This is a genomic window from Janthinobacterium sp. 13, assembly GCF_002749695.1.
Lineage (GTDB): Bacteria > Pseudomonadota > Gammaproteobacteria > Burkholderiales > Burkholderiaceae_D > Janthinobacterium > Janthinobacterium kumbetense.
Window position 1 is genome coordinate 5,609,323 of the sequence record NZ_PEEQ01000001.1, and the last position, 56,312, is coordinate 5,665,634.

General features: G+C 64.9%; 53 protein-coding genes, 1 pseudogene and 1 riboswitch (2 of these 55 only partly in view). Of the genes and pseudogenes, 34 read left to right on the forward strand and 20 right to left on the reverse strand.

Annotation, left to right across the window (positions count from 1 at the left end):
- The 3 genes from CLU94_RS24720 to CLU94_RS24730 form a co-directional block, all read left to right on the forward strand.
- Window positions 1-1,490, forward strand: the 3' portion of a protein-coding gene (locus CLU94_RS24720; RefSeq protein ID WP_099667580.1) for a branched-chain amino acid ABC transporter ATP-binding protein/permease. Its footprint begins 454 nt before the window's first position; only the last 1,490 of its 1,944 coding nucleotides appear in the window; its start codon lies beyond the left edge, outside the window; its stop codon occupies window positions 1,488-1,490.
- 10 nt (window positions 1,491-1,500) lie between these two features.
- Window positions 1,501-2,223: an ABC transporter ATP-binding protein gene (locus CLU94_RS24725; protein WP_099667581.1), complete on the forward strand. Its 723-nt coding sequence runs from the start codon at window positions 1,501-1,503 to the stop codon at window positions 2,221-2,223.
- Between the two features lie 82 nt (window positions 2,224-2,305).
- Window positions 2,306-4,459 carry a TonB-dependent receptor plug domain-containing protein gene (locus CLU94_RS24730; RefSeq protein ID WP_180278763.1) on the forward strand — a complete coding sequence of 718 codons (2,154 nt, stop codon included), beginning with the start codon at window positions 2,306-2,308 and terminating at the stop codon, window positions 4,457-4,459.
- 3 nt (window positions 4,460-4,462) lie between these two features.
- Here the strand turns inward: CLU94_RS24730 and CLU94_RS24735 are convergent, their stop codons facing one another.
- The 8 genes and pseudogenes from CLU94_RS24735 to CLU94_RS24770 form a co-directional block, all read right to left on the reverse strand.
- On the reverse strand, window positions 4,463-4,783 hold the full coding sequence (locus CLU94_RS24735; protein WP_099667583.1) for a DUF2288 domain-containing protein: 321 nt from the start codon (window positions 4,781-4,783) through the stop codon (window positions 4,463-4,465).
- 44 nt (window positions 4,784-4,827) lie between these two features.
- A complete protein-coding gene (locus CLU94_RS24740) occupies window positions 4,828-5,535 on the reverse strand; it encodes an RES family NAD+ phosphorylase (protein WP_099668481.1) in 708 nt (235 codons plus the stop codon).
- A gap of 2 nt (window positions 5,536-5,537) precedes the next feature.
- Window positions 5,538-5,975 carry an MbcA/ParS/Xre antitoxin family protein gene (locus tag CLU94_RS24745; protein ID WP_071076812.1) on the reverse strand — a complete coding sequence of 146 codons (438 nt, stop codon included), beginning with the start codon at window positions 5,973-5,975 and terminating at the stop codon, window positions 5,538-5,540.
- 137 nt (window positions 5,976-6,112) lie between these two features.
- The gene (locus tag CLU94_RS24750) at window positions 6,113-8,731 is read right to left on the reverse strand and encodes a S53 family peptidase (RefSeq protein WP_099668482.1); all 2,619 of its coding nucleotides are present in this window, start codon (window positions 8,729-8,731) and stop codon (window positions 6,113-6,115) included.
- Between the two features lie 83 nt (window positions 8,732-8,814).
- Window positions 8,815-8,901, reverse strand: a riboswitch (cyclic di-GMP riboswitch).
- A gap of 275 nt (window positions 8,902-9,176) precedes the next feature.
- A pseudogene (gene fos / locus CLU94_RS24755) lies at window positions 9,177-9,585 on the reverse strand (fosfomycin resistance glutathione transferase).
- A 17-nt stretch (window positions 9,586-9,602) separates the two neighbouring features.
- Complete coding sequence (locus CLU94_RS24760) at window positions 9,603-10,190, reverse strand: RDD family protein (RefSeq protein ID WP_099667584.1); 588 nt, start codon at window positions 10,188-10,190, stop codon at window positions 9,603-9,605.
- A gap of 103 nt (window positions 10,191-10,293) precedes the next feature.
- A complete protein-coding gene (gene recJ / locus CLU94_RS24765) occupies window positions 10,294-11,994 on the reverse strand; it encodes a single-stranded-DNA-specific exonuclease RecJ (protein WP_099667585.1) in 1,701 nt (566 codons plus the stop codon).
- Window positions 11,991-13,037 carry a hypothetical protein gene (locus tag CLU94_RS24770; protein ID WP_099667586.1) on the reverse strand — a complete coding sequence of 349 codons (1,047 nt, stop codon included), beginning with the start codon at window positions 13,035-13,037 and terminating at the stop codon, window positions 11,991-11,993. Before CLU94_RS24770 ends, recJ begins: the two co-directional genes overlap by 4 nt.
- A 160-nt stretch (window positions 13,038-13,197) precedes the next feature.
- Here CLU94_RS24770 and CLU94_RS24775 point away from each other — a divergent pair, with 160 nt between their 5' ends.
- From CLU94_RS24775 to CLU94_RS24800, 6 genes are all read left to right on the forward strand, one after another.
- Window positions 13,198-14,475, forward strand: a complete 1,278-nt coding sequence (locus CLU94_RS24775) for a lipoprotein-releasing ABC transporter permease subunit (RefSeq protein ID WP_099667587.1) — start codon at window positions 13,198-13,200, stop codon at window positions 14,473-14,475.
- A gap of 32 nt (window positions 14,476-14,507) precedes the next feature.
- Window positions 14,508-15,773 (forward strand): lipoprotein-releasing ABC transporter permease subunit, encoded by a 1,266-nt coding sequence (locus CLU94_RS24780; protein ID WP_034788539.1) that lies wholly within the window; start codon window positions 14,508-14,510, stop codon window positions 15,771-15,773.
- Window positions 15,774-15,789: 16 nt separating this feature from the next.
- Window positions 15,790-16,515: a lipoprotein-releasing ABC transporter ATP-binding protein LolD gene (gene lolD, locus CLU94_RS24785; protein ID WP_035819561.1), complete on the forward strand. Its 726-nt coding sequence runs from the start codon at window positions 15,790-15,792 to the stop codon at window positions 16,513-16,515.
- 9 nt (window positions 16,516-16,524) lie between these two features.
- A complete protein-coding gene (locus CLU94_RS24790) occupies window positions 16,525-17,322 on the forward strand; it encodes a TatD family hydrolase (protein ID WP_099667588.1) in 798 nt (265 codons plus the stop codon).
- 4 nt (window positions 17,323-17,326) lie between these two features.
- Window positions 17,327-18,565 carry a PQQ-dependent sugar dehydrogenase gene (locus tag CLU94_RS24795; RefSeq protein WP_257218986.1) on the forward strand — a complete coding sequence of 413 codons (1,239 nt, stop codon included), beginning with the start codon at window positions 17,327-17,329 and terminating at the stop codon, window positions 18,563-18,565.
- A 95-nt stretch (window positions 18,566-18,660) separates the two neighbouring features.
- Complete coding sequence (locus CLU94_RS24800) at window positions 18,661-19,134, forward strand: T6SS effector amidase Tae4 family protein (protein ID WP_180278765.1); 474 nt, start codon at window positions 18,661-18,663, stop codon at window positions 19,132-19,134.
- 10 nt (window positions 19,135-19,144) lie between these two features.
- Here the strand turns inward: CLU94_RS24800 and CLU94_RS24805 are convergent, their stop codons facing one another.
- The gene (locus CLU94_RS24805) at window positions 19,145-21,136 is read right to left on the reverse strand and encodes a helicase-related protein (protein ID WP_099667590.1); all 1,992 of its coding nucleotides are present in this window, start codon (window positions 21,134-21,136) and stop codon (window positions 19,145-19,147) included.
- Between the two features lie 320 nt (window positions 21,137-21,456).
- A complete protein-coding gene (locus CLU94_RS28170) occupies window positions 21,457-21,822 on the reverse strand; it encodes a hypothetical protein (RefSeq protein ID WP_143451530.1) in 366 nt (121 codons plus the stop codon).
- Between CLU94_RS28170 and CLU94_RS24810 the strand changes: the two genes are divergently transcribed.
- Together CLU94_RS24810 and CLU94_RS28175 are read left to right on the forward strand one after the other, a co-directional pair.
- Entirely contained in the window at window positions 21,802-22,152 is a 351-nt protein-coding gene (locus CLU94_RS24810) for a glutaredoxin family protein (RefSeq protein WP_099667591.1), read from the forward strand. The genes CLU94_RS28170 and CLU94_RS24810 overlap by 21 nt on opposite strands.
- Complete coding sequence (locus tag CLU94_RS28175; protein ID WP_143451532.1) at window positions 22,149-22,331, forward strand: hypothetical protein; 183 nt, start codon at window positions 22,149-22,151, stop codon at window positions 22,329-22,331. Before CLU94_RS24810 ends, CLU94_RS28175 begins: the two co-directional genes overlap by 4 nt.
- Before the next feature lie 69 nt (window positions 22,332-22,400).
- Here the strand turns inward: CLU94_RS28175 and CLU94_RS24815 are convergent, their stop codons facing one another.
- Window positions 22,401-23,234 (reverse strand): class I SAM-dependent methyltransferase, encoded by an 834-nt coding sequence (locus tag CLU94_RS24815; RefSeq protein WP_099667592.1) that lies wholly within the window; start codon window positions 23,232-23,234, stop codon window positions 22,401-22,403.
- A 183-nt stretch (window positions 23,235-23,417) separates the two neighbouring features.
- On the opposite strand from CLU94_RS24815, the gene CLU94_RS24820 reads away from it, so the two are divergent.
- From CLU94_RS24820 to CLU94_RS28490, 3 genes are read left to right on the forward strand one after another with little or no spacing between them, the layout of a single operon-like run.
- Complete coding sequence (locus tag CLU94_RS24820) at window positions 23,418-25,841, forward strand: DNA internalization-related competence protein ComEC/Rec2 (protein ID WP_099667593.1); 2,424 nt, start codon at window positions 23,418-23,420, stop codon at window positions 25,839-25,841.
- Between the two features lie 39 nt (window positions 25,842-25,880).
- Window positions 25,881-26,645, forward strand: coding sequence for a hypothetical protein (locus tag CLU94_RS24825; RefSeq protein ID WP_143451533.1), 765 nt, complete (start codon window positions 25,881-25,883; stop codon window positions 26,643-26,645).
- The gene (locus CLU94_RS28490) at window positions 26,642-26,785 is read left to right on the forward strand and encodes a hypothetical protein (protein WP_180278766.1); all 144 of its coding nucleotides are present in this window, start codon (window positions 26,642-26,644) and stop codon (window positions 26,783-26,785) included. The genes CLU94_RS24825 and CLU94_RS28490 overlap by 4 nt, the downstream gene beginning before the upstream one ends.
- A 3-nt stretch (window positions 26,786-26,788) precedes the next feature.
- Here CLU94_RS28490 and CLU94_RS24830 read toward each other — a convergent pair whose 3' ends face one another.
- A complete protein-coding gene (locus CLU94_RS24830; protein ID WP_099667595.1) occupies window positions 26,789-27,712 on the reverse strand; it encodes a LysR family transcriptional regulator in 924 nt (307 codons plus the stop codon).
- A gap of 151 nt (window positions 27,713-27,863) precedes the next feature.
- Between CLU94_RS24830 and CLU94_RS24835 the strand changes: the two genes are divergently transcribed.
- From CLU94_RS24835 to CLU94_RS24855, 5 genes are all read left to right on the forward strand, one after another.
- Window positions 27,864-28,625: a sulfite exporter TauE/SafE family protein gene (locus CLU94_RS24835; RefSeq protein ID WP_099667596.1), complete on the forward strand. Its 762-nt coding sequence runs from the start codon at window positions 27,864-27,866 to the stop codon at window positions 28,623-28,625.
- 21 nt (window positions 28,626-28,646) lie between these two features.
- Window positions 28,647-29,342 carry an HAD family hydrolase gene (locus CLU94_RS24840; RefSeq protein WP_099667597.1) on the forward strand — a complete coding sequence of 232 codons (696 nt, stop codon included), beginning with the start codon at window positions 28,647-28,649 and terminating at the stop codon, window positions 29,340-29,342.
- A gap of 58 nt (window positions 29,343-29,400) precedes the next feature.
- Entirely contained in the window at window positions 29,401-30,201 is an 801-nt protein-coding gene (locus CLU94_RS24845; RefSeq protein ID WP_099667598.1) for an alpha/beta fold hydrolase, read from the forward strand.
- Between the two features lie 133 nt (window positions 30,202-30,334).
- Complete coding sequence (dcd, locus tag CLU94_RS24850) at window positions 30,335-30,904, forward strand: dCTP deaminase (RefSeq protein WP_034755486.1); 570 nt, start codon at window positions 30,335-30,337, stop codon at window positions 30,902-30,904.
- 121 nt (window positions 30,905-31,025) lie between these two features.
- A complete protein-coding gene (locus tag CLU94_RS24855; RefSeq protein ID WP_099667599.1) occupies window positions 31,026-31,367 on the forward strand; it encodes a FlxA-like family protein in 342 nt (113 codons plus the stop codon).
- A 41-nt stretch (window positions 31,368-31,408) separates the two neighbouring features.
- Here the strand turns inward: CLU94_RS24855 and CLU94_RS24860 are convergent, their stop codons facing one another.
- Window positions 31,409-32,902 (reverse strand): sensor histidine kinase, encoded by a 1,494-nt coding sequence (locus tag CLU94_RS24860; RefSeq protein WP_099667600.1) that lies wholly within the window; start codon window positions 32,900-32,902, stop codon window positions 31,409-31,411.
- A gap of 2 nt (window positions 32,903-32,904) precedes the next feature.
- A complete protein-coding gene (locus tag CLU94_RS24865) occupies window positions 32,905-33,594 on the reverse strand; it encodes a response regulator transcription factor (RefSeq protein WP_099667601.1) in 690 nt (229 codons plus the stop codon).
- Window positions 33,595-33,787: 193 nt separating this feature from the next.
- Here CLU94_RS24865 and CLU94_RS24870 point away from each other — a divergent pair, with 193 nt between their 5' ends.
- From CLU94_RS24870 to CLU94_RS24880, 4 genes are read left to right on the forward strand one after another with little or no spacing between them, the layout of a single operon-like run.
- The gene (locus tag CLU94_RS24870) at window positions 33,788-34,261 is read left to right on the forward strand and encodes a Spy/CpxP family protein refolding chaperone (RefSeq protein WP_099667602.1); all 474 of its coding nucleotides are present in this window, start codon (window positions 33,788-33,790) and stop codon (window positions 34,259-34,261) included.
- Between the two features lie 15 nt (window positions 34,262-34,276).
- Entirely contained in the window at window positions 34,277-34,927 is a 651-nt protein-coding gene (locus CLU94_RS24875; protein WP_099667603.1) for a hypothetical protein, read from the forward strand.
- A gap of 3 nt (window positions 34,928-34,930) precedes the next feature.
- A complete protein-coding gene (locus CLU94_RS28495) occupies window positions 34,931-35,095 on the forward strand; it encodes a hypothetical protein (protein ID WP_171985041.1) in 165 nt (54 codons plus the stop codon).
- Complete coding sequence (locus CLU94_RS24880) at window positions 35,053-35,916, forward strand: dioxygenase family protein (RefSeq protein WP_099667604.1); 864 nt, start codon at window positions 35,053-35,055, stop codon at window positions 35,914-35,916. The genes CLU94_RS28495 and CLU94_RS24880 overlap by 43 nt, the downstream gene beginning before the upstream one ends.
- Here the strand turns inward: CLU94_RS24880 and CLU94_RS24885 are convergent.
- Together CLU94_RS24885 and CLU94_RS24890 are read right to left on the reverse strand one after the other, a co-directional pair.
- Window positions 35,913-37,358, reverse strand: coding sequence for a DUF1501 domain-containing protein (locus tag CLU94_RS24885; RefSeq protein ID WP_099667605.1), 1,446 nt, complete (start codon window positions 37,356-37,358; stop codon window positions 35,913-35,915). The genes CLU94_RS24880 and CLU94_RS24885 overlap by 4 nt on opposite strands.
- Before the next feature lie 9 nt (window positions 37,359-37,367).
- Window positions 37,368-39,170, reverse strand: coding sequence for a DUF1800 domain-containing protein (locus CLU94_RS24890; RefSeq protein ID WP_099667606.1), 1,803 nt, complete (start codon window positions 39,168-39,170; stop codon window positions 37,368-37,370).
- A gap of 412 nt (window positions 39,171-39,582) precedes the next feature.
- Here CLU94_RS24890 and CLU94_RS24895 point away from each other — a divergent pair, with 412 nt between their 5' ends.
- From CLU94_RS24895 to CLU94_RS24930, 8 genes are all read left to right on the forward strand, one after another.
- Entirely contained in the window at window positions 39,583-40,149 is a 567-nt protein-coding gene (locus CLU94_RS24895) for a hypothetical protein (protein ID WP_099667607.1), read from the forward strand.
- 63 nt (window positions 40,150-40,212) lie between these two features.
- A complete protein-coding gene (locus CLU94_RS24900; RefSeq protein WP_099667608.1) occupies window positions 40,213-40,938 on the forward strand; it encodes a hypothetical protein in 726 nt (241 codons plus the stop codon).
- Window positions 40,939-40,942: 4 nt separating this feature from the next.
- A complete protein-coding gene (locus CLU94_RS24905; protein ID WP_099667609.1) occupies window positions 40,943-42,292 on the forward strand; it encodes a hypothetical protein in 1,350 nt (449 codons plus the stop codon).
- The gene (locus tag CLU94_RS24910; RefSeq protein WP_099667610.1) at window positions 42,289-44,475 is read left to right on the forward strand and encodes a hypothetical protein; all 2,187 of its coding nucleotides are present in this window, start codon (window positions 42,289-42,291) and stop codon (window positions 44,473-44,475) included. Before CLU94_RS24905 ends, CLU94_RS24910 begins: the two co-directional genes overlap by 4 nt.
- Before the next feature lie 20 nt (window positions 44,476-44,495).
- Window positions 44,496-45,542: an aminotransferase class I/II-fold pyridoxal phosphate-dependent enzyme gene (locus CLU94_RS24915; protein ID WP_099667611.1), complete on the forward strand. Its 1,047-nt coding sequence runs from the start codon at window positions 44,496-44,498 to the stop codon at window positions 45,540-45,542.
- Entirely contained in the window at window positions 45,526-46,383 is an 858-nt protein-coding gene (locus tag CLU94_RS24920) for a hypothetical protein (protein ID WP_099667612.1), read from the forward strand. The genes CLU94_RS24915 and CLU94_RS24920 overlap by 17 nt, the downstream gene beginning before the upstream one ends.
- Before the next feature lie 34 nt (window positions 46,384-46,417).
- Entirely contained in the window at window positions 46,418-47,068 is a 651-nt protein-coding gene (locus CLU94_RS24925; protein ID WP_099667613.1) for a hypothetical protein, read from the forward strand.
- Between the two features lie 9 nt (window positions 47,069-47,077).
- Window positions 47,078-47,806, forward strand: coding sequence for an amidohydrolase family protein (locus CLU94_RS24930; protein ID WP_099667614.1), 729 nt, complete (start codon window positions 47,078-47,080; stop codon window positions 47,804-47,806).
- 6 nt (window positions 47,807-47,812) lie between these two features.
- Here the strand turns inward: CLU94_RS24930 and CLU94_RS24935 are convergent, their stop codons facing one another.
- The 4 genes from CLU94_RS24935 to CLU94_RS24950 all read right to left on the reverse strand — a co-directional run bounded on the left by CLU94_RS24935 (window position 47,813) and on the right by CLU94_RS24950 (window position 53,209).
- The gene (locus tag CLU94_RS24935; RefSeq protein WP_257218987.1) at window positions 47,813-49,201 is read right to left on the reverse strand and encodes a sigma-54-dependent transcriptional regulator; all 1,389 of its coding nucleotides are present in this window, start codon (window positions 49,199-49,201) and stop codon (window positions 47,813-47,815) included.
- A 257-nt stretch (window positions 49,202-49,458) separates the two neighbouring features.
- A complete protein-coding gene (locus tag CLU94_RS24940) occupies window positions 49,459-51,723 on the reverse strand; it encodes an arginine/lysine/ornithine decarboxylase (RefSeq protein WP_099667615.1) in 2,265 nt (754 codons plus the stop codon).
- A 239-nt stretch (window positions 51,724-51,962) separates the two neighbouring features.
- Complete coding sequence (locus CLU94_RS24945) at window positions 51,963-52,448, reverse strand: dihydrofolate reductase (protein WP_099667616.1); 486 nt, start codon at window positions 52,446-52,448, stop codon at window positions 51,963-51,965.
- The gene (locus CLU94_RS24950) at window positions 52,445-53,209 is read right to left on the reverse strand and encodes an alpha/beta fold hydrolase (RefSeq protein ID WP_257218988.1); all 765 of its coding nucleotides are present in this window, start codon (window positions 53,207-53,209) and stop codon (window positions 52,445-52,447) included. The genes CLU94_RS24945 and CLU94_RS24950 overlap by 4 nt, the downstream gene beginning before the upstream one ends.
- Before the next feature lie 213 nt (window positions 53,210-53,422).
- On the opposite strand from CLU94_RS24950, the gene CLU94_RS24955 reads away from it, so the two are divergent.
- The 3 genes from CLU94_RS24955 to CLU94_RS24965 all read left to right on the forward strand — a co-directional run.
- On the forward strand, window positions 53,423-53,998 hold the full coding sequence (locus CLU94_RS24955; RefSeq protein WP_099667617.1) for a TerD family protein: 576 nt from the start codon (window positions 53,423-53,425) through the stop codon (window positions 53,996-53,998).
- Window positions 53,999-54,074: 76 nt separating this feature from the next.
- Window positions 54,075-55,328: a TerD family protein gene (locus CLU94_RS24960; RefSeq protein WP_099667618.1), complete on the forward strand. Its 1,254-nt coding sequence runs from the start codon at window positions 54,075-54,077 to the stop codon at window positions 55,326-55,328.
- A 9-nt stretch (window positions 55,329-55,337) separates the two neighbouring features.
- Window positions 55,338-56,312, forward strand: the 5' portion of a protein-coding gene (locus tag CLU94_RS24965; RefSeq protein ID WP_099667619.1) for a VWA domain-containing protein. 360 nt of this gene lie beyond the right edge of the window; 975 of the gene's 1,335 nt are visible here — the first part of the coding sequence; its start codon is at window positions 55,338-55,340; its stop codon lies off the right edge, out of view.

A 56,312-nucleotide genomic window follows, 5' to 3' on the forward strand; every position in this document is an offset into this window, starting at 1 on the left:
AGCTTTCCGAGGTCGAGTACTACTACATGGTCGCCGCGCTGCTGGTGATCTCGCTGGTGGTGGTGCACCGCATTTTGAAGTCGAACCTGGGCCGGGCGTTCGAAGCCTTGCGCGACAGCCCCATCGCCTCGGACTGCATGGGCGTGTCCGTGTACCGCTACAAGGTGTATGCCTTCGTCATCAGCGCCGGTTTCGCGGGACTGGCCGGCAGCCTGTATGCGTATTCGGAAGAATACATCTCGCCCAATACCTACAACTTCGAGCTGACGATATTGTTCCTGCTGGCCGTCATCATGGGCGGACGCAAGACGCGTTCCGGCGCCCTGATCGGCGCCCTGATCGTCGTCATGCTGCCCAGCCTGCTGTCGGATATCGAATTGTTCCGCAAGATCGCCGTCGGCGCCGCCGTGCTGGGCGTGATCGGTTCCATCATCATGCTGGCGAAGAAGCGCTCCACCGTGCGCGGCGTGCTCGTGCCCCTGGTGGCGACCATCGGCCTGGCCGCGTATTCGTACAAGCTGGAAAACATGGTCGACTGGCGCCTGACCATCTTCGGCCTGATGACCTTATTTGTCGTGTACTACCTGCAGGACGGCATCGTCGGCTTCCTGATGAGCTTTATCGGCAAGGGCCGGCGCCATGTGGAAGCCGTCGCCTCGCACGGCGTGGCGCCGTTTGACCACGCCCAGGGCGGGCAGCAGGGCGCGACCCTGCTGCGCGTGGAGCAGGCCCTGATGCAGTTCGGCGGCCTGAAAGCGCTGAACCAGGTGGACTTGAACGTCACGCAAGGCTCCGTGCACGGCTTGATCGGGCCGAACGGCTCGGGCAAGAGCACGATGATGAACGTGCTGACTGGGATCTACAAGCCGACGGCGGGCAAGGTGGAATTTGCCGGCGTGGTGATTTCCGGCCGCACGCCGTCCGAAATCGCCCTGGGCGGCGTGGCGCGCACCTTCCAGAACGTGCAGCTGTTCGGCGAGATGACGGCGACGGAAAACGTGCTGGTGGGCTTGCACAACACGTTCAAGTCGAACGTGCTGGACGTGATGCTGCATACGCCCCGCTACAAGCGCGAAGAGAAGGCGGCGCGCGAGCGGGCCGCCAGCATCCTGGAATTCGTCGGCCTGGCCGACCTGGCCAACGAAGAGGCGCGCAATCTGCCGTATGGCAAGCAGCGGCTGCTGGAAATCGGCCGCGCGCTGGGCCTGAACCCGCGCCTGCTGCTGCTCGACGAGCCGGCGGCGGGCCTGACGGCGCCCGACATCAAGGAACTGATGGCCATCATCCGCAAGATCCGCGAGCACGGCATCACCATCATCCTGATCGAGCATCACATGGACGTGGTGATGGCCCTGTCGGACGTGGTGACGGTGCTGGACTTCGGCCAGAAGATCGCCGAAGGCGCACCCGCGCTTGTCCAGGGCGACCCGAAAGTGATCGAAGCCTACCTGGGCGGCAGCGCCGAAACCCTGGCGCCAGCGGCGCACTGAGAGGAAGACCATGCTGACCATTAACAATCTGCACGCCGCCTACGGCAAAGTCGAAGTCTTGCACGGCATTTCGCTCGACGTCCCGAAAGGCAAGCTGGTGACCCTGATCGGCTCGAACGGGGCCGGCAAGACCACCACCATGCGCGCCATTTCCGGCATGCTGAAACCCAAATCCGGCACTGTCACCCTGGGCGGCAAGGATGTCACGGGGCTCGATTCGCACCGCATCGCGCGCGCGGGACTGGCCCATTCGCCGGAAGGCAGGAGGGTGTTCGCCTCGATGTCGGTGACGGACAACCTGCTGCTGGGCGCCTTCCCCCGTTTTACGCGGGCGCGCCCGAAAGGCGACATCAAGGGCGACCTGGACAAGGCGTTGGAACTGTTCCCCCGCCTGAAGGAGCGGCGCGACCAGCTGGCCGGCACGCTATCCGGCGGCGAGCAGCAAATGCTGGCCATGGCCCGCGCCGTGATGCTGAACCCGGAAGTGATCCTGCTGGACGAGCCGTCGATGGGCCTGGCGCCGATTCTGGTGGAAGAAGTCTTCCGCATCATCACGCGCTTGAAGGCGGAAGGCGTGACCATGCTGCTGGTCGAGCAATTCGCCGCCGCCGCCCTGAACGTGGCCGATTACGGCTACGTGCTGGAAAACGGCAGCATTTCCGTGCACGGGCCGGCGGAAAGCCTGAAGAACGATCCGAAGGTGATCGCGGCTTACCTGGGTGGCGGGCATTGAACATGGCTGGACAATGCGCTTGCTGCGCATTGTCAAATCCTCTACACTGCGCTTCCCAATCCGCAGTGTAGAAAAAGGCATCATGCGCAGCGCCAGCCCGTTTCCCCCGCTTTTCCCTCCGCTTTTATCCCCGCTTTTTTTCCTGCTCTTGCCCGCCGCGGCCTGCGCCGACGATGCGCCGCTGCAAAAGGTTGAAATTACCGCCGCCAGCGGCGTGCAGCAGCGGCGCGACGACACGGCTGCGAAGATCATCGTCAGCCGCGACGACCTGGCCCAATATGGCGACAGCAGCCTGGCCGCGACGTTGAAACGCCAGCCCGGCGTCTCCATCGTCGGCGGCGAGGTGCGCATGCGGGGCCTGGGGGCCGGCTACACGCAGATGCTGATCAACGGCGACCCCGCGCCAGCGGGTTTTTCCATCGAATCGATCGCACCCGAGATGATCGAGCGCATCGAGATTTTGCGCAGCGCGACGGCCGAATACAGCATGCAGGCCGTCGCCGGCAGCATCAACGTGGTCTTGCGCAAGGGCGCCAGCGGCGCCGAGCGCGAAGGGAAGCTGGGCGCGGGCCGGCAGGATGGCCGCTGGCAGCCTGCCGCGTCGCTGCGCGTGGCGGACAAGCTGCCCGGTTTCGCCTATGCGCTGACGGGCGCGCTCGAGCGCACTGCCGACGACGTGGCGGGAAGGATGACTGAAACAAGCGCCGATGCCACCGGCACGCTGCTGGCGCAGCGTACAACGCGCACGCGCAACGCTTCGTCCGTCAACAAGGCCAGCCTGACGCCGCGCCTGCACTGGACCCTGGACAAGGGCGACACCATCACCTGGCAAAGCCTGCTGGACTGGTACCGCACGGGGTTTGACGGCGTGGCGCGCGAAACGACCTTGCTGGGGGCGGCCTCCAGCTATCCGCGCAATGGCGCCACCTCGCAAGCCAGCGTGTTTTCAGCGCGCAGCGATGTGAGCTGGGCGCATGGACTGGGGGCGGCGGGCAAGCTGACGGCCAGGCTGGGCGTCAACCACAACCGGCGCGACACGGATTACCTTTTCCATGGCGAGGCGGCCGCCGGCGCACCCCTGCTGCTGCGCGGCGTGGTTTCCGACGCCATCGACGACAGCGTCAACAGCAGCGGCAAATACCTGGGCCGGCTCGGTGGCGGCCACGCCCTGAGCCTGGGCTGGGATGGCAGCCTGATACGCCGCAGCGAGTCGCGCCGCCAGCGCGACACGTATCTTGCCGGCGGCGCGCCGTATGCGCTCGATGAAGACTATACGGCCGACGTGCGGCGCCTGGCCCTGTATGCGCAGGATGAATGGGAGGTGACGCCGCGCCTGCAAATGTATGCGGGCGTGCGCTGGGAAGGCTTGCAGACGGCGACCGAGGGCCGTACCTTGCGCGAAGTGCGCACGCGGGCCAGCGTCTGGAGCCCCGTGGCGCAGCTGCTGTGGAAGTTGCCGCAGCAGGAGCGCGACCAGCTGCGGCTGGCGCTGGCGCGCACCTACAAGGCGCCCACCACGCGCAACCTGGTGCCGCGCCGCTATACCGTCAACAATGGCAACAGCGCCAACAATCCCGATTTCCAGGGCAATCCCGAGCTGCGCCCGGAACTGGCGTGGGGGCTGGACGCGGCGTATGAAAGCTATTTTGGCAAGAGCGGCGTGGCCAGCCTGTCGGCATTCACGCGGCGCATCAGCGACGTCACCGTGCAGCGCCTGGTCCTGCACGATGGCGTCTGGACGGCCAGCCCGTTCAACAATGGCGTGGCCACGGTGCGTGGCATCGAGCTGGATGTGAAATTTCCCGTGCGGACCTGGTGGGCGCAGGCGCCCGACGTCGACGTGCGCGCCAATGCGGGGCGCAACTGGTCCAAGGTCGCCGCCGTGCCGGGTCCCGGCAACCGCCTGGCCAGCCAGGTGCCGGCCACGCTCAACCTGGGACTCGATTACCGGCGCTCGCCGGGGATGAGCATGGGCGGCAATCTGAACGTGCAGACGGGCGGCCTGGCGCGGCTCGATGCGCACGCCGGCAGCCATGCGGGCGTGCGGCGCACCCTCGACGCGTATGCGCTGTGGCAGCCGGACGCGAAAACGCGCGTGCGCCTGTCGGCGGCCAACCTGCTGCACCAGCAGCAGGTGCAGGGGCAATCCTGGGGGGATGACGCAGGCCGCAGCGACAGCGTGACGACCCTCGATGGCAGCGTTGCGCTGCGCCTGATGCTCGAGCGCAGCCTGTAGGCATCAGTGTTTGGTGGGCTTTTCCTGCTGCACCAGGATGAACGGGCTGACGACGACGGCCCACAGCGCGGCATCGGCTGCCTGCCAGTCCAGCGCCTGCCGGTCCGACACCTTGGCGACCTTGCCATCGACCATCCATTGCGTGATGGTGGCCTTGTCATCGTGCGAGATGCGCACGGCCACTTCGACCAGGTCCAGTTCATTGGCGACCCAGACGACGTTGCCTTGGGCGAAATGCTTTTCCAGCTCGCTCCAGGCCAGGCGGGCCGTTTCGCTGTTCACTTTGAGGCGCAGTTCGGTGTCTTTTTCAGGATTGGTTTGCATGCGAAATATCAGGTTGCGGTGAGTCGGGTGCCGGTGCGCGCGGTTTATTTGCCTGGCAAGGCTTCCACCTGCGGCGTCGGCGTACCCCGCCATGTTAACCGATAGGCGGCGCCTTTGCGAACATTGCCGACCAGGGCAGGGCGGAAGCAGGCCAGGTTAGTGCCGCTGGCGTGACGCACGCTGGGGAAGATCACGCCCATGGAGCCCGCTTCGAGCAGGATGGCGGCCAGGTCTTGCGAGGCGATGTAGCTGGCCGGGTCCAGGCAAGCCTGGTAGCGCTGCTGGCCGCGCAAGTCGTGGAAACTGGCGGAAAAATCGGCCAGCAGCGACTGGTAGTTGACGCTGTCGTCGAAATAGTCGATTTCCTGGTATTCCACGGTTTTATGGAAAATGATCTCGGCCAGCGCCGTTGGCATGTCGAAGGCGCAATACCAGGCGCCCCGTTCGCCATCGTTGAAACGCGCCCCTTCCGGGCGGGCATACGTGTAGGCGGCGTTGATGATGCGGAAGTGCGGCACGCCAAAAACCAGCTCGTCCACGCCAATTCCTGGCGCGCCGCCGTACTCGGCCACCAGGCGCGCGTTGGTCGCGTTATCGAGCTCGAACAGCTCGCGCAGGTGATCGTCGTTCTCGGCCAGGGGCGCCAGCACGGAGTCTTCCATGTCGGCGAAGCGCGAGGGAATCAGGCGGCAAGTGTCGATCTGGCGCAAGGCGGCCAGCGGCGGCAGGTGCTCATTCTGGGCGGCAGGCACGATCACAGCCCTCCGCGGCGCGCGTCGAGCAGCTTGCGCACCGTCTGCATGGCCAGCAAGCCGCCGGCCAGCATCTGCGACAGGGGCGTGCGGCCGCCGAAGATGGGATTCTTGTTGGGCAAACTCACCCATTCGTCGGCCAGCTTGTCGCCGTACAGGATGTGCAAGGCCTTGTAGATGCCCAGCAAATAGGAAATGCGCGTGATGCGGTCCACTTCCAGCACGCGGTCCGGGTGCTTCTTCCACTCGTACCAGGCGCTGCTGGACAGGCCGCCCAGCAATTCGCGCGCATCGTCGTCGCGCAGCTTCCAGGCGGCGGCCAGCTTGAAAAATCCTTTCAAGGCCGCCTGCGACAATCGCTCGCGCTCGGCTTTGGCATTCAGGTCGACGAGCACGGCCGGCTCGAAGCGGCTCTTGGGGTAGGCGTAGGCGAGATTCATGGCATATCCTTCATTAAAACTCTGTATATGGACTATTTATACTCCTTTTCTGGATTCGTTGCAACGGCCGCGCGCATGCAAAACGGGGCGCGCCAGGACGGGAGTCCCGGTGCGCCCCGTTGGCGGGCCCCGTTCGCTTATCTGGCCGTGACGGTGACGGGCACGTTGAGCTGCGCCGTCAAGCCGTTACTGTCCAGCGCCACGACCTTCAGCGCATAGCTGCCGGCCACCGGTTGCGGCCAGGTGGCCGTGATGGTCATGCCGCTCATGGAAAACTGCATGCCCAGCGGCGCGCCGAGGATGGAGATCCACAGGGCGTTCGCGCCCGGCGCCGTCAGCACGATGCTGCCGCTCATGGCCTTGCCGGCCACGCCCGTCATGGCGGCGGCGCTGATCGTGGGGCCGGCGGCGGAGATTTTCACCGTGGCCACGGCCTGGCCAGTCAAGCCCGTCTTGGTATCTTTGGCGATGACGGTCACGCTGTAGCTGCCCAGCACGGGGCTGGCCCAGCTGACGACGCCGGCGGCGCTGACGGTCATGCCGGACGGCGCGCCCGACAGGCTGTACGTGACGGGGTTGGGCGCCACCGTCGTGGCGGTGAACGACAGGGCCACGCCCGGCTTGCCGCTCACGCTGGCCACCGTGACGACGGGGGGCAGCGGGGCGGCGATGGCCACCGTATAGATGCCTTTGCCGCTCAGGCCAGTCTTGCTGTCCGTGGCCGTCACGGTGACGGCATAGGTGCCGGCCACGGGCGCGGCCCAGCTCACCAGTCCGGCGCTGCTGATGGTCATGCCGGCCGGTGCGCCGGCGAGCGTGTAGCTGACGGGATTGGGGGCGGAGACGCTGACATTGAACGCCAGGGCCGTGCCAACCTTGCCCGTGATGGCGCCGGCGCCGACGACGGGCGGCGCGACGGGGGTAATGACGATGGCGTACACGCCCTGGCCACTGAGGCCGCTGACGGTATCCTTGGCCACCATGGTCACGGCATACGTGCCCGCGACGGGGGCGGCCCAGCTGACCACGCCCGTGGTGGCGATGCTCATGCCGGCCGGCGCGCCCAGCATGCTGTAGCTGAGGGGATTGGCAGCGGTGGCCGAGACGGTGAACGACAGCGGCTTGCCGGCCGCGCCGCTGATGCTGGCCGGCGCCACCACGGGCGCGGCGGGGGCGGTCTGCGTGCCCGACAGGCCGGCCAGCAGGCTTTTCACGTTCGGCGTGCCCAGGCCGCCCAGCGGGTCATAGCCGACCCTGGCCGTGCACACGCTGCAGGTGCCGTTGCTGCCGCGCGTGATGTCGGCAAAGCTGCTGGCGAAGGTGCCGGGCACGCTGGCGATCTGGCCGTACAAGATGTTGTGCGGCAAGCCGAGCGCCGCCTTCGCTTGCAGCGCGCGGCTGGCGTTGGCGATGGCGACCAGGCCGGCCCATTGCGGCGTGGACAGGCTGGTGCCGCCGATGCTGAGCCAGCTGGCGGTGCTGCTGCCGGGTGTCATCACGGCCGTGTACTGGCCCGTGGCGGGGTCGGCATTGAAGGCCACGTCGGCCACGTTGCGGCGCAGCAAGTTGGTCAGGCCGGGCACGCTGGCCGTCTGGTAGGCGGGCAGTGCCGTATAGGCGCTGATGCCGCCGCCCGTGCCGGACCAGGCCGTTTCGCTGCGCACGCCGCTGCCGCTGTAGCTGAGCGTGGTGCCGCCCACGGCCAGCACGTTGGACGACACGGACGGCCAGGACACGCCGCTGCCCGAATCGCCCGTGGCGGCCAGGTAGCTCATGTTCTTGCCCGTGAAGGCGCTGTCGACGGATGCTGTCCAGTTGCCTTCGGCGGCGCCAAAGCTCATCGACACGACGCCGGGCCCCATCTGGTTGGCCAGGCGTACGGCGCCCAGCAGGCTGTTGATGGAAGCGTCGGGCGCCTCGATCAGCACGATGCGCGCCAGCGGCGCCGTGGCATGCGCCCACTGCACGTCGAGCGCGATTTCCATGGCCCAGCCGGAGTTATACGCGGGCGCCGTGGCCGTCATGGTGCTCGATGGCGTGTTGTAGACAACAGAAAATTCACAGCCGCTGGCCGGGGCGGGCGGCAGGGGCAGGGTGGCATTCGTGGCGATGGCCTTGGTGGTGCAGCCGGGCAAGCCGAATTTCTGGTTGAAGATGGCCAGTTCGGCCGCCGCGTTCGGGTTGTGCATGGCGTCGACGATGTAGATCGTCTGTCCCGCGCCCAGCTGGGCCGCCTGGGCTGGCGTCAGCGCCGTGCCGGCCGCCGGCAGGGCGGGCAAGTCGTAGGCGGCGCGGATTTGCGCGGGAGAATAGGTCGCCACCACGCTGCTGCCGGCCATGGGCGCGGCGATGTCGCCCGCGCCGCCGTCCAGCAAGGGGGCGATATCCTGTGCCGCCTGTTCCGAGGCGGCGATTTTTTGCGCCGTCAGGCGGCGCGTGGTCATTTCCCGCATGGCGCCGGGCACGTTTTGCAAGTGCGGCCGCCAGTGGGCCGAGCCGCTGCTGTTGGCGCTGTCGCGCCCGTCGGGCGCATCGAGCAGGGCCGGGGCCGCATGGAACATCGGTTGCACCACCAGCGCGCCGACGGCGGCGGGGACGACGGGCACCTCGACGGCGAACTGTGTCGCGGCCGTGGCGATGGCGGCGGGCGGCGTGGAAGTCTCCTGGCCGGGGCCGCAAGCGGCCAGCAGGAGGGCGGCTGTGGCGCCCAGCAGCAGGCGCCCGTGACGGTGATGCGGGGGGATGATTTTTTTCATGGCGAAACTCTCCGAGTTGGGCGAGGGCCACATCTCGACAATGCTTCCAGGCTGGCGCCGCGCGCTGGCGGTCCCGGCCCTGCATTGGCAGCCCCGCTGCCGTGGCGCTTGCGCGCGGTAGGCCGGTGGCTTTGCGTCCCCGCCTTTCGACGGGTTTGCCCTCAAAACTGATCATGCATCATTGGGAATTTCTTGATGCGTCATCGATTTTAGTGAATTTGCCAAATAAGTGTTAACTATTTTCAATCAATATTTTTATTTATGCAATAAAATGTGGCAAATTTGCCTATTTATGGATGGAATCTTGTCAGCCTGATTAAGTCTTAAAGGCAAGGTTATCAAGGGTATACCGAGGCGTGACAGTGTTTTTTCACGGCAACGGCGCTTGCACTTTTTGTTTTCTAATGAATTTAACGAATTTACTGAATATTCGATCTTGCCGGTCTCAATCCTCGAACACCATGCCCGGATACGGCGCTGCGCGGCAGGCCGCCAGCCGCTGCGCCAGGCTGCCAGCATGGGCTTCCAGCCGGTGGCCGTCCGGGTCGAGAAAATACAGGGAATCACCGGCGCTGCGGTTTTGCTGCCATTCGGGCACGCCGGCGGCGCGCAGGCGGGCGGCAAAGGCGGCGAAGTCTTCCGGGGCAATGGAAAAAGTGCATATAGGCCGGGCTGGCCAGCGCGGTCGTGCCCTGTCCATCCAGCGACAGGCACAGCCACAAATCCCCGGCCGACAGATACGCGCCCCTGTCCCAGCGCGCATGCAGGCGCAGGCCCAAGGTGTCGCGGTAAAAGGCCACGCTGCGCGCCAGGTCGCGCACGGACAGGGTGAGGTGGTTCAGGCCGGTCAACACGACGGTTTGGCTTTCTTTCAGGTGGAGGGGGAGGGCAGCGGCTGCGCGGCGCGGGCAGGCAGCTTGACGACGACCGTGCCGGCCATGAAATCCTGCAGGGCGCGGCGTTTCTTGTTAAATAATAGCACCACGAATTCGCTGTAGATCCATAGTTGCGTCAGCGTATCGAGCGTCACAGACCAGCCGGGTTTAAGACGGGCTATGTGGGCGGATATTTGCGTGAAGGTCATGGCAGCGTAGGCGCCTTCATCGATGCGCAAGGTAATAATAATGCCAGCGATGGCAGCCAGTGTTGTCAGCGTGAGCATTACGGAATAGCGCAGCAGCGCCGCCTGACGCGTCACTGGCGCACCGTCGAGCATGCGCACCCGCAATTTGCACAGCAACTGTCCGGGTGTACCGCCAAAACGGCTGACGAGGTAAACATTGTAGGCAAGGTTGAGCGCCAGACCGGGCAAAAACCAGTACAGCAGGAATGACTGGCTCCAGGGTAGCCCCAGATAAACGATCGGCAGGACCAGCGGCAGCATGATGGCCGTATCGATAAAAACGCGCCCACGCGGCGCCAGAATCCCCCGTATTCCATGTGATTTCCTCCCAGTCATGGCAACCGGCGGCTGCCTGTATGACTAGATACGCTATTACTTAGGGGGAATGTTGACTATCTGGCGCATGTTTGAGGCAGGGCAACAGCTGCATGCCGCGTGCTCAGGCAGGTTCAGCATGCTCCACCATCAACTGCACTTTCGTCGTGCCATTGTATTCATTCGCATCGAGCCGGAAGGCGACCCGCGTGCGCTCGCCCAGGGCGTCCGTGTGGCCGAACCAGATGGCGTCGAAGCGCACGCCGTTCTTTTCCAGCAACAGTTTCAAATGGCGCTCTTTTAATATGCGCTGGCTGACGACGCGGAATTCGTCGCAAAAGACGGGCGGGGCGAAGCCCTGGCCCCACACTTGCTCATCCATCAGCTCGATGAAGGCCGTCGTGTAATACGCGTCTTCCAGCGGGCCATCCGTTTCCACCACCCGTTCCAGCTGTTGCTGGCTGAGCCAGGCCTGGCCCACGGCTTCGAAGGCCTGGGAAAAGGCGTCGAAGGCGTCGGCGCGGATGGTCAAGCCGGCCGCCATGGCGTGGCCGCCGAACTTGTCGATCAGGCTGGGCGCCCGTTTCGACACCAGGTCGAGCGCGTCGCGCAAGTGAAAACCGGGGATCGAGCGGCCGGAACCCTTGATCCAGCCGTCGGCGCCCGGTGCGAACGTGATGGTCGGACGATAAAACTTTTCCTTCAGGCGCGAAGCGACGATGCCGATCACGCCCTGGTGCCAGGATTCGTCGAAGACGCTGATGGTGCTGCTGTTGGCCGGCTCGAAAGCATCGAGGTGCAGCAAGGCCGTATCCTGCATTTCCGCCTCGATTTCGCGGCGTTTCAGGTTGATGTCGTTGAGTTGCTGGGCCAGGGCCCAGGCGCGGCCTTCGTCGTCCGTGACCAGGCATTCGATGCCCAGGGACATGTCTTGCAGGCGGCCGGCCGCATTCAGGCGCGGTCCCAGGGCAAAACCGAGGTCGAACGGCGTGGCGCTGCGCGCTTCGCGGCCCGCCACGCGGAACAGGGCGGCCACGCCCGCATGCATATTGCCCTTGCGCATGCGCTTGAGACCTTGCGCGACGAGGATGCGGTTGTTCGTATCGAGGCGCACCACGTCGGCCACCGTGCCCAGGGCCACCAGGTCGAGCAGGTTGTCGAGCTTGGGCTGCGTTTGCGCATCGAAGATGCCGCGCCGGCGCAGCTCGGCGCGCAGGGCCAGCAGCACGTAGAACACGACGCCCACGCCGGCCAGGTGCTTCGACGGAAAACCGCAGGCGGGCTGGTTCGGGTTGACGATGACGGCCGCATCGGGCAGGGTGTCGGCCGGCAGATGGTGGTCGGTGACGACCACCTGGATGCCGCGCCGGTTGGCCTCGGCCACGCCGTCGATGCTGGCGATGCCGTTGTCGACGGTGATGATGATGTCGGGCGACTTTTCGCGCGCGGTGAGCTCGACGATTTCCGGCGTCAGGCCGTAACCGTATTCAAAACGGTTGGGCACGATGAAGTCGACGTCGGCGCCCATGGCGCGCAAGCCGCGGATGGCGACGGCGCAGGCGGTGGCGCCGTCGCAATCGTAGTCGGCCACGATGACCATGCGTTTCTTGGCGGCAATGGCGTCGGCCAGGAAGACGCCGGCCGCGCCGATGTGCAGCAAGCCGGACGGCGGTATCAAGTCCTTCGGCTCGATCGAGAGCTCTTTCGCGTCGGACAGGCCGCGCGACGCGTACAAGCGGGCCAGCACGGGGTGGATGCCGCCCTGGCGCAGCAATTCGGATTCGCGGTAAGGGCAGGGACGGGTGGCGATGCGGGTACGGGTCATGATGCTTTCAACTTGTTCAGGGTGATCGCGCGCCAGAATTTGCGCTGCGCATGCTTGCTGGTGGTGCAATCCAGCCAGGCGTCGCGGTGGCTCAGCACCAGGCGCAACTGGCCCAGGCGGCCATCCTTGACGGCCGCCAGCAGGGGCGCGAACCAGTGGGTTTCCAGCGCTTGCAACTGTTGCAGCCACATGCCCCATTCCTGCGCCTGCGCCGCTTCGGTCAATCCGCCCAGCACGACGATGGCGTCGCTCTGGTCCGCCAGCACACTGCTTGGACTGGCGTCGCGCCGCGCCGGTTCCGCCAACGCGGCCAGCCAGCCGGGCGCGTCCTTCGTATGCAGGCTGGCCGCGCAGCGCGCAGATGCAGCCAGGCTGCCGCCCCAGATCCAGAAGGAATTGATGGCTTTCAAGCCCCGTTCTTCGCGCGCCGCGTTGACGGGATGTTCATGCCACAGCATCTGCACTTCGTTCTGCAGGCGGCGCGCGGCGCGCGCATGCTCGCCTTCCGGCATCCACACGGACAGGTCTTGCGTGGTGGCGGCGTCCGGCGTGGCGCACTGCAAGTCGCTCCACCCATCGGCGCGCATGAACCAGGTGCCCGCGTCGCCATACGCCAGGGGCTGGCCGATTTCGTCGAAATACGGACGCGCCGTCTCGAACAGCGTGCGGCCATCGGCCTCGCTCAGCTTGAGCTGGCGCAAGTCTTCCAGGCTGATATGGCTGCGGGCGATGGCCAGGTGGGCCGGATGCAGCAGGAAGTAGCGCGCGCCCGGTTCCGGCGCCAGGCCGTAGCCGCGCATGGCCTGGGCCGCAAAGGCCGCCTGCGCCGCCTCGCCGTTGGGCGCGGGCGACAGGGTCAAGGCATGCGCCATCCACGCTTCGTGCGGCAGCAGGCGGTTGGCGTTGTCAAAAGTTTCCAAATTGCAAGTCGAGGTGCGCGACAGCAGGGCCGCCAGGGCGGGTGCCTGCAAGACCTTGAGCAGGTCGGCAGCCAGTTCGGCATTGGGCAAGGCGAAGGGCAGGACGAGGGTAAGTTGATTCATCCCGAGATTGTAGGCGATTGTGGCGGTGGGGGAGTAGTTCCTGCGCTTTTTCCCTTGACGGCGGGCGCGGGAAAAGTCGCGCCACGGTGATGTGTTTCACGCATGAGTGTCATTTGTGTGGCACACTGCGCGCTCGCATATTACGTTGTCGCGGGAGCGCATGAGCATCATCAAACAATTTCCTTTTGAGTGGCAGGTTGGCGTGCGCTATACGCGTGCCGGGAAGCGCAGCGGCCGCAACAGCTTCATTTCCTTCATCTCCCTCATTTCCGTGGCCGGCATCGGCCTGGGCGTGGCCGCCCTGATCGTCGTCCTCTCCGTCATGAACGGCTTCCAGAAGGAAGTCACGGACCGCCTGATGTCGGTGCTGGCCCACGTCGAGGTGTTCGATACCAGCGGCTCGATGCCGAATTGGCAGGCGCAGGAGCACGCCGCCTACGCCAACCCGCAAGTAAAAGCCGTGTCGCCGTTCGTGGAAACCCAGGGCATGCTGCTCAATGACGAAACCATGCGCCCGTCCGTCGTGCGCGGCGTGCTGCCGCAGCAGGAAGCCACCGTCTCCAGCGTGGCTTCCCAGATGAAGCAGGGCAGTTTCAAGGATCTCACGGCAGGCTCGTACAACATCGTGCTGGGCATCGACCTGGCCAAGGCGCTGGGCGTGCAGGTGGGGCAGAACGTCACCCTGATGCTGGAACGCGAGCCGAAGGCGGGCGACCCGGCCACTGGCATCGTCATGCCGCGCATGCGCGCGCTCAAAGTCGCCGGCATCTTCGAGGCCGGCCACAATGAACTCGATGGCAGCCTGGCGTTCGTCAACATGCAGGATGCGGAGCAGCTGCTGCAGCTCGACGGCCCGTCCGGCCTGCGTTTGCGCCTGCACGACATGAACCAGGCGCCGCAGGTGGCGCGCGAATTGAAAGCGTCGATGCCGGGCCAGCTGTGGATGCGCGACTGGTCGCGCGCCAGCGCCAGCTGGTATGCGCTGGTGCAAAGCCAGAAGAACATGATGTTCATCATCCTCAGCATGATCATCGCCGTGGCCGCGTTCAACCTCGTCTCGACCCTGGTCATGTCGGTCACCGACAAGCAGGCCGACATCGCCATTTTGCGCACCCTGGGCGCCTCGCCGTTCTCGATCATGAAGATCTTCATGATCCAGGGCGCGCTGGTCGGCTTGCTGGGGAGTGCTTTGGGCGTGATCGGCGGCGTCGTGCTGGCGCTGAACGTGGGCGTCATCGTACCCTTCATCGAAGGCATCTTCGGCCTGCACTTCATCTCGAAGGAAATCTACCAGATCAGCGCCGTGCCGTCGGACGTGCACTGGCTGGACGTGGCGCAGATCGGCCTGATCGCCTTTGGCCTGGCGCTGGTGGCGACCATCTACCCGAGCTGGCGCGCCGCGCGCGTCAAGCCGGCCGAGGCGCTGCGCTACGAATAACACTCCAAGAAACGATAAAGACCGCCTGAACAATGAGTATTTTCAAGAATTTGCCCTTCGAATGGCTGGTCGGCCTGCGCTACACGCGGGCCGGCAAGCGCAGTGGCCGTAACAGTTTTATCTCCTTCATCTCGCTCATTTCCATGGCCGGCATCGGCCTGGGCGTGGCGGCGCTGATCGTCGTGCTGTCCGTGATGAACGGCTTCCAGAAGGAAGTGACGGACCGCATGCTGTCCGTGCTGGCCCACGTGGAAGTGTTCGACAACAGCGGCAGCATGCCCGACTGGCGCGCCGAAGCGGCGCAGGCGTTCAAGAATCCCGCCGTGAAAGGCGCCGCGCCGTTTGTGGAAACGCAAGGCATGCTGCTGCGCGACGATGCGCTGCGTCCCGCCATCGTGCGCGGCGTGCTGCCCGAGGAAGAGCCGAACGTCTCCGACGTGGCCGGCCAGACGCGCATGGGCAGCTTCAAGGCCCTGCAGCCGGGCACCTTCAATATCGTGCTGGGCATCGAACTGGCGCGCGCGCTGCGCGTCAACCTGGGCGAAAAAGTCACCTTGATGCTGGCGCAGGGCCAGGTCACGCCGGCCGGCGTGCTGCCGCGCATGCGCAGCTTTACCGTCAGCGGCATCTTCCAGGCGGGCCACAATGAATTCGACGCGGGTTTGGCCTTCATCAATATCGAAGACGGCCAGCGCTTGCTGCGCCTGGACGGCCCGTCCGGCCTGCGTTTGCGCCTGGCCGACATGAACCAGGCGCCGCAAGTGGCGGCGGAGCTGAAAAAAACCATGCCGGGCGACCTGTGGCTGCGCGACTGGTCCAAGCTGAACGCCAACTGGTTCGCCGCCGTGCAGACGGAAAAGCGCATGATGTTCATCATCCTGACCCTGATCATCGCGGTGGCCGCCTTCAACCTGGTCTCGACCCTGGTGATGACGGTGACGGACAAGCAGGCCGATATCGCGATTTTGCGCACCCTGGGCGCGTCGCCCCGTTCCATCATGAAGATCTTCATGATCCAGGGCGCGCTGGTGGGCATCCTGGGCACCATCCTGGGCGTGGGCGGCGGCGTGCTGGTCGCCATGAACATCGACGTCATCGTGCCCTTCATCGAGCACCTGCTGGGCGTGCAGTTCCTCTCCAAGGACATCTATTTCATCAGCACCGTGCCGTCCGACCTGCGCTGGCCCGACGTCACCAAGATCGGCGTGCTGGCCGTGATCCTCGCCTTCCTGGCGACCCTGTACCCAAGCTGGTGGGCTGCCCGCGTGAAACCTGCGGAAGCCCTGCGCTATGAATAAACCACTGACTATGACCATGACCGATCTGAACAAACCTGCCTCCAACGGCGCTTCCGCCGATTCCGCCGTCCTCAGCTGCCGCGGCCTGGGCAAGACTTTCACGCAGGGCAGCTACAAGGTGCAGGTCCTGGCCGGCATCGACATCGACGTCCACCGCGGCGAGCGCGTCGCCATCGTCGGCGCTTCCGGCTCCGGCAAGTCGACCCTGCTGCACCTGCTGGGCGGACTCGATACGCCCACCAGCGGCAAGGTGACCCTGCTGGGCAAGGATTTCGCCACGCTCAGCGAAAAGGCGCGCGGCGACTTGCGCAACGCCTCGCTGGGTTTCGTCTACCAGTTCCACCACCTGCTGCCCGAGTTTTCCGCGCTGGACAACGTCGCCATGCCGCTGATGATACGGCGCATGAAGCGCGCGCCCGCCACCGAGCTGGCGCAGCAGATCCTCACGCGCGTGAACCTGGCCAAGCGCGTCACGCACACGCCGGGCGAATTGTCGGGCGGCGAGCGCCAGCGCGTAGCCCTGGCCCGCGCCCTCGTCACGCAGCCGGCCTGCGTGCTGGCCGATGAACCGACGGGCAACCTCGATCACGCCACGGCCGAACAGATTTTCGACCTGATGCTGGAATTGTCGCGCACCCTGGGCACGGCCTTCGTCATCGTCACGCACGATATCGAGCTGGCCAAGCGCTGCGACCGCGTGCTGCGCCTGACGGACGAAGGGCTGCAGCCGTACCAATACTAGGAATTCGCCATGTGGATCGACACGCACTGCCACCTCGACGCGCATGAATTCGGCAGCGAATCGCTGCAGGTGGCGGCGCGCGCGCAGCAGCAGGGCGTGGGCATGATCGTCATTCCCGCCGTCGAACGGGCCAATTTCAGCATCGTGCGCGATCTGGCGGCAACGGCGCCCAACGCCTGCTATGCCCTTGGTATACACCCGATCTACGTGCCGCACGCCACGGACGACGATTTGATCGCCCTGCGCGAGGCCGTGCAAGCCGCCATGGCCGACCCGAATTTCGTCGCCATCGGCGAAATCGGCCTCGATTTCTTCATTCCCATGCTGTGCGAACCGGCCATGAGAGTCAAACAGGAGCATTTCCTGCGCGAGCAGCTGAAGATTGCCCGCGACTTCGACCTGCCCGTGCTGACCCACGTGCGCCGCTCGCAGGATATCGTCCTCAAGCACGCGCGCCAGATCCGCCCGAACGGCGGCATCGCGCATGCCTTCAACGGCAGCTTCCAGCAGGCGCAGGGCTATATCGACCTCGGTTTCAAGTTGGGGTTTGGCGGCGCCATGACGTTTACGCGCGCGCTGCAGATACGCCGCATGGCCGCCGACCTGCCTTTGGAAGCCATCGTGCTGGAGACGGACGCGCCCGACATTTCCCCCAGCTGGATCCACCCTGGCCGCAACAGCCCCGAAGAATTGCCGCGCGTCGGCGCCGTGCTGGCCGAGCTGCGCGGCCTTGATATTGCGCAAGTGGCGCTTGCCACCGGCGCCAACGCGCGCGCCGTGATGCCCCGATTACCCCTGATGGAGTGAGACCATGAACAAGAAAATGCTTGCGGGCGCCCTGGCAGCCTGTATGTCCACCGTGTTGGCGCCCGTCCAGGCGGCGACCGCCGCCCAGTGCGACGGCATGCCGCGCCTCGACGTCACCACGCCGGCCGGCTTTTGCGTGGCCGTGCTGGCCGACGGCCTGAAATTCCCGCGCGGCGTGCTGCCGCTGACGAATGGCGACATCGTCGTCACGGACATGGCGGGATGGGCGCCGAAGCAGGGTAAATTATGGCTGTTGCAGCCCAAGGCGGCCGGTGGCGGCTACGAGCGCAAGCTGTTGCTCGACAAGCTCGATCGCCCGAACGGCATCGTGCAGGGGCCGGACGGCATGGTCTACGTGGGCGAGGTGGGGCGCATCTTCCGCTTCGACTTGCGCGATCCGGCCCGCGCCATCACCGACGTGATCGGCGGCACGGCCAAGACGCCGCGCCTGCCGGGCCTCGGTTTGCACCTGCTGACGAACATGCGTTTCAGCCCCAAGGGCGACCTGTATGTGAACGTGGGGTCGAGTACCGACCATTGCGAGAACGATGGCAAGGCGCCCGATCCGGCCAAGGCTTGTCCCTCGGCGGAAGGCCTGGAAGCGCTGGGCGCCATCCGCGAATACACGATGGCGTGGCCGGCCGGCACGGTGACGAGCTGGCGCACGCATGCGCGCGGCTTGCGCAATTCGATGGCGCTGGCCTTCCATCCGGCCACGGGCGAGCTGTGGCAGGCGGAAAATTCGCGTGATGCCATCCAGGCCGCCATGCCGCAGCTGAAAAGTGACGAAAACCTGCCGCATGAAGAACTCAATTTGATCAAGGCCGACCGGCACTATGGCTGGCCGTACTGCTACGACGACAATGTGGCCAGTCCCGAATATCCGAAGACGGCTTGCGACGCCCAGTATGCGGCGCCGCAGCGCCTGCTGCCCGGCCATGCCGCGCCGCTGGGCATGACCTTTTACACGGCCAGCCGCTACCCGGCGTTGTACAAGAATAGCCTGATCATCGGCTACCACGGCTACCGCAGCAATGGCCACCGCCTGGTGGCCCTGCTGCCCGACAAGGCTGGCGCGCCGCTGGGCAAGTCCGTCGAGTTGATCGGCAACTGGGAGCGCAAGGGCAAGCAGGGCAGGGGCGCACCCGTCGACGTGAAGCAGGGGCAGGATGGCGATATCTATATGGCCGATGACCATAATGGGCTGGTGTTGAAACTGCATTACGAGGCGGGCAAACCGTAATGCATATCGCTTGACCTCGCTCAGTGCGGGGGCTGCCGCATCCTCCTACAATCGGCCTGAGGTTCCCTATCGTCCAGGGGCAACGGGAGGCCGGCGTGAAACCCGCATTCATCAATCTGCGTGAAAATTACTCGAGCGTGGCGGCCGTCGACCAGGCGGCCTTGTTCGGCGAAATCGGCTGGGAAGACTTGATCGGCAAGGACAGCTTTGCCAATACCTGCGCCATCCGCGTCAGCCTGGCCCTGATCAAGGCCGGCGTCCAGGTCCGGGGCCGCATGGCCATCCGCAAGGGGCCGTTCAAGGGCGCGCTGATCGAACCGGGACAGGCCAAGCTGGCGCACATGCTGGCCAGCCCGTCGATGTTCGGCGCGCCCGAAAAATTCGCCAGGAATGCCGCCATCGCCGGCATCGGCCAGCGCCAGGGCCTCGTCGCCTTCTTCCGCATTCCCGGCTACCTGGGCGGCGCGGGCGGGCATATCGATATCCTGCTGCCGTCCATCGGCGTCAAGGAGTGCGGCACCGAATGCTACTGGGAGTGTGGCGAGGTCTGGTTCTGGCCACTCCATTGACGCATGCTTTCTACGCTTGTTTGAACTTCTTCGAGCGTCCGCGCGAAGCCGCATTGTGCGCGCGCAGGATGGAATCGACCCGCTCGGACGCATCGCGCGACAGGTTTTGCGCCACGGCGATATCGGGGAAGAATTCGGGCAGGCGGTAGCTGAGCCACGCATACGCGGAATAGTAGCGGCACGTGTCTTCCACCTGCTGCAGATTCTGCGTGCCGCCGCCATACGCGTGCTGGCGCAAGGTAGACGTCTTGCCCTGCGACAGATTCTTCGCCCAGTGTTCCCACGCCGTTTGCAGGGACGGCACCTTGCTCGATATCGGCACCAGCGACAGGGTGAACTTGTCGGCCACGGACAGGGGCAGGGTGTCGAGCCAGATGGCGCGCTCCTTCTGGTCTTCCGTGATGCGGGGGAAGAAAAAGCCATCCGGCACGTCGATATTGTGGATGAAGCGGCGCAGCAGCTTCGACAGCGACAGTTCGCCCGTCACCGACGAAATGCGGTGCAGGTGTTCCAGCGACGGCGCCACGGCAAAGCCGCTGGTGTTCAGCGGATGCAGCTTTTCCTTCAGCAGGGCGCGCATCACTTCATGCGTCTCGTTGTCGTAGCCGGCCACGAGGCCCTCTTCATGCACGCCGTAGCGGCCCGCGCGCCCGGCGATCTGGCGCGCCAGCGCGGCCGAAATCTCTTCCTCCTCGCGGCCATTGTATTTGACGCAGGTGGTCATGACGATGCGCGCGATCGGCATGTTCAGGCCCATCGCCAGCGCGTCCGTGCCGACGACGATATCGGCCGTGCCGTCGCGGAAGCGCTGCGCCTGCGCGCGCCGCACTTCCGGCGACAGGTTGCCGTAGACGGTGGCCACCGACAGGCCAGTTTCCGTGATCATGTCGCGCCACATCAGCACTTCGCGGCGCGAAAAGGCGATGACGGCGTCGCCGCGGCGCAGGTTGCGCACCTTGCGCACGGCCGTCGGCTCCATCGACAGGGGCGCCATGCGTTTCAAAACATGTACTTCCAGCGGGCAGTCCAGGCGCTCGGCCAGCGCCTCGATGGCGCGCCGCGCTTCGGGCGCCCCTACCAGGTAGACGGTGTGGGCGGGCGCGCCGCAGACGGCCGCCGTCCATGCGGCGCCCCGGTCCGGGTCGGCCAGCATCTGGATTTCATCGATGACGGCCACTTCGACGACGGTTTTCGTGTCCAGCATTTCCACCGTGCTGGCCACGTGCGTGGCGCCGTCGACGACCCTGCGTTCCTCGCCCGTGATCAGGCTCACGGCCAGCGGCTTGCCATGCGGCGCGGCTTCCTGCAGGCGTTCGTAGTTTTCCAGGGCCAGCAGGCGCAAGGGCGCCAGGTAGATGCCGCTCTTTGCCTTGACCAGCGCTTCCATGGCGCGGTGCGTCTTGCCGGAATTCGTGGGCCCGAGCAGGGCGACGAAGCGGCGCGGCAGGCGGCGCGCCATCTCGAACGAGGCGGGATATTCGGCCAGGTTGATGCTCTGGCGCGTGCGCGCCGCATGCTGTTCTTCCTGCTGGCGCTCGATGGCGTGATTGAAGCGCTGGCGGATGCGGTCGAACACCATGCCGGCCGGCTCCGACGTCTGCATGTCGGCCAGCGTGTGCAGGAAGACCATCGGGTCCGTGTCCACGTCCTCGCTCAAGCCCGCGATATCGGCGACGAAATCGATCACGTGCTGGCGCAGCTCCTCGAAGACGGCTGCGCTGGCCCGTTCGCGCACCAGGGCCAGCTTGGTTTCGCGGTCCATCTTGCGCCACTTGGCCGGCCGCGCCAGCACGCCCTGGCTTGGTACCAGCGCATACGGCACCACCAGGTGGCCCGCCTTGACGACGCCGGAAAAGCGCACGAAGACGCGGCCTTCCATCTTGACGAGGCGGATATGCTCGGCCAGTTCCCCCAGTTCCGCGACCAGGGTGGCGTCGTTATTGTCTTCGCTGCTGTCGGAAAGGTCGGTGGAAGTGTCGGGAGGAAGTGCGGAGGAAGTCATGTCGTGCCTGGGTGTTGAAGTAAGCGAGGCCGATTATACCGTGCGCAGGGTAAAGATTTTGTCCGGCGCGCGGTGCGGCCGCTGCAGCAGCGCTGATCTTGAAAGCGGTGATGCCTGGGCTGGATAAGCTTCCGGCAAGCGTGGAAAACAGCGCTTCCACGGTATCGCGAATCAGGTTGCCTGGATGCGAAATGGGCTGGCGATATCTGACGGTTTGCGCTTGCCGGTTTTTGCCTGTTGCGCTTATATCCGGCTGAAAAATTATCAAATATATTTTTATTAATAATGTCTATTTTTTTAATTTAATTGTGGAATATAAATTATCTTAACATTGATGGTGGCAGAGAGTCTGTTTCTATCAGCGCATGGCGACGATATTTACATGGCGTGCAGATTGTTTTTTTGCGGGGCAGGCTTGCACATATTCGCTTGCGTGCATCGGCAATAAATAAGCGCCGCGTTGTTCCAATGGCGCCAGCGGCAGCCGGCGCGCCGATGACGGCCACCGAGACTGCAGATTTGAAATTCAACCTGGCGCACAGTGAGCGAACCGCGCCTGCAATGTTGATTGCATGAGCAATTGTGCAGCGGGGTGAAATGAATTGAATTATCTTGACAATTAATAATGGTGAGCTGATCATGGCCTCAGATTTTTCGAGGAAATTTTGGCATGTTTTCAAAAACATCTGAAATCGACGGCGATATGCGGCATTATTCTCGCTGGCGGTCTTGCTATCGGCTGGGGCGTGCCGAATTTATATGAACGGCTGCAGCGTGCGTATGGCGAAAGGAATCGCAGCGCGTATTTTGCCGGCACCGCCACCAAGGTTGTTGTGTATGGCACGCAGACCTGTCCTTATTGCGCGAAAGGGCGCGCCTATCTCCAGGATTTCCACTTCGCGCTGACGCACAGCCAGCTAGCGATGAACCAAGACATACCTGTGTATGTGGCCCTGCGCCGGAGGATGGCGCGCGCAGGGATTCATCAGCCATCCGACTTGAGGAGAACACCATGAATAAAAAGCTCGCTGCGTTTCTTTTTGCGACCGGTCTCGGTTTAGCCGTGACTGCGACGCCAGCCTTTGCCAGCTGCTATAGCGCCTGCGCCGCCGAATGGCGGGCTTGCATTGCCAGCGGTACGTCTCAAGCCGAGTGCGGCGCCGAGCGGTCCGCCTGCCAGCAAGGCTGCAATTGACAGGAGAGCGCAGCCCGCTAGCGTAGCCTGTTGCCATCGACGCCAGCAAGCCATGGCGCCGATGGCAGTTCAGGCGGCACGCGCGCATACCAGGCGCAGGCCCCAGCCGGTGGCGATCTTGCCATCGCCGTCTTGCAGCGGCGCCATGGCCTCCATGAGCGCGCTGCGCAGGCGCCGCCTGGCGCCGTCGTCCAGGCGGTCGATATCGTAGGTGTCCAGCAGGGCGGTCCACAATTCGCCCGGCGTTGGCGTCCATGGCACGTCGATATCGTCAAACGCGACGTCTGCGAAACCGGCATCGAGCAGTTCGCGCCAGCCCGCTTCCGATCCAGCGCGCCGGTCGCCGAAGCGCATGCTTGGCAGCGCGTCGCTGGCGATCGGCTTGAACACGCGCATGAAAACGTCGTTGACTTCGCCCAGCAAGAATGTCCGGCCGACGATGGCCGCGAATTGGCCAGCGGGACGCAGCACGCGGCGCATTTCGCGCACGACTTGTTCGATGTCGTCCATCAGCATCAGCGCCATGTGCGAGACGAGATAATCGACGCTGGCCGATGGCAGGTCCAGCGCCTGGGCGCGTCCCAGCAGCAGCCGCACGGAAGCGGGCAGGGCTGCGCGCGCGGCAGCCAGTTCCGCTTCGCTCATGTCGGCGCCGAGCAATTGTAGCCGGGGCTGCCGCCTGGCTGCCAGCAAACCCAGCAGATGGCCATCGCCGCAGGCCAGGTCGAGCACGCTCAATGGCGTGTCCGCGCTTGGTATCAGGCTGGTCAGCACGTCGTAGGACGAGGCCCAGCCGCCGGTGCGGGAACTGGCCGGCAGATGGGCAAACGCGGCGCTGGTGACGCCCACTTGCCTTTGATGAAAGTCCTGCAAATAGGTTTCGGCCTCAGTCAGTGGTGTCATGCAAGGTTCGCAAAGTCATGGCGCCTTGGCGCCGGATGGTCATCTTAGCATGCGGAAAGTGTCGCCAGCGGTGGCGGCGGATGGCGTGCAGGGCCGCGTTTATCCACGCCACCATTGCGCCAGATCAGAGGGCAAAAAGTGGGAAAGGGCACAGTAGCTGAATCCCTTTCGCGTCGAGTTCCCATGCGCACCCTGATACTCGGCTTTGCCGCTGGCGCCGCCTGGTTGCAGACGCAGGCCAGCTTGCCGCCGCATGCGGGCGTGCTGCTGTGGGGGATCGCGGGCGCAGGGTGGGCGGCGAGTGTGGCGCTGCGCCGTCACGGGGGCTGGCGCTGCGTTATCTCGCTTGCCGCTGGCGTAGGACTGGGCTTTTATTGGGCGGCCTGGCTGGCCCAGGCCGCCATGGCGCCGCAACTGGCGCTGGCCGATGAAGGGCAGGATATTGTTGTCACGGGCACCGTCGCCAGCCTGCCGTACCGCTTCGAGCAGGGCGTACGTTTTAACTTTGCCGTGGAAAAGGCGGTTGGCGCGCAGGTTCCTCCCTTGATCGCCTTGTCCTGGTATGCGGGTTTTCGCGATGAAGTGACGAACGAGGTGGGCGACGTTCAGCCGGGCGAGCGCTGGCGCCTCACCGTGCGGCTGCAGCGTCCGCACGGCAATGCGAATCCCATGGGCTTCGACTACGAGGCCTGGCTGCTGGAGCAGGGCGTGCGCGCCACGGGCTATGTGCGGCCGCAGCCGCGCGCCGATACGCCGAATGTGCGCCTTGCCACCTTCGTGCCCGGCTTTGGCAACGTGGTGGAAGCGAGCCGCGCGGCCTTGCGCGCGCGCATACTGCGCAGCCTGGAAGATAGGCAGTATGCGGGCGTGATCGTGGCGCTGGTGGTGGGCGACCAGCGCGCCATCCCCCAGTCGGACTGGCAAGTATTCAACCGCACGGGTGTGAGCCACTTGATCTCCATCTCGGGTTTGCACATCACGATGATCGCGGGACTGTTCGCCCTGGGCGCGGGCACGCTGTGGCGGCGCTCGTTTTTTACCGACTGGCAACTGCCCTTGCGGCTGCCGGCGCAAAAGGTGGCGGCGCTGGCCGGCGCGCTGGCAGCGTTCCTGTATGTGCTGCTCGCTGGCTTCGGCGTGCCTGCGCAGCGCACCTTGTATATGTTGCTGGTGGTGGCGCTGGCCTTGTGGCTGGGGCGCATCACCAGCATAGGCCACGTGCTGTGCCTGGCGCTGGGCGTCGTCGTGCTGCTCGACCCGTGGGCCGTGCTGTGGCCTGGTTTCTGGCTGTCGTTCGGCGCCGTCGCCACCATGTTGTATGCGACGGCGGGCCGCGCCACGGCGCCTATGCCGCTGCAGGGGGGCCGGTGGCGCCGCCTGCGCGCGGCCGTGGCGCTGGGCGCCCACACGCAGTATGTCGTGACGGTGGGGCTGGTACCGTTGACGATGCTGCTGTTTTCGCAGGTGTCGCTGGTTTCTCCCGTGGCCAATGCGCTGGCCATTCCCGTCATCAGCCTGGTCGTCACGCCTCTGTCTCTGCTTGGCAGCCTGCTGCCCGCGCCCCTGTCCGATGGACTGTTGCTGCTGGCGCACGCCATTGTGCAGATGCTGGCACAGGTGCTGGACTGGCTGGGTGCGCGCCGCTTTGCCGTGTGGACGGCGCCCGCGCCGCCAATGTGGAGTTTTTGCTGGGCATTGTTCGGCACGGCATGGCTGCTGGCGCCACGGGGATGGCCCCATCGCTGGGCAGGCATGCTGGGCTGGCTGCCGCTGCTGACGGCCTTGCCGTCCAGCCCGCCGCCGGGCCAGTTGTGGGTGACTGCCTTTGACGTGGGACAAGGCATGGCCGTGCTGGTGGAAACCCACGGTCACCGCCTGCTGTATGACACGGGCCCTGCCTACAGCCTCGATTCCGATGGCGCCAGCAGGGTCATCGTGCCTTACCTGCGCGCGCGCGGCATCGCCAGGCTCGACGGCGTGATCATTTCCCACAGCGACCTCGATCACGCGGGCGGCGCCGTATCCTTGCTGGAAAACGTGCAAGTGGGCTGGCTGGCCTCGTCCCTGTTCGACGGCCACCCGGCCATCGAGGCTCGGCGCCAAGCCCGGCTCCCGTATCTGCATTGCGTGGCGGGCCAGAGCTGGACCTGGGAAGGCGTGCATTTCGCCATGTTGCATCCCTTGCCCGCCAGCCATACGGACATCAGCCTGACGCCGAACGCCCGCAGCTGCACCGTGAAAATCACGGCAGGCAAGCACTCGATCTTGCTGGCCGGCGACATCGAAGCGGCGCAGGAAGCGCAATTGCTGGCGCGCTCGATGGAGGGCGAACTGGCGGCCGACGTGCTGCTGGCGCCGCACCACGGCAGCGGCACGTCTTCCACGCCGGCGTTTTTGAGCGCCGTGCATCCGACCCTGGCCATTTTCCAGGTGGGGCACCGCAACCGCTATAAACATCCGAAGGCGCAGGTGTATGCGCGCTATGGCGACATGGGCATTACCCGCTTGCGCACGGATGTGGAGGGGGCAGTGGCGCTGGCGTTTGGGGACAATATCGAGGTGACGCGGTACCGCGCCAGCCGGCCGCGCTACTGGCATGGCCGATAAAGTAATACACCTCATCGGATACGGGACAGGAGGCCGATCATGTGCGATGAATGCAATCGTTTCGAGCGTTTGCTGACGAAAGTCGACGACCTTTACCGGCGCTTGCGTTCGATTCAGTCGAATCAATGGTTATGTCAAGTGGAGATGATTTCACCAGCGTTGGCGCAGGCGATACAGCATACGGGTATTGGTATTGCGAGTGGCTTGTTTACTGGTTTGGTCTTATTTGGATTGCAATTCACGAGCGATCAGCTTGTCAGTGACATGGCCAAGTCGTTACAAGGGGAATTTATTGCGCATTACATGGCCATTCCCTCGCCGCTGTCCAGTCTTGTCCTATTCCTGGTGTCATGCACCATGTTGTTGGCTGCAGAGTGGGGGCATTTTTTAAGGCAGAAAGTACTAGTGCCTGTCATACATGGCATCTCGCATACAGTGTCAATGACCACCGGGATGTTATTGTCGCTCGTCTTTTCGGAAGTGCTGACCAAGAGTCTTCTATCGAATGTTAGGCAATGGTTGGGCAGCCTCCTTGTTATTTTGATAGTGTGGCTACTCGCAGTGACGATGAACGCAGTTATTTATTTGTGTCGCTACGGCGTGGTGGGGCTATGGCGAAATAAGCGTTGCGCTGGCGAAGACTGTCCTGTTTTGCAAAAAAAGTATGAGGTCCTGCACTTTATTTTTCCGCTGGTGGGCATTTTTCTAATACTGTATTTGTGGGGAGATGTCAGGCGGAGTGCCTTACAGGTGGCGGATGCTGCCAGGGCCAATAAGACGGCGAGTTGTGCAGTTGTGCATTGACGTTCCGCGCGGCGACCGCGCAGGCGTCTGTGGTGCAGGCCTTGCTGGCGCTGCTGTACGCTGCCATGCGCGAGGTGGCCGTCTTTGCCTTCGACGGCGCGCAGTTCGCCGTGTATGGCGATGCCATCGTGGCGCAATAGACCCTAACTTTCTCTTTCATCCGGTATCTCCATCCCCCTTTTGCGCACATACTCCAGAAACAACCGCGCCCCCTTGGCCATGCGCGAGGTGCCGTACACGGCATGGATGCTGGGGTCCAGCTCCTTCGATGACGTGAGGCGGTAGGCCGTGCAGACCCGCCGCAGGGTGCCGGCGGCCACGGCTGGCTCGGCCAGCCAGCTGGCCAGGCGCACGATGCCGGCGCCTTCCAGGGCCGCCTGGAAGGTGGCGATGCCGGAAGTGAAGCGGAAGCGGGGCTGCACCTGGTAGCGCACGTTGCGTTCGCTGGAAACGAAATGCCAGTCGCGCAGGATGCGGGGGGCCGAGTGCATGATGATGTCGTGGCCGGCCAGCTCTTCCGGTTCCCCGGGCGCACCCATGCGTTCTATATAGTCGGGCGAGGCGTACATGTAGCGGCGGTAATTCCACAGGGGGTAGCCGATCAGCTCGCTGGACTGGGGAAAGGCGCCGCGGATGGCAAAGTCCAGCTTTTCCTGGATGGGGTCGATGGATTTGTCCGAGAAATGGATATCCACCGACACGTTCGGGTAGTCGCGCGAGAATTGCGCCACCACTTTCGGCAGGAAGCCCAGCGAGAGGATTTCCGGCGCCGACAGGCGTACCCAGCCTTGCGGGGAATTGCTCAGTTCCGCCAGTTGGTCTTCCGCCTCGGCCTGCGTTTCCAGCAAGTGCTTGGCCGACGCGTAATACGTTTCGCCGGCCGTCGTCAGGGTGAACTGCTTTTGCGTGCGCAGGATCAGCTCGGCGCCGATGGCGTCTTCGAGGAACTGGATGGCGCGCGTGACGGCTGACGGCGAGCGCCCCAGCATGCGCGCCGCGTGGATGAAGCTGCGCTTTTCCACCACGGTGCAAAAGGCGCGGATCTCCCACATCAGTTTCATCGACATTGCGTGACTCCCGGCAAAAGAGGCCAGTAGACCGTACGGGGCGCATTCCGTCAAGCGTTACGCCTGATTGCGCTTTCCGCAATATGAAGTTGCATCCGGAAAAATCCACGGCGCCTATACTGCCGCTGTCGCCCATTCCTCATTGCCTATCATGCTGACCATCTCGCTGCTGTGTTTATTTGCCTTCTTTGCCGGCCTGATCGATGCCGCCGTGGGCGGGGGCGGGCTGATACAGCTGCCGGCCCTGTTCAACCTGATGCCGAACATGGCCTCGACCTCCTTGCTGGGCACGAACAAGCTGGCGTCCGCCTGCGGCACCACGTTTGCCGCCCGCTCGTTTGTCGGCAAGGTACATATTCCGTGGCTGCTGGTGCTGCCCGCCGTGGCCAGCGCCTTTGTCATGTCCTTCATCGGCGCGGCCGCCGTGTCGTATGTGCCGCAGCAGGTGGTGCGCCCGATGGTGCTGGTGTTGATCATCATCATGGCCATCTACACCTTCATCAAGAAAGATTTCGGCACGACGCGAGAGGCGCGCTCCATCGGTCCGCGCGAACGCATCCTCGCCATCGTCATCGGCGGCGCCATCGGCTTCTATGACGGCCTGTTCGGGCCGGGTACGGGCAGTTTCCTGATTTTCCTGTTCATTCGCGTCTTCGGCTTCGATTTCATCCTCGCTTCGGCCTGCTCGAAACTGGTGAATATCGCCACCAACGTGGCCGCGCTGGCCTTTTTCATTCCTGCCGGTCACGTGGTGTATGCCGTGGCTGCACCGATGGCTGTGTGCAACATCCTGGGCGCCCTCACGGGCACCTGGATCGCCGTGCGCCGCGGCGCCGCCTTCGTGCGCATTTTGTTCCTCGTGCTGCTGGTGCTGCTGATCTTCAAGTTGTCCTACGACATTTTCTTCAAGTAAGTTTCTGAACGACAACAAGCCATGAAAACCATCCAGGGCGTGCTGTGGGACAACGATGGCGTGCTGGTCAACACCGAGCAGCTGTTTTACGAAAGCAACCGCGACTTGCTCTTGCCCTACGGCATAGACTTGACGCCGAAGCAATTCTTTGACTGGTTCCTGGACAATAACTACGGCGCCTGGCATGTGCTGCTGGGGCAGGGCCATGAGATCGAACTGGTCGAGCGCTTGCGGGCCGAGCGCACCGCGCTGTTCGCGCAGCGCTTGCGCCAGGCGCGCCAGCTGGCCATGCCGGGCATCGGCCAAGTGCTGGCGGCGCTGCGCCCGCACGTGGCCATGGGCGTGGTCACCAGTGCCTACGAACAGCATTTCCGGATCAGCCATGCGGCCACGGGCTTGTTGCGCCACTTCGACTTCGTGCTGACGCGTGAAATGTATGGCGAAAGCAAGCCGGCGCCCGACGGCTACCAGCTGGGCTTGCAGCGCCTGGGCCTGGCCGCCGCCGACTGCGTGGCCGTGGAAGACTCGCCGCGCGGCTTGCGCGCCGCCAATGCGGCCGGACTGGAATGCATTATCGTGCGCAATCCCATGAACCGTCACCATGCGTTCGACGACGCTTTCTGCGTCGTGGATTCCAACGCCGAGCTGGCCGAAGTGCTGGCGGCGTTCGTGCCCGGCATGGCCCATGCGCCCCGGCAATTAGAGTCCTTCCTCTGATACGTCTTGCCGGCATGCCATTACAATTGTTTATCGCATTCACCGGCACCGACTCACGATGACCCTCCCGCAACTGCACTTTGCCCATGCCAACAGTTATCCAGCCGGCACTTACCGCAAGCTGTTCGGCTTGCTGGGACAGCATTACACCGTGCAGGCGCTCGACATGCATGCGCATGATCCCGAATACCCCGTCAGCACGGGCTGGCCCGAGCTGGTGCGCGAGTATATCGACGACCTGGAGCGCCGCTACAGCGCGCCCGTGATCCTCGTCGGCCATTCGCTGGGCGGCATGCTCAGCGTCATGGTGGCCAAGCAGCGGCCCGACCTGGTGCGTTGCGTGGTCTTGCTTGATTCGCCCGTGGTGGCGGGCTGGCGCGCCTTGCTGGTGCGGTTGGCGCGCAACACGGCGCTGGGCGAGCGTTACTCTCCCGCCCGTTTTTCCGCCCGGCGGCGCAAGCTGTGGCCCGATGCGCAAGCTGCGTATGAGCATTTTGCCGCCAAGGACATGTTCGCCATCTGGGCGCCGCAAGTCTTGCGCGATTACATCGACAGCGGCCTGGCGCCACATCCGGACGGGGTGCAGTTGCGCTTTACGCGCGAAGTGGAAACGCAGGTCTACCGCAGCTTGCCGCACCACATCGGCGGCCTCGTCAAGGATGGTTTTCCAGTGCCCATCGGTTTTATCGGCGGCACGGAATCGGTGGAATGCCGCCAGGCGGGCTTGACTGCTACGCGCAAGCTGGTCGGCAAATTTTTCCGCCAGGTGCCGGGCGGGCATCTGTTTCCCATGGAAAACCCGGAACTGACGGCGCAAGTGGTGCGCGAGATGATCACCTCGCTGTTGGCTAAACACTAGCCGACTGGCAAGGATTTTCAGCGGGCAAGGGCCAAAAGTGGCGGTTTTTCGCGTAAAATCCTGCCATCCGGGCCACGCCTGCAGCAGGCGTGCGGCCCCAGCCATTCCGATATTCTAGAAAGATACCCCTGCGATGACGATTAAAAGCGATAAATGGATACGCCGCATGGCGGAAACAACGGGCATGATCGAGCCGTTCGAACCGGGCCAGGTCAAGGAACGCGACGGCAACCGCATCGTTTCCTACGGCACCTCCAGCTATGGCTATGACATCCGTTGCGCCGACGAGTTCAAGTTGTTTACCAACATCAACACCACCATCGTCGACCCGAAGGATTTCGACGCGAACAATTTCGTCGACGTGTCCGGCAAGGGCTATTGCATCATCCCGCCAAACTCGTTCGCGCTGGCCCGTACCGTCGAGTATTTCCGCATTCCCCGCAACGTGCTGACGATTTGCCTGGGCAAGAGCACCTATGCGCGCTGTGGCATCATCGTCAACGTCACCCCGTTCGAACCGGAATGGGAAGGCTATGTGACCCTGGAGTTTTCCAACACGACACCGCTGCCGGCGAAAATCTACGCCAACGAAGGCGTGGCGCAAGTGCTGTTCTTCGAGTCCGATGAAGTGTGCGAAACGTCGTACAAGGACCGCGGCGGCAAATACCAGGGCCAGGTCGGCGTAACGTTACCCAAGACCTGATCGCGGTGAAGGGAGGGGCGCCAGCCGTCTTTCCCTGTCTTTACCTGCCTTTACACCTGCGGCACTACATCCGCGCCCATGCTTGCCGTTAACCTTGGTATCGAAACACTGAGGAGGCATCATGGTAGCGGCAATCGGTTCAGGCAGCGCGGTCAGCGCGGCGGGGAGCGCCAGTTCGGGCAGCAGTTCGCAGATCGCGGCGCTGCAAAAGCAGATCACGGCGGCGCAAAAGCAGTTGACGGAGTCGCAGAAGGGCGAGCAGACGGAGGCGTCGCAAAAGCTGCAGCAGCAGCTGGCGCAGCAAATCCAGGCCTTGCAGGCGCAAATTGCCCAGTTGCAAGCTGCCGCCGCGCAGAAAGCGGCGCAGCAAGATGCTCAGCCGGCCAGCAGCGCCGATACGGCGACGAGCCCGGCCAAATCGACTTCGTCCACCCTGGGCAGCATCATCGATACGCAGGCGTAACAGCAACTCCGCGCGTAAAAGACGCCAGGCTCGCCGACAGGTCAGCTTGGCGTTTTGACGGGCAACAACATTTCCACGCACAGTCCGCCACCGCTGCGCAAGCTGGCCCCGATGCGGCCGCCATGGGCGTTGATGACGTGCTGGGCGATGGCCAGGCCCAGGCCATGGCCGTCCGTGCTGTGCTGGGTATTGCTGGCGCGGAAGAATGGTTCAAAAATGCGGGCCAGGTCGGCGCTGGCCACGCCGGGTCCCCGGTCCAGCACGGCGATGCGCAAGTAATCATGCTGGCGCGACAGTTCGACATCCACCGTGCCGCCGTCGGGGCTGTGCTTGACAGCATTGCGCACCACGTTTTCCACGGCGCGCGCCAGCAGTTCGGGCTGGCCCGTGACGCTGGCGTCGGCCATGGCCGCGTCGACCGCCAGGTCGATGCCCATCAGGCGCGCCCTGGCTTCATAGCGGGCGTCGTCCACGATGTCGTGCACAAGGTCGGCGATGCCGACGTCTTCGCTGTGCGCGTGCCCCGCGCCCGCTTGCACGGCGCCCGCTTCCAGCCGCGACAGGGTCAGCAGTTCACCGATCAGCTTATCCATGCGCTCGCTTTCGCGTTCGATGCGCTGCATCGAGGCGGCCATCTTTTCCGGCTGCTGGTGCGCCAGGCCGATGGCGGCCTGCAAGCGCGCCAGCGGCGAGCGCAGCTCATGCGAGACATCATGCAGCAAGCGCCTCTGGCTGTCCATGAGGCTGCGCAAACGGCCCGTCATGCGGTCGAAATCGCGTCCCAGGTCCGTCAATTCATCGCCGCGCTTGCCGCTGGCGTGGAAGCGCGGCGCCAGGTTGCCGTGCGAGGCGGCCTCGAACGCCTGCCGCAGGTCGCGGATGGGACGCGCAAAATACCAGGCCAGCAAAAAGGCGAACAGCAGGCTGGCGGCGATGGCGGCGGCCAGGGGAATGAAAGTGCGATAGGGGCTGTCCATGCGCGGGCCGGGCGGCATGCCGCGGCCGAATTCGCCGCGTGGCGGCGGGGCACCCGCTTCGCTGGGGCGTGGACCGGGTCCCATGGTGCGCGGGCCGCTCAGGGTGACGGCGTTGAGCGTGTCGCGCGCGGCGCCCGCCTCGGCATTGCGGAAGCGTTCGGACGAGGGCAGGAACAGCAGGTAGCGCTTGCCGTCGCTGCCGGCCACGTCGCGCACGACGGGATGGGCCTGGCTTTGTTGCAGCATGGCGCGCGCCTTGGCCAGCATGGCGGGATGCACCGTGCGGCCCATCAATTCTTGCCCTTTGGCATCGACAGCAAACACGCGCATGCGTTCGAGCTTGCCCAGGAATTGCCGCAAGGCCTGGCTGCCGCCCGCTTCCACGGTGGCGCTGGCGGCCTCGATGATCATTTGCGCGGGCGGGCTGGTATCGATGTCGAGGGCCCGTTCCTGCTGCGCGGCCCGGTTTTTCAGCCAGAAGGTGCCGCCGATGCCGATGGTGGCCGTCACTTGCGCCAGCATGATGCACAGAAAAAACTTCCAGAACAGACGGCCCACGCTTACTCCTTGATCAGCTGGTAGCCGAGACGGTACACGGTTTGCAGGCAGGAACGGCCATCGGCCAGGCTGCCCAGCTTGCGGCGCAGGCTGCTCAAATGCACGTCGATATTGCGGTCGAAGCGGGCCATGGGCCGGCCCAGGCCCAGTTCGGACAGCTGATTCTTGCTCACGGGCTTGCCCGCATGGCGCACCAGCACTTCCAGCAGGTTGAATTCCGTGCTCGTCAGCTCCAGGTGCGCGCCGGCCCAGGCAACGCGGCGCTGCTCCGGCCACATCGTCAACTGGCCCACGGTCAGCGGCGCCAGGCCCGAGGTGTCCTGCAGCGCCGCTTGCGCACGGCGCAGGATGGCACGGATGCGCGCCGTCAGCTCGCGCGGCGTGCACGGTTTTGTCACGTAATCGTCGGCGCCCAGCTCCAGGCCCACGATGCGGTCCGTATCGTCGCCGCGCGCCGTCAGCATCAGGATGGGCAGGTTGCTGCCGGCGCGGATGCGGCGCAGGGTTTCCAGGCCATTCATGCGCGGCATCATGACGTCGAGGATGGCGATGGCGTACAGGCCCGTCAGCGCCTCGGCCGCGCCGCTTTCGCCGTCATGCACGGCGCGGGCGTCAAAACCTTCCTGCGTCAGGTATTCCTGGAACATGCCGACCAGTTCCACGTCGTCATCGATTAACAAAACCTTGCTCATGCCTGTGCTTTTTTCGGGTGAATATCGCCCGATGATAGCAGTCAAAGGGGGCCGTTCAGGGCGGTTTTACCCGCTTTTACATACGTCCGCTTACATTTGCGCACCTTCCTTTACACGCTTTTACGCCGCCCTAACGTTGCTTTACATGCCAGACGCCCACAATCAGGGCTGATCGCCACGAAAGGAAAGCCCGATGAAATACCTGAGTATTGCCGTATCCCTGTTGCTGCTGTCCGCCTGCAGCATGCCGCTGCTGGCGCTGGCCCAGCAAGAAGCTGCACCCATGGAAGGGCCGCCGCCCGGCCTGCTTCACGGACCCGGCGGACCCGGTGCGCCAGGCTTGCCGCCATTCCTGCGCGGCATCGACTTGAGCGAAGCGCAGCAGGACAAGATTTTCGCCGCCACCTATGCCCAGGCGCCCTTGCTGCGGGAACAGGAAAAGATCGCCTTCAAGGCCCATGCGCAGCTGCGCGCGCTGGCCGCCTCCAGCGCCTACGACGATGCGAAGGCCAGTGCGCTGGCCAGCACGGCGGCGCAAGCCATGGCGCAGATCAGCTTGCAGCAGGCACGGCTGGAGCAGCAATTGCTGGCCGTGCTGACGCCGGAACAGCGCAAGCAGGCGCAGCAGCGGGGCGACAGCCGCCCCGGCCCGCGCCGCCCCCAATAAGCACAGGAGAGCGAGATGAGCATCAGTGCCTTGAGTTCGACCAGCGCCGCCAGCCAGCTGAGCGCGTTCAGCCGCCTGGGCGGCGGCGGCAATACCGGCAGTACCAGCGGCGCGGGCGGCACGCGGCCGTCAAAACCCGACGATGGCGCATTTCTCGACGCTATTTCCAGCGCCTTGTCATCGATCGGCGTGACGGTCGATGCCAGCGATGGCGATAGCGCGACGGACGGCGCCAGCGCCGCCGGCAGCGGCGACGCGGGCCAGGCGCTGGGCGCCTTCCTGCACCAGTTGATGGGCAGCCTGCATGCGCAGAGCGGTGGCGGTGCCGGCGGGCAAGACGAGGGGGCAGAGCCGCCTTCGGGGCCGCCACCCGGCGGTGGCGCGCGCGGCGGCCCCGGCAATATCGAGTCGGATTTGCAAAGCCTGCTGCAAAAACTCTCGTCATCCGGCAGCGATGCCAGCGACAGCGCGCAGAGCGCGGACGGCAGCGTGACGGACTTGCAGTCCAGCTTTGCCAGCCTGCTCAGCGCGCTGGGCGGCGATGAGGGCGGCACGAGCAGCAGCAAACTGAGCAGTTTCCTGCAGGCGCTGTCGGGCAGCCTGGGCGCGGCGAGTGCGGGCGGCAGCCTGTCCGCCAGCGGCAACCTGGTCGATACAACGGCTTGAGCCATGGAACGCAAGCTCGCCATTGCCGCCAGGAAGGCGCTCGCGCAACGGGCCACGCAGGCGCTGTTCCTGTGCGCCAGCCTGAGTCCTGCCCTGGCGAGCTTGCCCTATTTGATGGAATACATATGGACTTACATGATCACGGTCTGGCATCCGACCTCGAAATGATGCGGCAACAGGCGTTTGAACGGCGGCAAGTCTTGCGCTGGCTGCTGGCCGGCGCCGCCACCTTGCCGTTGATGAGCTGCGGCGGCGGGTCGGACGCCGGCGGCACGGCCGCGAGCGGCGGCGTCACAGGCACGTCCGGCGGCGCCGGCAGCGTCACGATACCGACCGCGGGCGCCTGCACGGTGATTCCCGAGGAAACGGGCGGGCCGTATCCGGCCGATGGCACGAACACGAATGGCGGCAGCATCATCAACGTGCTGAACCAGACGGGCGTCGTGCGCAGCGATATCCGCGCCAGTTTCAATGGCGCCACTGGCGTGGCGGCAGGCGTGCCCTTGACCATCAATTTGCAGTTGCTCAATGCCAGCGGCGGCTGCGCCAGCCTGGCCGGCTACGCCGTCTATCTGTGGCATTGCGACCGCGACGGCCTGTATTCGCTGTATTCGAGCGGCGTGACGGCGCAAAATTATTTGCGCGGCGTGCAGGAAACGGACAGCGCGGGCAAGCTGGCGTTTACGACCATCTTTCCCGGCTGCTACGCGGGACGCATACCGCACGTGCATTTCGAGGTGTATCCCAGCCTGGCCAAGGCGGCCAGCGCCGCGAACCGCATCAAGACGTCGCAGTTTACCTTCCCGATGGCAACGCTGAACGAGGCTTACGCGGCCAGCGGCTACACGGCCAGCGTGCGCAACCTGGCGCAGATCAGCTATGCCACCGACAATGTCTTTGCCGACGGCACCAGCTTGCAGATGGCGACGGTGACGGGCAATGCCACCGATGGTTATGTGGTCACCCTGACGGTGGCCGTGAACGGTTAAGTTGCCGTCATGAAACCCAGGTCGCGCCTGCTGAAGTTGCCGATGTTCGGGAACACGTCGGCCAGCTGGCTGTCGGCCACGCCGAACCATTTGGCCAGGGTGGCGCCATACTGGTCGACGGAGGTGGTCGGCAGCAGGGAGCCGGAACCCACGTCCAGCTCATGGCCCAGGCCCGTGGCGGGGAAGGCGCCGTAGATGTCGCGGCCCTTCACGGCGCCGCCAACGACAAAGTGGTGCGCGCCCCAGCCGTGATCCGTGCCGTCGCCGTTGCTGCTGAAGGTACGGCCGAAGTCCGACGCCGTAAACGTCGTCACCTGGCGCCGCACGTCGGCGCCCTGCAGGGTGGCCAGGGTCGCGTCGAAATACGCGAGCGCGTGCGCCAGACGCGCCATCAGGTCGCCGTGCAATTCCTTTTGGCGGTCATGCGTGTCGAAACTGCCCAGTGTCACATAGAACACTTGCCGTTTCGCCCCCAGGGGACCGCGCCCGCCGATGATGCGCGCCACCGTCTGCAATTGCACGGCCAGCTGGTTGACGCTGGACGCGCCCGTGTTCGGGTTGATGTAGGGCGGCGGATTGGGCACGCCGCCCGCGCCGGCCGCCAGCATGGCGCCGCTCAGCACGCTCTGGCTGGAAATGGCGCGCTGCACCGTCGCCACGTGTTCCTGCTCCATCATGTCGTCGCCCGCCGTGCTGATGATGTCGCGCAAGGCGGTCTCGCCCTGGGTGGTGCCGAACAGGTAGCCGCCGCCGATATTGCGGATCGGCACGGCGCCTGCCTGGCCCACCTGGAACTGGCGCACCTGGCGCCCGCTCAGGAACAGCGCGTTTGACGCGGCCGAGATGGCCGTAAACGTCGCATTCACGTTACCCGTGCCGAGCAGGTCGCCCAGGCGTCCGCCCCAGCCGATGCTGGCGCCTTCCGGCAAGCCCGATTGCCAGGTCGATTGCTGGTCGTTATGCGAAAACAGTTTCGGCGGCAGCGCCACATTGCCCGCCTTGTATTGCGCCAGGGTCAGGGGCTGGATCAGGGTGCCCACGTTGGCAACGATGGCGGCGCGGCCGCCGTCGAACAGGTCTTTCACGGGAGCGAGGGCGGGGTGCAGGGCAAAGCTGCGGCCCGTTTGCGCCGTGGCGGGCGTGATCGGCAGCACGCCGCCCGTTTCGCCGACGCCGGGCAGGTGGATCGAATCGTTGCTGCCCGTGTTGCGCAGGCGCAGGTATTCGCTCCACGATGGCGTGTCCGTGGCCAGCACCGTGTTGAAGGAATCGTTGCCGCCGGTCATGAACAGGCAGACGAGGGCCTTGTAGTCGTCGGCGGACTGGGCCGCAGCCTGGCCCATGGCGGCCAGGTTGAGGGCGAATGGCGTGGCCGCGCTGCCGGCCAGGCCCAGCATGGAGCCGAGGAAGCGGCGGCGCGAGAAATGAGAGGTGATGGTCATGCTGCTTCCTTATTTTTGAACCAGGTATTCAGGCGAGGCCATGGCCAGGAAAATGGCCAGGTGCACGCGGTAGGTTTTTGCCGTCGTCACTTGCGCGGCATTGCTGCCGCTGGCGGCGGGAATCGCGATGCTCGTGACGGCCGCCAGGATCTTGCCGCGCAGCCGGGACGACATATTGCCGGACATTAACAGCAAGTTGACCCGGTCCAGCAAGGCGGCGGGCTGGTCGGCCAGGGCCACTTCGGCCGAGTAGTCGGCTTGCACGGCGCTGTTTTCCGCCACGCCGCCGCGGATGGCGTCCTGCATGAAGTTCAGGTAACCGGTGACGGATGGCTCCGACGTGATCTGCATTTCCGGCGCCACGAGGCCCGCCGTCGCCAGCGCCGAATTGGGCGGCACGTACGAGGGGCGGAAGTAGTTGAAGACGGACGGCGCGTTCATGGGATTCTGCCCCAGTCCCGACAGTGGATCGCTCAGGTAATAGATGCGGTACTGCAAGGCCGCATCCTTGGCGTGAAAGGCGCGCATCCAGTTGCCCAGGCGCACAAGCGGTTCGCGCAATTTGCCCGTGCGCAGGCTGCTGCCGGCTGGCGCCAGCGCGTCGGGGTCGAGCAGCACGGCGCGGATCACGGCCTGCATGTCGCCGCGCACGCCCGAACCATTGTTGGCGAAGGCGGCCGCAACCCTGCCCACATAGGCCGGGCTGGGGTTGCTGGTCACCAGGCGCTGGATCAGCTGGCGGCCGAAGAAGGGGCCGGCATTCGGATGGTTGAACAGGGTGTCGAGGGCCAGCGCCATGTCCGCTTCGCCGCCGGCGGCGCCCGCCGCGCTCACGCCCAGGAAGCGCTTTTCGCTGGTGGAGTGGTACGCCGCATAGTTCTGCATCGGTTTCCAGTCGCGGTCCGGATCGGCCACGCTGCCAAAGAAACGGTTCGCGCCCTGGTCCGGGCCGGCCCAGCTCCAGCCCGTAAATACTTTCGCCAGGCCGCCCACATCGTCGCGCGTGTAGGTGTCGATGGGCTTGCCGCCGGACAATTTCAATGAACCATCCGCATTCAGCTGGTACAGGCCGATGGTAAACAGCTGCATCACTTCGCGCGCGAAATTCTCGTCGGGCGTACGCGTGGCCGATTCCTTCTGGTTGCGCAGGTGCGACAGGTACAGCCCCATCATCGGATGGGTGGCCACGCCCTGCAGCAGGGTGCGGAAGTTGCCGAACGCATGTTGCCCCAGCATGTCGTAATAGCTGGCGACGCCCCGCGTTTGCGTCCATACGCTCTCGTTTTGCGTGGACACGACGAAGATTTCCGACAGGGCAAAGGCCACGCGCTGGCGCAACTGGTCGTCGCCGCGCACGGCTTGCTGCCAGAACGACTCGTAAAAGTCGTTCGGCACGGCCTTGGTGGCCGCCGCGCCCGCAACGGGATACTTGGCGTCGATATATTTGCGATGCAAGGTTTGCGGCTTGGAAAACTGCGCGCGGAACCAGGCGTCGCTGTCGCTGGCGGCGAGGGCGTCGATGGCCGCCATGTCCGGCCCGAACGTGGCGCGGCCCAGGAAGCGCGACGCTTCCGCACGCGTGAAGGTGGCGGTCTGGTTGGCCGGGGGCGTGGTCAGGGGCGGCGGCGGGATGGTGTCGCCCGGCTTGGTGCCGGGGGTGGCCGGATCGCCGGGGGCGGTGGTCGCGGGCGGCACGACCGATATGTCCGGGTTCTGGGTGGCGCCGGTCTTGCTGTCGCCGCCACCGCCGCAGGCGGCAAGCAGGCTGAGTAATGTGATGGCCAATAAACGGCGCAAGGTAGGGTCTATCATTTAGTTTCTTTCAGGCAATCAAATTCTGGCCCATTAATTGTAGGGCTTGCCTACCAAAATCCTGTTTCCAATTAACTATTTACGTGTTGGCCACGTTTATTTTTATCGTCCGTTGGCATGGTATTGGTGGTGTTTTTGGTGGGGTAGCGCGAAGTTTGCTTTTTAAAAATGAAAAATATTTTTTGCCGATAGCGAGCACTGTGGCGGATAGGCGACGTAATCATTCCTGCCAATTAAGCTTGTTTGAAAGCTCATCTTGACAACGAAACCCGCTTCGCCGGAAACCATGGTTTTTACGCTATCGGCGAAACGCCGTTCGCCATCCTGTCCCATTCTTCCCCTGCGCCGGACTGGCATGGCCCTTGCATCAGGGAGGCATGGGCCACCCGCCCGCCTTCCACCGGAGCCTGTCATGACCAGCCGCCTGCTCGCCTATCGTCCCGAAATGGAATTGCCTGACGCGCCGGGCATGCTGCCGCTGCAGCAGGAAGATGCGCTGGCGCTGGCGGCGCAGTTGCTGGAATTGCAGGGGCCGGCCCAATTCGATGCTTTCCTGGCGCGCCAGCTGGGCGCCACTGCGGCGGGCCAGCAAGTGCGCGGCACGCCGCTGGAAGGGCCGCTGCGCCAGTTGCTGGGCAAGGTGGTGGCGCCCTTGCTGCCCCTGCATGGTGGCTCGCCGCAGGCGCTCAAGCGGCGCGCTGCGGCCATCTTCGGCATGGAACTGGAAGGATTGAGCCCGGAAGACAAGGAATTCGAACTGGCGCGCCAGGTCGTGCACCTGATCGATGCCGTCAACACGGCGCTGGTGCAGGACGGCGTCCTGGGCGCGCGCGACCCCAGGACGCGGGTGGACGCGGCCCTGCTGCAAGTGGCACGCCGCGTGGCGCCAGGCTTGCTCAGGCAGGCGGCGCAAACGCCGGGACGGGATGGTGGCCATTGGCGCCGCGAGGGCGGGCACATCGTCGTGCTCGATTGTTAGCCGGGCGGTTGCTGCGTCCGGCACTGTTGTGTCAACCGAGGTGCTAACTTTGAGGAGTTCATCATGCATGACTTGGATCGTACGACCCTGGAATACGGACAGGAAATGTCCGGTTTTGAAGCGGAACAGTTCGAGTTTGGCCAGGGCGAGTGGAGCGGCGAGGGCGGCGCGAACGCCATGTTTTCCGAGGCCGAAGAGATGGAACTGGCGAATGAACTGTTGTCGGTCAGCAATGAAGCCGAACTGGAACAGTTTCTCGGCAATTTCCTGCGCAAGGCCGCCTCCGTGGCGGGCGGCATCATCAAGTCTCCCGTGGGACAAGCGATCGGCGGCGTGCTCAAGGGCGTGGCGAAGAAGGCCATTCCCCTGGCGGGCGGCGCCATCGGCGGCTATTTCGGCGGCCCGCTGGGCGCCAAGATCGGCAGCGGCCTGGCCTCGGCCGCCGGCAGCGCCCTGGGGCTGGAAGCGGAAGCGTCGTCGAACGAAGACCGCGAATTCGAGGGCGCCAAGCAGTTCGTGCGCCTGGCGGCCGATACCGTCAACCGCGCCGCGCAAGCGCGCGGCAATGGCGACCCGCGCGCCATCGCCCAGGCGGCGGCCAGCGCGGCGGCGCGCCAGTTCGCGCCAGGCTTGCTGGGCCGGCCGGGCGGCCAGGCCGCCACGCAGAACGGCAGCGGCGCGGGTGCGGGGGGCGTGGCGCCGGCCGGCGTGCGCAGCGGCGCCGGCATGCGGCCATCCAGCGGCCGCTGGGCACGCCAGGGCCACAAGATCGTCCTGTACGGCGTGTGACATCATGGCCATCGGCGCTTATGCAGCCTGGATGCTGGAGCAGGAGGCGCGCTCGCTGCTGACGCGGCTGGCGCGGCTGGAACCGTTTGCGCTGATCGAGCCGACGGTGCTGGCGGCGTCCCTGATGCCCAGCGCCCAGTCGGCCATCGAAAGCCAGCTGGTGCAGGGCCGGCGCGCCTTGCGGCGCATGGTGGCCCAGTTCCAGTGGTGGCTGCGGCGCGAGCACGCCGACGGCGCCAGCATGGCCACGGCTGCCGAGGCCCAGCGCCGCTTCACTTTCCTGCGCCTGAAGTTCAATGCCGCGCTGACCCAGTTCGACCTGTTCAACGAAGTCATCACGCAGCGCAGCGAGCACAAGACGGGCGTGTGGCTGGCCGGCCTGGACATCGTTGCCGCCGATGCGCTGGCGCTGCCCGGCGATGTCTACCAGGCGCCGCCCGTGATCTGCTACCTGGACCGGGGGCCGGGCGCGGCCATCCGCCGTGCGCGCACGCGCCTGCCGGGCGGCGGCGACAATCCCGTCGCCATCATCCGCCTGCCGCGCGAACGCATGATCGGCAGCGGCATCGCCTCGTCGCTGGTGCACGAGATCGGCCACCAGGGCGCGGCGCTGCTGGACCTGGTGGCGTCCTTGCGGCCCGTGCTGCAAGCCATGCAGCACGGCGGCAGCGGCCTGGTGCACGTGTGGCAGTTGTGGGAGCGGTGGATTTCCGAGATCGTGGCCGACTTCTGGTCGCTGGCGCGGGTCGGCGTGGCCGCCACCCTGGGCCTGATCGGCGTGGTGAGCCTGCCGCGCGTGTTTGTCTTCCGCCTGAATATCGACGATCCCCATCCGGTGCCATGGCTGCGGGTGCGCCTGAGCTGCGCCATGGGACGGGCCCTGTATCCGCATCCGCAGTGGAACCGCCTGGAACAGCTGTGGCTGTCGTACTACCCGCTGGCCGGCCTGCCGCCGGCCCGGCAGCGGCTGCTGGAACAGTTGCAGGCCAGCATGGACGCCCTGGTGGGCTTGCTGGTGCAGCACCGGCCGCCGGCCTTGCGCGGCGGCTCGCTGGTCGAAGCCATGGCCGTGCACACGCGCCAGCCGGCCATGCTGGCGCAGCTGTTTCGCAGCTGGACCCTGGCGCCGGAGCAGATGTACCAGGCGACGCCGACCCTGGTGTTCGCCGTGCTGGGCCAGGCGCGCGCCAGCGGCACCTTGAGCCCGGAAGACGAAAGCGAGCTGCTGGGGCGTTTGCTGACCCACTGGGCCCTGCGCAGCACCCTGGACACGTCGGAGCTGTGCGCGGATGTCGTGCGGCATGGCCGCCGGTCCGGCAGGCCGTTTGATTATCCATTGAGGAGAATGACATGAGCAGCAAGATGAGCAGCAAGATGAGCAGCAATATGGGTGGCAAGATGGGCAGCAGGAGCGGGGCGGCGGGCCAGGCGAACCCGAAACAGCAGGGCGGCAGCATCGTCGTCACCGTGCACGAGCAGGACAGCGGGGCCATGGTCGTCAATGCCGCGATCAGCCTGTACCGGGGCGCCGACGCCGACTGCCATGATTTCAACGCTGCCGCCTGGCAAGCCGACCCCGCCATGCTGGTGGGCGTGCGCTGGACGGATGGCCGTGGCAGCACCGTGTTTGCCGACCTGGCGACGGGCAGCTACGTGGGCGTGTATGGCAATTTCCCCGCCACGGCGCCCCAGTGCGTGACGGTGCAGGCCGGCTGCAGCGCCGTGCTGTGCTTCAAGCCGCAGCTCAACCCGCAGGTGGGGCTGGCCTTCGAAACGCCGGACTGCCATCCCAGCGACTGCAATTTTGGCAGGGTGGGCGACCGCGCCGTGGCCACCGTCTCGTTTGACGGCGATCAAAGCGCCGACGGGCGCGACCAGGTGCAGGTGCTGGCCGCCGCGCCATGGGTGCCCATGCGCGGCACGCCGAACGCCTTTTCCACACCCGTGCGGCGCGCCGGCATGCACCGTTTCATGGCGCAGATGATGCTGTCGCAGCGGCCCGACCTGCGCGGCGCCTTGCCCGTGCCGGAAGGGCTGAGTCCGAACGCCATGCTGGCCGTGGATGCGGAATACGAGACGGAAGAGCGCCAGCCGCAGCCCATCTCGGGCAATGTGGGCGTGTCGCTGACGCGCACGGAAACGGAGCCGACGGAAGACTTGCCCCTGTGGACCCTGATACGCAACAGCACCGAGGCGATGTCGTTTACAAATTACCTGCATTTCATGGACAGCCTGTTTTGCGGCGACCTGGCCGCCGTGCGCGGCTTCGAGCAGGAGCGCTTCGTCAAGAAGGCCGACATGTTCCAGCAGCTCAAGCAGCGCCGCGCGCTGCCGTTCTCCGATTCGGACTCCTACCGCGTGCTGAAAGTGGCGACGGAAGCGTTCGTGATGGTCAATTGCGGCGTGCTGAACCAGCCGCTGGCCTTCAATCCGGCCGAAGACAACGCCTATCTGGACCGGCGCGACATCCCCCAGGGGCGCGACCTGGAAACCGTGCTGCGCAACGATTACCTGGAAAACATCGACGGCTTCCAGACCTTGCCCTACCTGGCCGTGATCCGGCGCAAATTGCCCGACATCCCCATCAGCATCCCGCGCGGCCAGGAGGGGGAAGTGGACCTGTGCTTTGGCATCATCCAGGAAAAGCTGGCCAATCCCTGCCTGCTGGAACTGATCTGGTCGTACTGGCACGAAGAGGGCATGCTGGTGCAGACCATGAACGCCATCGCGCAACGCTTCCAGAACCTGCGCGCCCCCGGCGGCGGCCTCGATCCCCTGTCGAACACGGAAATCGACATGTTGCGCCCGCTGAATAACTTGCTGTGGGGCTACACCCAAGATGAGCAGCACCGGCTCACCGTGGTGCGCCGCAACTATGAGTATGACCATCACTACGGCGTGCGCCTGGACGGCAAGGCAGTGCAGCACTTCCGGCCTGCCGACAGCCGCTCCAAATTCCTGGAAGCATTCCACCACCTGCTGCGCCTGCTCACTTCCTTCTACAAGCAGGATGACGACACCACCGTGAAGGCGGACGCCTTCCCCGTGCTGAATGCCTTGAAGGAAATTCATTTGATTCTGTCGCAGGGCGCGCACAACCAGTTCGGCGACTTGCCGTCGACGGCGCGCATCGAGATGCTGATGCAGCAATGGATGCTGGCGCGCCCCGAATTCCGCGAATTCTTGCCGACGCGCGTGATGGTGGCGTATCCGGAACCGTGGATGGACAGGGTCGATGCCATGAAGAAATTGCAGGGTTGGACGGATACGAGCGTGATGCACTTCCGTAACCTGGCCATCTTTGGCGAGCAATTGCTGCTTTCAGTGCGCTATGGCAACTGGAGCGACATCTACGAACCCACGCAGGCATTCAACTGGGCGCGCTTCTGGCGCCCGCAAGTGCAGGGCTATATCCACGGCTACCGCGCCGCCACCGGGGTCGACCTGTCCGTCGACAGCAGCGACCCGGCGATCGAAGCGACGATGCCCTCGGTATTGCTGCGCCAGCGCCTGAGCCAGCAGCTGCGCAGCGTCTAGGACGGGAGCGGGGCGCGTGCATGCTCGATTTTACCAGTGCGCTGTATCTGGGCATGCGCCATCCGGCGCCTTCGCTGGCGCCGTGGAGCAGCCTGACCCTGGGTCAGCCGGCCGCGCTGCAGGAGCCGCCCGGCGCGCAAGCCCTGGCAGCAAGCCTGGCTGCGCTGCAAGGCTGCGAGGCCGCCTGCGTGCTGCCGTCGACCCTGCACCTGTTCTGGGACCTGTTCGGCATGCTCGCTGCCGAGCGGCTGGTGATCCTCGTCGATGGCGGCAGCTACGCCATCGCGCGCTGGGGCGCCGAGCGGGCGCAGGCGCTGGGCTTGCCCCTGCGCATGTTTCCCAGCGGCGAGATGGCGGTGCTGCGGCGCCTGGCGGCGGACTGGGGCCGGCAGGGGCGGCGCCCGCTGATCCTGGCCGACGGCTATGTGCCGGGCAGCGAACAGGTCTTGCCGCTGGCCAGCTACGCGGCCCTGGCGCGCCAGGGAGGCGGCTATCTGCTGCTGGACGACACGCAGGTGCTGGGCGTGGCGGGCACGGCTGGTGGCGGCTCGGCGCGGCTGCATGGCTTGCCGGGCGGCTGCGACAAGGGGGGCGGCCACCTGATCGTGGGCGCCTCGCTGGCCAAGGGCTTTGGCGTGCCGCTGGCCGTGCTGGCCGGCAGCGGCAACTTGCTGCGGCGCTTCGCGGCGCGCAGCCAGACGCGCGTGCATGCCAGTCCGCCTTCGGCAGCCGTGCTGGCGGCGGCGCGGCGCGCGCTGGCGCTCAATGCGCGCCATGGCGACGCCCTGCGCGCCAGGCTGGCGGAGCGGGTGGCGCAATGGAGGGCGGGGATGGCGGCGGCCGGCATCGCCTGCGAGGGTGGCAGCTTTCCCGTGCAGCGCCTGCCCGGCCGCGCCCATTTGCAACAGGTCTTGCGCGCAGCAGGCGTGCTGTCGCTGGCGCAAGCGGGGGACGGTCCCGGCGCGCTGACTTTTCTGCTGCGGGCCGACCAGACGCCCCGGCAACTGGAGCAGGTGATGGGCTTGCTTGAATATCACATCAGGAGGCGATATGAACGAAGCGTTTGAAATGCTGCCCTTTGCGGGGCAGCCGGGAGCGGCCGGCGAGCAGGAATGGCAGGGAGAATGGTCTCTAGAGTGGTCGCAGGAGTGGCAAGGGGAAGAAGAGGGCGAGGCCGAAGGGGAGGGCGAGCGCTGGCCCCCCGGTGGCGCGCGCGGCGGCATGCGCGGCGGCGGGCTGCGCGCGCGGCCGCCCCTGCGCGGACAGCGCCGTCCCGCGCCGCCGCGCTACCAGGCGAATCCGGCGCGCAGGCCGCCGCGTCCCGCACCGCCGCCCTTGCCCTATCTGCCGCCGCGCTACTGGGGCTGGGGCGGTTATGTGCCCCTCTACCCGACCCTCTATCCGCAGGCCTATCCCGTGGCGGAGCCGGCGTTTGGCGACCAGCAGGAACCGGAGCCGGGCATCGATGCGGGCCAGGATCAGGGCCAGGACGATGACGGGCAACAAGGTGAAATCCCGCCCACCCTGGCCGGCACCATGGGCCGGGTGCCGGAAGCGGCCGCCTTGACCTACCAGGCGCTGGGGCCGCTGGCCAATGCCTTGCGCGACCCGAATGGCCGCGGCCCGGGCCTGTACGTGGTCGAATTCGATGCTGGCGGACGGCGCCGCGCCTACAGCGGCCAGACGGACGATCTGCACCGCCGTTTGCTGCAGCACCGGCTGTGCGGCCAGATGATGGGCATCGACTTGAGCGGTCACCAGGTGTACGTGGCGGCCCTGTCCTCGGCGGCGCAGCGGCGCCGCATCGAGCAGCGCATCCACGACGACATGTTCGCCAACCAGCGCGGCGTGCTGACCAACCAGCGGCGCGAACTGGAACTGGCCGTGCTGGGCGAAATGTGGAACTGACGACAGCCCGTTCATTACTGCGAAGGAGTGCATCATGCATCAACTCGAATGTGAATGCGCGCAATGCCGCCAGCGGGCCGGCGCCGCGTTTGAAGTGCTGGAATTTGGCGAAACCTGGTCCGGCAAGGGGAGCGCCCCGGTCCTGTTCAGCGAAGAGGAAGAGTTGCAGCTGGCCATGGAATTGCTGGAAGTGTCCAGCGAGGAGGAACTGGAACAGTTTCTCGGCAACGTGTTCAAGAGCGTGTGGAAGGGCGTCAAGAAGGTGGGTGCTACCATCGCCAAGGTGGCCAAGCCCCTGGGCGGCGCCTTGAAGGCCGTGGCCAAGACGGCCTTGCCCTTTGTCGGCGGCGCCCTCGGTTCGATGATCCCGATACCCGGCGTGGGCACGGCGCTCGGTTCGGCCCTGGGGCGCGCCGCCAGCAATGCGCTGGAACTGGAGATGGAGGCCGCGGCGCCGGCCGACCGCGAATTGGAGCTGGCGCGCCGCTTCGTGCGCATCGCGGGGCAGGCGGCGCGCCTGGCGGCCGACGGCGACGGCAGCGCGCGCGCCGTGGAAAGCGCGCTGACGCGGGCCCTACACCAGCAACTGCGGCATTTCCGTTCGGCCGCGCCGCAGGGCGAGGAGGAGGGCGGGCGTTGGCGCCGGCGCGGCAACCGCATCGTCGTCATGGGCGACTGGCAATAGCACGGTAAGATGATCATCGACTGCCATTGCCATGCGGGACCGGGCGACGGCTTGAGCGGGCCGTGGGACAGCGATGCGCCGCTGCAAGCCTATCTGCGCCGCGCGCAGGCGGCCGGCATCGCCCGCAGCGTGCTGTTCGCCACCTTCCACTCCGATTACGCCATCGCCAACCATGGCGTGGCGCGCCTGGTCGCCTCCGATCCGCAGCGTTTCTACGGCTTTGCCTTCGTGCATGCGCGGCGCGACCGGGGCCGCATCCTGGACCTGGTGCGCACGGCCGTCGAGCGCTACGGTTTTGTCGGCATCAAGGCGCACCGCCTGGATGCGCGCATCAGCGGCGAAGTGTGCGACGCGGCCCGTTTCTTCGGCTTGCCCGTGCTGTACGACCCGGCCGGCGAGGTGGCCGTGGCCGAACTGCTGGCGCAGCAGTATCCCGATGTCGATTTCATCCTGCCCCATCTGGGCAGCTTCGGCGACGACTGGGCGGCGCAGCTGGCGCTGGTCGACCATCTGGCCCGCCACCGTAACATCCATGCGGATAGCTCGGGCGTGCGCCGCTTCGACTTGCTGCAGCAGGCCGTGCGCCGCGCGGGGCCGCACAAGGTCTTGTTCGGCTCGGATGGCCCCTGGCTGCATCCGGGGCTGGAATTGCACAAGATTCAGCTGCTAGGCTTGCCGCCAGCCGATGCGGCTTTGATTACGGGTGGCAATTTCTTGCGGCTGGCGCGGCTGGTTTGAGGCAGATCAAGGCGCGGCCGGCGGAATCGCAATCGTAGCGGCAGTCGCGGCTGGCGTCGCGCAGGCGGCCGCCTTGCGGCGTATCTGCAAGGCGCGGTCCGTCACGCCCAGGCGGGCGGCGGCGCGCTGGTTGTTGCCGTGTTCCTCGGCCAGCACGAGGCGGATGGCCATGTCGGTGGCGCAGCGCGCGATGTGCGACAGCTTGCAGCCCTGGGCCAGGGCCCGCCGCACGGCCGCTTCGAAGTGCTGGTCGGGCCAGGGCGGCGCCAGCAGCCGTTCTTCGGGGGGCAGGGCGCCGATGGTGATGGGGCCGGGGCCGCAATGGCGGTGCCAGATGCGCGTGACGGTCTGGCGCAGCTCGCGCACATTGCCCGGATAGTCGCGCAGCAGCAGGTATTCGCGCACGGCGGCGTCCAGCGGGGGCGGCTGCTGCTGGGCCAGTTCGGCGAGGAAATGCCGGGCCAGCGGCAAGATGTCGTCCTGGCGCTCGCGCAGGGGCGGGGTTTGGCAACGCCAGCCGGCGATGCGGTAATACAGGTCGGCGCGGAAGGCGCCGCGCGCCACCTCGTCTTCCAGTGCACGGTTGGTGGCGCAGACGAGGCGAAATTGCGTCGGCTGCCAGGTATTGCCGCCCACGCGCTTGTATTTGCGTTCCTGGATGGCGCGCAGCAGCTGCGCCTGCAGGGGCAGCTGCAGTTCGCCCACTTCGTCGAGGAAGAGCACGCCGCCGTCGGCCAGGGCGAAAGCGCCATCGCGCGGCGCCGCCGCGCCCGTAAACGCGCCCCGTTCATGGCCGAACAGTTCGCTGCCCGCCAGTTCCGGCGACAAGGTGGTGCAGTCGAGGATGGTGAAGTCGCCCCGGCAGTTGCCCAGGCGGTGGACCAGTTGCGCCAGTAAATCCTTGCCCGTGCCCGTCTCACCCGTGATCAGCATCGGGGCCTGGCTGAAGGCGGCCATTTCCACCACCTGGTGCAGCAAGGCGGTCCAGGCAGCGCTGCCGCCCACCAGTTGCTGGCGCACGGCGCTGGACGCCAGCAGCTGAGCCACGGCTTGCCAGCGCTGCAGGCGCGCCAGCACCTGGCCCGCATCGACGGCGCCGCCAGGCCACAGCAGCACATCGAGCGCGCCGGCCGCCAGCAGGGCCCGCTGTTGCGCACAGCTGAGGGCCTGGCCGCAGGCGGCGATGGCCAGCACGCGGGCATGGCTGCACAGCGCCGGCAGCGCTTGCAGCAGCGCCGTATTGGCTTCGGCGAACAGCACGATGCCCGTTCCATCTGCTTCGTCATCGTGCCGCCGGGCTATAGTTACCTGAGCCTGCTTCAAGGCCGCCGCCAGCAAGGCGCCACTGCCAGCCGCCGCCTGCTGCATGATTTCCAGCCACACCTTGAGCGTCATAGGCCTGCCGTCACGAGGGCACGAGTCGCCCATCTTAGAAGCCCGATACCCCAGCCGTTTGATCTGGCGCAAGCGTGCGCGCTGGCCCACAATGAAAAACGCCGCCTGATCTGCATCAGGCGGCGCCAGTGAGCGCGGTTCCAGCAACGTCATCAAGCAACGTCACGAGAATGGCTAAAAACGTTCAGGGCAAGGCGCATTGCCGAAGACAGTACGAATAGTACGGCTAGGCAATGCAACGCCGCCATGGACGATTTTTAGGCGTTCTCATCCATCTTGACGCAATCGACGAAGTAGCCGCGCTTGCCATCGACTTCGCGTTTCACGAGGCCATGCACATCCGTCTCGAAGCCGGGGAAGCGCTCGTTGAAGTCGCGTGCGAAGCGCAGGTAGTCGACGATGGTCTTGTTGAAGCGCTCGCCCGGGATCAAGAGCGGGATGCCTGGTGGGTACGGCGTCAGCAGGATGGACGTGATGCGGCCTTCCAGTTCGTCGATGGCCACGCGCTCGATTTCGCGGTGCGCCATCTTGGCGAACGCGTCCGACGGCTTCATGGCCGGGATCATGTCCGACAGATACATTTCCGTCGTCAAACGGGCCACGTCGTAAGCCTTGTAGAAATCGTGGATTTGCTGGCACAGGTCGCGCAAGCCCATTTTTTCGTAGCGTGGGTTGGCCGCCGCAAATTCCGGCAGGATGCGCCACATCGGCTGGTTCTTGTCATAGTCGTCCTTGAATTGTTGCAAGGCCGTCAACAGGGTATTCCAGCGGCCCTTGGTGATGCCGATGGTAAACATGATGAAGAACGAGTACAGGCCGCATTTTTCAATGATGACGCCGTGCTCGGCCAGGTACTTGGTGACGATGGACGCGGGGATGCCCGTGTCGCCGAACTGGCCGTCCAGCGACAGGCCCGGGTTGACGATGGTCGCCTTGATCGGGTCGAGCATGTTGAAGCCGGGAGCGAGGTCGCCGAAACCGTGCCAGTCATCTTCGGCGCGTATCATCCAGTCTTCCTGCTGGCCCATGCCTTCGTCGTTGAAGCTGGCCGGCCCCCACACCTGGAACCACCAGTCCTGGCCCCATTCCTGGTCGATCTTTTTCATGGCGCGGCGGAAATCGAGCGCTTCCATGATCGACTCTTCCACCAGGGCCGTGCCGCCCGGCGCTTCCATCATGGCCGCGGCCACGTCGCACGAGGCGATGATGGAATATTGCGGCGAGGTCGAGGTGTGCATCAGGTAAGCCTCGTTGAAGGCGTCCTGGTCCAGCTTGACCGTGTCCGATTCGCGCACGAGGATTTGCGAGGCCTGCGACAGGCCGGCCAGCAATTTGTGCGTGGACTGGGTCGAGAAGATCATCGATTCCTTGGCGCGCGGACGGTCCTTGCCGATGGCGTGCATATTCTTGTAGAAATCGTGGAAGGTGGCGTGCGGCAGCCATGCTTCATCGAAGTGCAGGGTGTCGATCTTGCCGTCCAGCATTTCGCGCAGGGTTTCCACGTTGTAGATCACGCCATCGTAGGTCGATTGCGTGATGGTCAGGATGCGCGGCTTCTTGTTCTTCGCTTCGCGCGCGAACGGATTCGCTTCGATCTTGCGGGCAATGCTTTCCGGCGTGAATTCATGCAGCGGGATAGGGCCGATGATGCCCAGGTGATTGCGCGTCGGCATCAGGAACACGGGAATGGCGCCGCACATGATGATCGAATGCAAGATTGACTTGTGGCAATTGCGGTCGACGACGACGATGTCGCCTGGCGCCACGGTCGAATGCCACACCATCTTGTTCGAGGTCGAGGTGCCGTTCGTGACGAAATAGCAATGGTCGGCGTTGAAGATGCGCGCCGCATTGCGTTCGGACGCGGCGACAGGACCCGTATGGTCGAGCAGCTGGCCCAGTTCCTCGACGGCGTTGCAGACGTCGGCGCGCAGCATGTTTTCACCGAAGAACTGGTGGAACATCTGGCCGATCGGCGACTTCAGGAAGGCCACGCCGCCCGAGTGGCCGGGGCAGTGCCACGAGTAGGAACCGTCGTTGGCGTAGTGCACCAGCGCGCGGAAGAACGGCGGCGACAGGCCGTCCAGGTAGGATTTCGCTTCGCGGATGATGTGGCGCGCGACGAATTCCGGCGTATCTTCGAACATGTGGATGAAACCATGCAGTTCGCGCAGGATATCGTTGGGAATATGGCGCGAGGTGCGCGTTTCGCCGTACAGGTAAATAGGGATGTCGGCGTTCTTGTAGCGGATTTCCTCGACGAAGGCGCGCAGCGACTTCAAGGCGTGATCGGTTTCCTCGATGGAACCGGCGCCGAATTCTTCATCGTCGATCGACAGCACGAAGGCTGACGCGCGCGATTGCTGCTGGGCAAATTGCGACAAATCGCCGTAGCTGGTCACGCCCAGCACTTCCATGCCTTCTTTTTCCATTGCGGCGGCAAGGGCGCGAATGCCCAGGCCGGACGTATTTTCAGAACGGAAATCCTCGTCAATGATGACGATGGGGAAACGAAATTTCATGCATGTCTCCAAAAAAGCAAGCCGCCCCTGACAGATGTGAAGGGGCGGACTAGGGCGCGACGGTCAGGCGGTAGTGCAACCCGGCAGCCGCATAAAAAAAATAAGAACGGGATTCTCGCAGAAATGCGGCCTCTGCGGGAAAAAAATATCGCCCCAAAGCGCCACAAGCTTGCGCTAGCGTGACGCAACGGTGTGACAGGGGTATTACAGCAACATTCTGTTAATCAATATCAACCTTATCAGGCTTTGCGTTGCAAGGTGACAAAGGCGTAAGGCAGGCCGGATTTCTCCGAAACATGCGCTTCGCGCGCGGTTTCTTGCCACACGGCATGATCCACGGCGGGGAAAAACGCGTCGCAATCGAACGTCTGGCCAATTTCCGTGACGATCAGGCGCTGCGCCAGGGCCAGCGACTGTTTATAGATGTCGGCGCCGCCGATGACATAGCCTTCGGCGCCGTCCAGCAGGGCGATGGCCGCTTCCAGCGACGGCGCCGCTTCCACGCCTTCGTGGCGCCAGTCCGGATTGCGCGTGATGACGATGTTGCGGCGGTTCGGCAGCGGGCGGCCGATGGAATCGAAGGTCTTGCGGCCCATGAGGATGGGGTGGCCCGTCGTCAAGCGCTTGAAATGCGCCAGGTCTTCCGGCAATTTCCACGGCAGGGTGTTGTCGATGCCGATGCCGCCTTGCTGGTCGGTGGCGACGATGATGGTCAGTAAGCTCATTGGTTCTGTGAAAAAGGTGGGGGCGAGGCCCGATGCCCGTCATTATCGTTGAAATTGCCGGCAGCCTCCAGATGCGCACGCATGGCTTGCGCCAGCGCGCCTGGCGCTTCCAGCGGAATCATGTGGCCGGTATCGTCTTTCAGTATGTGCAAGGTGGCTTGCGGCAGGCGGGCGGCCATGGCGCGCAGGTCGTCGGGATCGACGAGCTTGTCGTCTTCGGCGCCCACGATCAGCACGGGGAAATCGAGTTCCGGCAAGCGCGCCATCAGGTCGGGGCGGTCTATCGTGGTGAGAAATTGCGCCAGCAGCACCTCCTTGCCCAGGTCCAGTCCCATCTGCTGGATCAGGCCCGTGATGGCGCCGTCCTGCAAGTGCGACGGGTGCAGCAATTCGCGCAGGCGCTGGCGCGTGATGCCCGCATAGGCATTGCGATCGAGCATGGCGACGATGCGCTGGCGCGCTTCGACCTCCGCCGGCAGCAAACCTTTGGCCGAATTGGCGATCAAAGTGAGGGATTTCACACGCTGCGGATGCGCCAGCGCGTGTTCGAGCGCCAGGTAGGCGCCCAGCGAAAAGCCCACCAGATGGGCTTGCGGAGCGCTGTGGCTGGCGATCATCTGCTGCATTTGCGGGCGCGTGCGCGCCTGGTGCAGGGGGATGTGCTGCAGCTCAAAGGCGTCGCCCAGGGCGGGCGCCAGGCGCGACCACAGGCGTGCGTCGCACAGGGTGCCAGGAATGCAGTCGAGTCGTATATTGATCAAGGACAAACCTAGTGTGAAAAATTTTTGTCGAGCGGCATTATCCGTCATTTTGCGCATGGGGACAGCGGCACGATTTTTCCGTATGGCATTATTTTCAATAGTGCGCGGCTGGCAAGCCGGAACTTTATGGTAGGCTCATGGCTCATCAAGCTGGCGTGCCGGCGACGTGACCTGAAACACCGAATGCAACCCCCACATTAAAGAGGAATTACCATGGCGATCAGTTTGCAAAAAGGCGGCAATGTCAACCTGAGCAAGGAAGCTCCCGGCTTGAAGAAAATCGTGATTGGCCTGGGCTGGGACCCGCGCGCCACCGATGGCGCCGCTTTTGACCTGGACGGCAGCGCTTTCCTGTTGAAAACGGATGGCAAGGCCCGTTCCGATGCCGATTTCATTTTTTATAACAACCTGAAGTCGGCTGACGGCTCCATCGTCCACGCGGGCGACAACACCACGGGCGGCGGCGATGGCGACGACGAGAAAGTGGCCGTCGACCTGGCCAGCGTGCCCGCAGACATCGACAAGATCGCCATCGCCGTGACTATCCACGACGCGGAAAACCGCAAGCAGAACTTTGGCATGGTGGGCAAGGCCTACATCCGCTGCCTGAACGGCGACAACGGCGCGGAAATCGCCCGCTACGACCTGTCGGAAGACGGCTCGACGGAAGCGGCCATGATCTTCGGCGAAATCTACCGCGCCGGCAGCGAATGGAAATTCAAGGCCATCGGCCAGGGTTTCAAGGGCGGCCTGGGACCACTGGCACGCTCGTTCGGCATTAATGCATAAAAAGCAATTGTTTGCGTAACTGTACCGGGTGGCATCGCTGCCCGGTTCTGTCCCTCCTTTCTTTCTCCCTGACTCCATGGAAAACCTGATCAAGGGGCAGCGCCTGGCGCTGTCCGGCCTCGTCACGGGCAACGTCGTGCAACTGGGGCTCGCCAGCGCTGGCGTGCCGCTGGACTTTGCCTGTTTCGGCCTCGACGCCAACGGCAAGCTGTCCGACGACCGCTACATGACCTTCTTTAACCAGCCGCGCACGCCGTGCGGCGGCGTGGAAGCGGCGGCGCCGTCCGGCGATGCGGCCGGTTTCAGCTATCAGCTGGACCGCTTGCCTGCCACCATCGAGCGCCTCGTCGTCACGGCCGCCATCGATGGCGCGGCCACCATGGCGCAGCTGGGCAGCGGCTACCTGCGCTTGCAGGATGGCGGGCGCGAGCTGGCCCGCTACACGTATGCGGGATCTGATTTTGCGCAAGAAAAAGCCGTCATGTTGGGCGAGTTCTACCGCAAGGACGGCGGCTGGCGCTTCATGGCCGTGGGCCAGGGTTTCAATGGCGGCCTGGACTCTCTGGTCGCCCATTTCGGCGGCGAAGTGGCGCAGGCGGCAGCGGAGCAGGCGCCGCCGCGCAAAATTTCCCTGTCGAAAATCTCGCTGACCAAGGCGGGCCAGACGCACAAGGTGTCGCTGCAAAAGGGCGCGGGCGCGCCGGGCAAGCTTACCGTCAAGGCCAGCTGGGTCGACAACGGCGATGGCGACGACGATAACGACGACCTCGATTTAAGAGTCGGCATACTCTTGCCGAACGGCCAGATGCGCTTCATCCAGGCACCCGATACGCCGGGCAGCTTCGACGTCATGCCGTACGTGCGCCACCTGGGCGACGTGGCGGGCGCATCGGGCAAGGAACCGGCCACGGAAACGGTGGAAGTCAATCCCGCGCTGGCGCAACAGTACGGCGGCACGGTGGGCCTCGTCTTCAGCGTGTATTCGGCGCTGGCCAATGGCGCCGTGTCGGTCGCTTCCATGCGGCCGAAGATGGTCATGCAGTATGGCGAGCAGATCGTCGAGTGCGCGTTCGACTTCCGCCTGTCCAAGGCGGCCGAGGACGATTCCGTCTACACCTATGTGATCGGCATGGCGCGCATCACGCCCGACAGCATCATCCTCGAACCGTCCGGCAAGACGTCGGAACCGGGCAGCGAAGCGACGCCGTGGCTGAGCTGGCAGGGCGAGAATCTGCAACTGGCCTTCAACGGTCCCGTCGTCTTCAAGGGCGAGGACAAGGAAGACGAAGATGATTTCAACGCGGACAATCCGCGCCGCTATATCGCCTAGGAGGCACTGATGGAAACCTTGTCCAAGGGACAGCGCTTGCCGCTGGCCAATCTCGTTCCCGACGGCGTGCTGCAGGTGGGCGTCGCTGCGCAGGGGCTGGCGCTCGACGTGGCCTGTTTCGGCCTCGACGCCAACGGCAAACTGGCCGACGAGCGCTACATGACCTTTTTCAACCAGCCGCGCACGCCGTGCGGCGGCGTGGAAGCGCGGGCCGGCAGCGGCGGCGACATGGCCGAGTTTGCCTTGCAACTGGCGCGCTTGCCGGCCGGCATAGACCGCCTCGTCGTGACGGCGGCCATCGATGGCGGCGGCGTGATGTCGCAGCTGCAAGCCGGCCACGTGCGCCTGCAGGCGGGCGCACGCGAGCTGGCCCGCTTCGCTTTCGCGGGTAGTGATTTCGCGCAGGAAAAAGCCGTCATGCTGGCGGAAATCTACCGCAAGGATGGCGGCTGGCGCTGCATGGCCGTGGGGCAAGGTTTTAATGGCGGACTGGACGCGCTGGTGCGCCACTTCGGCGGCGAAGTCGACCAGGCCGCCTCTGCTGCCCCTACGGCGGTTTCGGCCGTCATGCAGGCAAAGATCAACCTGGAAAAACGGGTCGAACGGGAAGCGCCGCAACTGGTCAGCCTCGTCAAGCAGGCGGGCGTGTCGCTGCAGAAAGTGGGATTGCTTGACCACCGCGCCAAGGTGTGTTTGTGCCTGGATATTTCCGGTTCCATGGGCCGACTATATAAAGAGGGGCTGGTGCAGCGCTTTGCCGAGCGCATCCTGGCCCTGGGCTGCAAGTTCGACGACGATGGCGAAATCGATGTTTTCCTGTTCGGCAAGAATGTCCACCATCCGGCGCCCATGGCCTTGAGCAACTGCAATACCTACGTGGGCCAGGCCATACAGCGCCATCCGCTGGAAGGCGACACGCGCTATGGCGCCGCCATGCAGGCGATACGCGCATTTTATTTCCCCGATGGCGCCGGCGGCGAACGC

Coding starts and splice junctions, on each gene's coding strand:
- CLU94_RS24895 (WP_099667607.1), top strand. CDS start 39,583: ATGACCAGCCGCCTGCTCGCCTATCGTCCCGAAATGGAATTGCCTGAC.
- CLU94_RS28170 (WP_143451530.1), bottom strand. CDS start 21,822: ATGTTTTTGAAAACATGCCAAAATTTCCTCGAAAAATCTGAGGCCATG.
- CLU94_RS28175 (WP_143451532.1), top strand. CDS start 22,149: ATGAATAAAAAGCTCGCTGCGTTTCTTTTTGCGACCGGTCTCGGTTTA.
- CLU94_RS24910 (WP_099667610.1), top strand. CDS start 42,289: ATGAGCAGCAAGATGAGCAGCAAGATGAGCAGCAATATGGGTGGCAAG.
- CLU94_RS24935 (WP_257218987.1), bottom strand. CDS start 49,201: ATGACGCTCAAGGTGTGGCTGGAAATCATGCAGCAGGCGGCGGCTGGC.
- CLU94_RS24870 (WP_099667602.1), top strand. CDS start 33,788: ATGAAATACCTGAGTATTGCCGTATCCCTGTTGCTGCTGTCCGCCTGC.
- CLU94_RS24865 (WP_099667601.1), bottom strand. CDS start 33,594: ATGAGCAAGGTTTTGTTAATCGATGACGACGTGGAACTGGTCGGCATG.
- CLU94_RS24890 (WP_099667606.1), bottom strand. CDS start 39,170: ATGATAGACCCTACCTTGCGCCGTTTATTGGCCATCACATTACTCAGC.
- CLU94_RS24825 (WP_143451533.1), top strand. CDS start 25,881: ATGTGCGATGAATGCAATCGTTTCGAGCGTTTGCTGACGAAAGTCGAC.
- CLU94_RS24795 (WP_257218986.1), top strand. CDS start 17,327: ATGAACAAGAAAATGCTTGCGGGCGCCCTGGCAGCCTGTATGTCCACC.
- CLU94_RS24945 (WP_099667616.1), bottom strand. CDS start 52,448: ATGAGCTTACTGACCATCATCGTCGCCACCGACCAGCAAGGCGGCATC.
- CLU94_RS24840 (WP_099667597.1), top strand. CDS start 28,647: ATGAAAACCATCCAGGGCGTGCTGTGGGACAACGATGGCGTGCTGGTC.
- CLU94_RS24920 (WP_099667612.1), top strand. CDS start 45,526: ATGAACGAAGCGTTTGAAATGCTGCCCTTTGCGGGGCAGCCGGGAGCG.
- CLU94_RS24930 (WP_099667614.1), top strand. CDS start 47,078: ATGATCATCGACTGCCATTGCCATGCGGGACCGGGCGACGGCTTGAGC.
- CLU94_RS24735 (WP_099667583.1), bottom strand. CDS start 4,783: ATGCAAACCAATCCTGAAAAAGACACCGAACTGCGCCTCAAAGTGAAC.
- CLU94_RS24900 (WP_099667608.1), top strand. CDS start 40,213: ATGCATGACTTGGATCGTACGACCCTGGAATACGGACAGGAAATGTCC.
- lolD (WP_035819561.1), top strand. CDS start 15,790: ATGACCGATCTGAACAAACCTGCCTCCAACGGCGCTTCCGCCGATTCC.
- CLU94_RS24925 (WP_099667613.1), top strand. CDS start 46,418: ATGCATCAACTCGAATGTGAATGCGCGCAATGCCGCCAGCGGGCCGGC.
- CLU94_RS24805 (WP_099667590.1), bottom strand. CDS start 21,136: ATGACTTCCTCCGCACTTCCTCCCGACACTTCCACCGACCTTTCCGAC.
- recJ (WP_099667585.1), bottom strand. CDS start 11,994: ATGACCCGTACCCGCATCGCCACCCGTCCCTGCCCTTACCGCGAATCC.
- CLU94_RS24815 (WP_099667592.1), bottom strand. CDS start 23,234: ATGACACCACTGACTGAGGCCGAAACCTATTTGCAGGACTTTCATCAA.
- CLU94_RS24820 (WP_099667593.1), top strand. CDS start 23,418: ATGCGCACCCTGATACTCGGCTTTGCCGCTGGCGCCGCCTGGTTGCAG.
- CLU94_RS24745 (WP_071076812.1), bottom strand. CDS start 5,975: ATGAATCTCGCCTACGCCTACCCCAAGAGCCGCTTCGAGCCGGCCGTG.
- CLU94_RS24915 (WP_099667611.1), top strand. CDS start 44,496: ATGCTCGATTTTACCAGTGCGCTGTATCTGGGCATGCGCCATCCGGCG.
- CLU94_RS24835 (WP_099667596.1), top strand. CDS start 27,864: ATGCTGACCATCTCGCTGCTGTGTTTATTTGCCTTCTTTGCCGGCCTG.
- CLU94_RS24855 (WP_099667599.1), top strand. CDS start 31,026: ATGGTAGCGGCAATCGGTTCAGGCAGCGCGGTCAGCGCGGCGGGGAGC.
- CLU94_RS24725 (WP_099667581.1), top strand. CDS start 1,501: ATGCTGACCATTAACAATCTGCACGCCGCCTACGGCAAAGTCGAAGTC.
- CLU94_RS24770 (WP_099667586.1), bottom strand. CDS start 13,037: ATGAATCAACTTACCCTCGTCCTGCCCTTCGCCTTGCCCAATGCCGAA.
- dcd (WP_034755486.1), top strand. CDS start 30,335: ATGACGATTAAAAGCGATAAATGGATACGCCGCATGGCGGAAACAACG.
- CLU94_RS24955 (WP_099667617.1), top strand. CDS start 53,423: ATGGCGATCAGTTTGCAAAAAGGCGGCAATGTCAACCTGAGCAAGGAA.
- CLU94_RS24730 (WP_180278763.1), top strand. CDS start 2,306: ATGCGCAGCGCCAGCCCGTTTCCCCCGCTTTTCCCTCCGCTTTTATCC.
- CLU94_RS28495 (WP_171985041.1), top strand. CDS start 34,931: ATGGAACGCAAGCTCGCCATTGCCGCCAGGAAGGCGCTCGCGCAACGG.
- CLU94_RS24905 (WP_099667609.1), top strand. CDS start 40,943: ATGGCCATCGGCGCTTATGCAGCCTGGATGCTGGAGCAGGAGGCGCGC.
- CLU94_RS24885 (WP_099667605.1), bottom strand. CDS start 37,358: ATGACCATCACCTCTCATTTCTCGCGCCGCCGCTTCCTCGGCTCCATG.
- CLU94_RS24875 (WP_099667603.1), top strand. CDS start 34,277: ATGAGCATCAGTGCCTTGAGTTCGACCAGCGCCGCCAGCCAGCTGAGC.
- CLU94_RS24830 (WP_099667595.1), bottom strand. CDS start 27,712: ATGTCGATGAAACTGATGTGGGAGATCCGCGCCTTTTGCACCGTGGTG.
- CLU94_RS24775 (WP_099667587.1), top strand. CDS start 13,198: ATGAGCATCATCAAACAATTTCCTTTTGAGTGGCAGGTTGGCGTGCGC.
- CLU94_RS24790 (WP_099667588.1), top strand. CDS start 16,525: ATGTGGATCGACACGCACTGCCACCTCGACGCGCATGAATTCGGCAGC.
- CLU94_RS24940 (WP_099667615.1), bottom strand. CDS start 51,723: ATGAAATTTCGTTTCCCCATCGTCATCATTGACGAGGATTTCCGTTCT.
- CLU94_RS24960 (WP_099667618.1), top strand. CDS start 54,075: ATGGAAAACCTGATCAAGGGGCAGCGCCTGGCGCTGTCCGGCCTCGTC.
- CLU94_RS24780 (WP_034788539.1), top strand. CDS start 14,508: ATGAGTATTTTCAAGAATTTGCCCTTCGAATGGCTGGTCGGCCTGCGC.
- CLU94_RS24750 (WP_099668482.1), bottom strand. CDS start 8,731: ATGAAAAAAATCATCCCCCCGCATCACCGTCACGGGCGCCTGCTGCTG.
- CLU94_RS24760 (WP_099667584.1), bottom strand. CDS start 10,190: ATGACTGGGAGGAAATCACATGGAATACGGGGGATTCTGGCGCCGCGT.
- CLU94_RS24880 (WP_099667604.1), top strand. CDS start 35,053: ATGGACTTACATGATCACGGTCTGGCATCCGACCTCGAAATGATGCGG.
- CLU94_RS24845 (WP_099667598.1), top strand. CDS start 29,401: ATGACCCTCCCGCAACTGCACTTTGCCCATGCCAACAGTTATCCAGCC.